Here is a 57671-nt window from a genome sequence, read left to right as displayed (position 1 = left end):
ATACCCTCGGCGATATCCAGCGCTACACCGTGACTGCTCGCAAACCGCTCACCCAAAGCACGACTGAAATGCCCGGTGCCGCAGCCCAGATCCAACCAACGCTGCGGTACAAAATCCTGCGGCAAGCGCCTGAGTAATTGGCTGCCGACATCACGCTGCAACTCGGCCACGCTGTCGTAGCTTTGCGCCGCGCGGGAGAAAGATGCAGCGACCTGGCGTTTGTCGGGCAAGCCGCCGGGCAGATTGGGAAGGGATAAATCAGTCATCGCCGGACTCATGCAAAAAGGCCTGGATCGCCCCCGCCACACCGTGGGGATCTTCCAGAAGAAACGCGTGGCCGGCCTGCTCAATCAGACCGATTTCTATATCCGGCAGCAACGCCAGTAAATCGCCCGCCGCCTCCGCCGGCACCAACCCGTCGAGGCCGGCGAACAGATGCAGTTGTGGACCGCGGAACGATTGCATTGCCTGCCGTGTATCCAATTGCGCAAGTACTTGCAGACCGCTCAGCAGCACTGGCGCGGCCGTGTTCGGTGCGCCGGCGAGCAACAGCCGCGACAATCCGCGCGGGTCTTCGGCGCCTTGGGCACAGAGCAGCGAAAAGCGTTTCAAGGTCGCGCGCGGATCGGTTGCACATCCCGCCAGAAACGCATCGAAGGTTTCCCCAGGCATGGCGGCCGACCAGTGTTCATGCGCGACAAAAGACGCGTTGCTGGCCAGCGTGAACACGCCGCAGCAGCGATCGCCACGCCGGGCCGCCAGTTCGCAGGCGAGCATGCCACCCAATGACCAGCCGCCCAGCCAGGCGTCTTGCGGCAACGTCGCATCAAGCTCATCGAGCCACTCTTGAAGATCGCTCGACTCCAGGTCGGGCAACGGCTCGATCTCGACACGCAAGTGCTCGTCCAGGCCGCGCAAAGCCGCAGCCAAAGGCTCCAGCGGTGAAACGCCAAGACCCCAGCCGGGCAGCAGAATCAAACGATCACGCATGGCTTGGCTCCGGCTGCAGTTGTTGAAAACAATCGGCCAGTCCGTTTAACAATAGCTGCACCTGGGCCTCGCTGTGGGCAGCCGTCAGCGTGACCCGCAGTCGGGCGCTGCCAGCAGGCACGGTCGGCGGGCGAATCGCGGTCACCATCAACCCGCGCTCGCGCAGCATTTGCGAAAGACGCACCGCGCGCCCGGCATCGCCAACCATGATCGGCTGAATCGGTGTGAAGCTGTCCATGAGTTCCAGGCCGATCTGTTCGGCACCCTGGCGGAACTGGCGGATCAGCGTCTGCAAATGCTCGCGGCGCCAGTGTTCGCTGCGCAGCAGTTCCAGGCTTTTCAACGTGGCGCAGGCCAGCGCCGGTGGCTGGCTGGTGGTGTAGATGTAAGGCCGGGCGAACTGGATCAAACTTTCGATCAGCTCTTCGCTGCCGGCCACAAAGGCGCCCGCCGTACCGAAGGCTTTGCCGAGGGTGCCGACCAGCACCGGAACGTCTTCCTGGCTCAAACCGAAATGCTCGACGCTGCCGCCACCATTGGCGCCCAACGGTCCGAAACCATGGGCATCGTCGACCATCAACCAGGCACCTTTGGCCTTGGCTTCTCGGGCCAGTGCCGGCAAGTCGGCGATATCGCCGTCCATGCTGAATACGCCGTCGGTGACCACCAGGGTATTGCCGGTGGCTTTTTCCAGGCGTTTGGCCAGGCTCACCGGGTCGTTGTGCAGATAACGATTGAACCGCGCGCCGGACAACAGCCCCGCGTCGAGCAGCGACGCATGATTGAGCCGGTCTTCGAGCACCGTATCACCCTGCCCCACCAGCGCCGTGACCGCACCGAGGTTGGCCATGTAACCGGTGGTGAACAGCAGCGCGCGCGGGCGGCCGGTCAGGTCGGCCAAGGCTTCTTCCAGGGCATGGTGCGGGGCGCTATGGCCGATGACCAGATGTGAGGCGCCGCCGCCCACCCCCCACTTCGCAGCGCCGGCACGCCAGGCTTCGATCACTTGTGGATGATTGGCCAGCCCCAGGTAGTCGTTGTTACAGAACGCCAGCAACGGCTGGCCATCAACCACCACTTGCGGCCCCTGCGGGCTTTCGAGCAGCGGACGCTGGCGGTAGAGATTTTCGGCACGACGGGCAGCAAGGCGTGCGGCGAGATCGAAAGACATGCAGGCCTCGGACAAACAATCAAGGTAGACACCGAACCTGTAGGAGCTGGCTTGCCAGCGATGAGGGCATCAGGTTCGACATAGCCATCAGCTGACAGACCGCTATCGCTGGCAAGCCAGCTCCTACAAGTGTTTTGCATTCCAACCAAAGAAGGCGGTGATGGACTCAAACCGCGGCGTTATAGAACTGCTCGCTGCTCTTCTGCTCCACCAGCGCCTGCTCGATCGCCGCCTGATGCACTTCATCGGCGTGCTCTTCGCGGGCTTCCGGCAGGATCCCCAAGCGCCCGAACAGTTGCATGTCCTTGTCGGCCTGCGGGTTGGCGGTGGTCAGCAGTTTCTCGCCGTAGAAAATCGAGTTGGCACCGGCGAAGAACGCCAGAGCCTGCATCTGCTCGTTCATGGCTTCGCGGCCGGCGGACAGGCGCACGTGGGATTGCGGCATCAGGATGCGCGCGACCGCGAGCATGCGGATGAAATCGAACGGGTCGACGTCGTCGGCATTTTCCAGCGGCGTACCGGCGACTTTCACCAGCATGTTGATCGGCACCGACTCCGGATGCTCCGGCAGGTTGGCCAGCTGGATCAGCAGGTTGGCGCGGTCGTCCAGCGACTCGCCCATGCCGAGGATGCCGCCGGAGCAGATCTTCATCCCCGACTCACGCACGTAGGCCAGGGTTTGCAGGCGCTCGCTGTAGGTGCGGGTGGTGATGATGCTGCCGTAGAACTCCGGCGATGTATCGAGGTTATGGTTGTAGTAGTCGAGGCCGGCCTTGGCCAGCGCCTCGGTCTGCTCCTGATCCAGGCGGCCGAGGGTCATGCAGGTTTCCAGGCCCAGGGCTTTCACGCCTTCAACCATCTTCAGAACATACGGCATGTCCTTGGCCGACGGGTGCTTCCACGCCGCCCCCATGCAGAAGCGGGTCGAACCGATGGCCTTGGCGCGCGCGGCCTCTTCGAGGACCTTCTGCACTTCCATCAGTTTTTCTTTTTCCAGGCCGGTGTTGTAGTGACCGGACTGCGGACAATATTTGCAATCTTCCGGGCAGGCGCCGGTTTTGATCGACAACAGGGTCGAGACCTGGACGCGGTTGGCGTCGAAATGCGCACGGTGCACCGTCTGCGCCTGAAACAGCAAGTCATTGAATGGCTGAACGAAGAGTGCTTTGACTTCGGCCAAAGACCAGTCATGACGCAGGGTTGCAGTGGTGCTGGCGCTCATGGGTGTTTCCTTTGAATTATGCTTTGGCATGCGGCAGGGTCATGGAATGTCACAGCCGCCTCACAGATGTTTCGGCATATTTAAGGAAGAGCGATGCGCTGTCAACCACAGAACAAAGGACTGGTTTACATCTGGTCAAAAAACAAACAGACATGTCTTTTGTGCGATGAACCCGCCGATGGCATCGCCCCTGTCTGCACGGCCTGCGAAACCGAGTTGCCCTGGCTGGGCGATCACTGCCGTACCTGCGCCCTTCCGCTCCTGGCCGCGGGCCTGACCTGCGGCCATTGCCTGAAGCAGCCTCCGGCCTTCGAACACGTGATTGCCCCCTGGACCTACAGCTTTCCGGTTGACAGCCTGATCACCCGCTTCAAACACAACGCAAAGTGGCCGTTTGGCCGCTTGCTCGCAGAACTTCTCGCTCAATACCTGCAACATCGCTTCGAAGACGATCTGCAGCGACCCCATGCGCTGATTCCGGTACCACTGGCCAACCGGCGCCTGCGCCAGCGCGGGTTCAACCAGGCGGCGATGCTGGCCCACTGGTTGAGTGATGCTCTGGACATTCCATGCGACGAACGGTTGCTGCTGCGAACCCAGGACACCGATGCCCAACAGGCCTTGAATGCCCAGGCGCGCCGCAAGAATTTGCGCAACGCTTTCAGCCTGATACCTGGTGCCGCCGTCAAGGGCCGCCACCTGGCCCTGATCGACGACGTCCTTACCACCGGTGCCACGGCCCAGGCCCTGGCCTGGCTGTTGATCGACGCCGGTGCAGCGCGGGTCGACGTCTATTGCCTGGCCCGCACGCCCAAACCCGGCGAGACACCCTGACTTGACTCGCGCGTCCCAAGCCGCCAACGTCCTCCCCATCGCCACCACCCAAAGCGACTTGCCATGTCTTTGCCCACCTTGTTGTCCCAGCACATTGTCCGCCGTCCGCAGCGCATCGCCCTGCTGCAGCACATCGCCGAGCAAGGCTCGATCACCCGTGCGGCAAAAAGCGCGGGCCTGAGCTACAAGGCTGCCTGGGATGCCATCGATGAGCTGAACAACCTGGCGCAGAAGCCGTTGGTGGAACGGATTGTCGGCGGCAAGGGCGGCGGCGGTGCCCGCCTCTCCAAAGAAGGCGAGCGGGTGCTGCGGCTGTACCAGAAGCTCCAAGCCTTGCAGGCCCAGGTGCTGGAAGCCGCTGAAGATGCCAGCGACCTCGACCTGCTCGGGCGCTTGATGCTGCGCACCAGCGCGCGCAATCAGTTACACGGCAAGGTGATGGCGATCGAGTCCCAGGGACGCAACGACCTGATTCGTCTCGAAGTCGCCGAAGGCTTGATCGTCGATGCGCAAATCACCCACGACAGCACCGAGCGTCTGGAACTGCAAATCGGCACCGAAGTCGTGGCCTTGATCAAGGCCGGCTGGCTCGATGTGCTGGAGATCGATTCAGCCGAAACGCCGGGAAACAATTGCCTGAAAGGCACCATCGAGAAAATTCTCGACGCCGACGACGGCCCCAGCGAGGTGCGCATCACCCTGCCTAACGGCCTGATCCTGTGCGCGCTGGACGAACCAACGCACCTGCAGGCATTGGGGCTGACCTGCGGCAAACCCGTGCGCGTGGAGTTTTCACCATCGAGGGTTCTGCTGGGTACGCCGCTTTAAGCAAACTGCAACAAAAGGTTCATTACTCATCATTAAGGTGTCTGCAAAACCGCAGGGAGCCTGAAATGAGCCTATTAGAAGAAAACCAGTCCACCGACCTCGAAACCATGGTCGGCCTCAGTCGTCGCAGCTTCATCAGCGCAGGTGCCCTGTGCGGCGCGGCGATGTTCCTCGGCGGCAACCTGCTGAGCCGCAGTGTGATGGCCGCCAGCGTCAATGCCGGTAACAGCCAGTTGCTGGGTTTTGACAGCATCGCCGCCGCCACCAGCGACTCCATCACCCTGCCACCGGGCTACAAGTCCTCGGTGCTGATCAGTTGGGGCCAGCCCCTGCACAAGGACGGCCCGGCGTTCGACCCGAGCGGCAACGGCAGCGCCGAGCATCAGGAAGCCCAGTTCGGCGACAACAACGATGGCATGAGCCTGTTCGAGTTTCCGGGCGAAAAAGACCGCGCGCTGATGGCGATCAACAACGAATACACCAACTACCGTTACCTCTACGCCCACGGCGGCATGCCGCAATCGGCACAAGACGTACGCAAGGCGCTGGCCTGTGAAGGTGTGTCGGTGATTGAAGTGCAGCGCAAGAACGGCCAATGGCAATTCGTCCAGGGCTCGCGTTACAACCGCCGAATTCACGGCAATGCGCCGATCACCCTGAGCGGCCCGGCCGCCGGTCACGCACTGTTGAAAACCAGCGCCGACCCTCACGGCAAGAACGTCCTCGGCACGTTCCAGAACTGCGCCAACGGCAAGACGCCGTGGGGCACCTATCTGACCTGTGAAGAGAACTTCACCGACTGCTTCGGCAGCAGCAACGCCGAACAGAAATTCGACCCGGCGCAAAAACGCTATGGCGCGGTGGTGACCAGCAAAGAGATCAACTGGCACCAACACGACGAGCGCTTCGACCTGGCCAAGAACCCCAACGAACTCAACCGTCACGGCTGGGTGGTGGAGATCGACCCGTTCGATCCGCAGTCGACGCCGGTCAAACGCACCGCCCTCGGCCGCTTCAAACACGAAAACGCCGCCCTGGCCGAAACCGGCGATGGCCATGCCGTGGTGTACATGGGCGACGATGAGCGCGGCGAGTTCATCTACAAATTCGTCAGCCGCGACAAGATCGACCACAAGAACCCCAAGGCCAACCGCGACATTCTCGATCAGGGCACCCTCTATGTGGCGCGTTTCGATGCAGGGGACGGCAACGCCGATCACCCGAAAGGCCAGGGTGAATGGATCGAACTGACCCACGGCAAAAACGGTATCGACGCCAGCAGCGGTTTTGCCGATCAGGCCGAAGTGCTGATCCACGCCCGTCTCGCCGCCAGTGTGGTGATAGCCACGCGCATGGACCGCCCGGAATGGATCGTGGTCAGCCCCAAGGACGGCCAGGTCTACTGCACCTTGACCAACAACGCCAAGCGCGGCGAAGACGGGCAACCGGTGGGCGGACCGAACCCGCGGGAGAAAAACGTCTACGGCCAGATCCTGCGCTGGCGCACCGAGCGCGACGATCACGCCTCACACACCTTTGCCTGGGACCTGTTTGTAGTGGCCGGCAACCCGGCCGCACATGCCGGGACGCCAAAGGCCGGCTCGTCGAACATTACGCCGCAGAACATGTTCAACAGCCCGGACGGTTTGGGCTTCGACAAGGCCGGACGCTTGTGGATCCTGACCGACGGCGATGTGAGCAACGCCGGTGACTTTGCCGGCATGGGCAATAACCAGATGCTCTGCGCTGATCCGGCGACCGGCGAGATTCGCCGCTTCATGGTCGGGCCGGTGGGCTGCGAGGTGACCGGGATCAGCTTCTCGCCGGACCAGAAAACCCTGTTTGTCGGGATCCAGCACCCGGGTGAAAACGGTGGTTCGACCTTCCCCGAGCATTTGCCAAACGGCAAGCCGCGCTCTTCGGTGATGGCGATCAGCCGGGAAGATGGCGGGATCGTCGGCGCCTGATCCGGCCTCTTCGCGGGCAAGCCCGCTCCCACAGGATTTGCGCAATTTCAAATTGGGCGCATGACCTGTGGGAGCGGGCTTGCCCGCGAAGGCGTCAGCCCAAACACCGCACATCTCAAGCCCACCCCCTAAAGCCCTGCCGTCTGCGCTAACATGCCTGGCCGGACGCAGCAGCCTGCTGCGCGCAGGAGTCAGCATGGCCCACCCGTTTGAAACCCTTACGCCAGACCTCGTGCTCGATGCCGTCGAAAGCATCGGCTTTCTCAGCGACGCGCGCATCCTGGCGCTCAACAGCTACGAGAACCGCGTCTATCAGGTCGGTATCGAAGACGCCGAGCCACTGATCGCCAAATTCTACCGGCCACAACGCTGGTCGAACGAAGCGATTCTGGAAGAACACCAGTTCACCGCCGAACTCGCCGACTGCGAGGTGCCGGTCGTGGCGCCGTTGATCCACAACGGTGAAACCCTGCACGAACACAACGGTTTCCGCTTCACCCTGTTCCCCCGCCGCGGCGGCCGCGCACCGGAGCCGGGCAACCTCGATCAACTGTATCGCCTGGGCCAGTTGCTCGGACGCCTGCACGCGGTCGGCTCGACCCGGCCGTTCGAGCACCGTGAAGCGCTGGCGGTGAAAAACTTCGGCCATGACTCGCTGGCCACATTGCTCGACGGCAACTTCATCCCCCGCAGCCTGCTGCCGGCCTACGAGTCGGTGGCCCGCGATCTGCTCAAGCGTGTGGAAGATGCCTACAACAACACGCCGCACCAGAACATCCGCATGCACGGTGACTGCCACCCCGGCAACATGATGTGCCGTGACGAGATGTTCCATATCGTCGACCTCGACGACTGCCGCATGGGCCCGGCGGTACAGGACATCTGGATGATGCTCGCCGGTGATCGCCAGGATTGCCTGAGCCAGTTGTCGGAATTGATGGATGGCTACAACGAATTCCACGACTTCGACCCGCGTGAACTGGCGCTGATCGAACCCTTGCGCGCCCTGCGTCTGTTGCACTACAGCGCGTGGCTCGCCCGTCGCTGGGACGATCCGGCGTTCCCCCGCAGCTTTCCGTGGTTCGGCACCGAGCGTTACTGGGGTGATCAGGTGTTGGCACTGCGTGAGCAGTTGGCCGCGCTCAATGAAGAGCCACTGAAACTCTTCTGACAAACACAGACCCCATGTGGGAGCGGGCTTGCTCGCGAAGGCGGCGTGTCAGTCGGCAACAATGTTGAATGACACGCCGCCTTCGCGAGCAAGCCCGCTCCCACAGGTACTGTGTTCACAAATGACCTACCTATTCAGGCAGGACATTCGCAGACAAATCTCCTTACAATCCTCTCTTTGTTAGCTGCCTAAGCAAGGATTCTGCATGCAAGCCGCCAACCCGCGTCGCGGGTACATTCTGGGCCTGAGTGCCTACATCATCTGGGGACTTTTCCCCCTCTACTTCAAAGCTATTGCCAGCGTGCCCGCCGTGGAAATCATCATCCACCGGGTGTTGTGGTCGGCGCTGTTCGGCGCCTTGCTGCTGATGGTGTGGAAGCATCCCGGCTGGTGGCGCGAGCTGCGGGAAAACCCGCGACGCCTGGCGATCCTGGCCCTGAGCGGCGCGCTGATCGCGGCCAACTGGCTGACCTACGTCTGGTCGGTGAACAACGGCCGCATGCTGGAGGCCAGCCTCGGTTACTACATCAACCCCTTGGTGAACGTGTTGCTGGGCATGCTGATCCTTGGCGAACGGCTGCGGCGCATGCAGTGGATTGCCGTCGGTCTGGCGGCTGTAGGTGTGGCGCAACAGGTGTGGCAAGTCGGCAGCCTGCCGTGGGTGTCGCTGGTGCTGGCACTGACCTTCGGTTTCTACGGGCTGATTCGCAAGCAAGCACCGGTCAAGGCACTGCCGGGGCTGGTGGTGGAAACCTGGATGCTGGTACCGATCGCCATTGCCTGGTTGCTGTTCAACCCGACCGCCCACAGCGCTCAGGCCGAGTTCTGGACCACGTCAGAAGCCTGGTGGCTGGTGGCGGCCGGGCCGGTCACGCTGGTGCCGCTGGTCTGCTTCAACGCGGCTGCGCGGCATTTGCCCTACACGACACTGGGCTTTCTCCAGTACCTGGCGCCGACATTGGTGCTGCTGCAAGCGGTTCTGCTGTTTGGCGAGCACCTGTCGTCCAGCACCCTGGTAGCGTTCATGTTCATCTGGGCCGGTCTCGCGGCTTACAGCGTGGATGCGTGGCTCAGTTTGCGTCGCCGCAGCTGATCAAAAAACATACAAACCTCTACAGGCCACGAGTTCCGTGGCCTGCATCATTCCTTCCCAAGGTTATCCACAGCGTGATCCCCGCCGATTGTGCGCAAGTGGCTGAAACTGCTGGTTTTTTGATCAGATCCTGAAGAACCCCGGTGGGCGTGGCCTGGCGAGGTGTCTCTACAGGTTATCCACAGGCCGGTGCACGTTTAACTTGGATAACCTGATCAGGGCTCACTGCGCAGCACCAGTTCGACCATCAGATCGTCGGCCAGGGTTTCCAGGCGCGATTGCAGGACGTCCAGCGACAGCGTCAGCGGAACGGCAAGAATCGCTTCGGCATGGAACAACGGCTCGCTGCTCATCGGTGCCGGGCGCACTTCGGTAACCAACCGTTCCAGACTCACCCCCTGCTCGTTCAACAAGCGTGTGATGTCACGCACGATCCCCGGGCGATCATTGCCCACCAGCTCCATCGCGATCGGCTTCCAGGTGCAGGATTGTTCGATGCTGCTTTCGGCGATCAGTACGCGAATGCCCTGGGTGGACAAGCCTTGCAGGGCATCGACCAATTCGTCATAGGCCTCGGCCGGCACCCCCACCCGCAGAATGCCGGCGAATTGTCCGGCCATGCGCGACATGCGGCTTTCCAGCCAGTTGCCGCCGTGCTCGGCAATGCATTGGGCAATGCGCTCGACTTGCCCGGGCTTGTCCGGGGCAAAAACGGTGAGTACGAGATGGTCCATGGCGCAGCCCTCTGGTCATGATTTTTGTTACAGAGAACCAAGTATAGGCAAGGGCTGATGCTGCGCTGAATCGTCTGGCGCCATCGCTGGCAAGCCAGCTCCTACAAGATGCGCGCAGGCCCTGTAGGAGCCGGCTTGCCGGCGATCCGGTACACCACCGATCTAGTGCCACTCATAAAATCGTGTACAACTTTTGATATTTAGCTGGAACAATCCACTGGTTTTTTGAGAACATCCTGTTCCGCGCCGTGACCGCAATGCGTCATGGGGTCGCAGAACGACGTGATTAGTCTAATTTTCACATCCGCAATTCATCATGTAGTATGCCGCAGCGCGCACTACATAACGTTGGATCGATGTCTGCCGCCGGCCCGTTCGCAACCCCGAAAGCCCTGTCAGCAAGGCCCCAAGCCGTTGATTGGTCCCAACCCAGCCGCCCGTCATGGGCATGTACTGGCAGAGGGGTTTGTGGTTTAAATGGCCAAAGGCTTCATTGTTAAATTGAAGAGCTGAAAAGCGAAATAGCTGAGCAGAGTGAGGCAAGCAATGACTGAACACGTTCAAGTCGGTGGCCTGCAGGTCGCCAAAGTCCTGTTCGACTTCGTGAACAACGAAGCCATTCCCGGTACCGGCCTCACCGCCGATAAGTTCTGGGCCGGTGCCGACAAGGTCATCCATGACCTGGCCCCGAAGAACAAAGCCCTACTCGCCAAACGCGATGATTTCCAGGCTCGTATCGATGGCTGGCACCAACAGCGTGCCGGTCAGGCGCACGACGCCGTGGCCTATAAAGCCTTCCTGCAAGACATCGGTTATCTGCTGCCAGAAGCGGCCGATTTCCAGGCAACGACGCAAAACGTCGATGACGAAATCGCCCGCATGGCCGGCCCGCAGCTCGTGGTGCCGGTGATGAACGCCCGCTTTGCCCTCAACGCCTCGAACGCCCGCTGGGGCTCGCTGTACGACGCGCTCTACGGCACCGACGCCATCAGCGAAGCCAACGGTGCGGAAAAAGGCAAAGGCTACAACAAGGTGCGCGGTGACAAGGTCATCGCCTTCGCCCGTGCCTTCCTCGACGAATCGGCGCCTTTGGCGGCCGGCTCCCACGTCGACTCCACCGGATACAAGATTGTCAACGGCAAACTGGTGGTCGCCCTTAAAGGCGGCAGCAACACCGGCCTGCGCAACGACGCTCAGCTGATCGGCTTCCAGGGCAATGCCGCTGCACCGACCGCGATCCTGCTGAAAAACAACGGCCTGCATTTCGAAATCCAGGTCGACGCCAGCACCCCGGTCGGCCAGACCGACGCGGCCGGCGTCAAAGACATCCTGATGGAAGCGGCACTGACCACCATCATGGACTGCGAAGACTCCGTCGCTGCTGTCGATGCCGATGACAAAGTGGTGATCTACCGCAACTGGCTCGGCCTGATGAAGGGCGATCTGTCAGAAGACGTCGCCAAGGGTGGTCAGACCTTTACCCGCACCATGAACGCCGACCGCACCTACACCGCGGTCGATGGCAGTGAACTGAGCCTGCACGGTCGTTCGTTGCTATTCGTGCGCAACGTCGGTCACCTGATGACCATCGACGCGATCCTCGACAAAGATGGCAACGAAGTGCCGGAAGGCATTCTCGATGGCCTGGTGACCTGCCTGTCGGCGATCCACAACCTCAACGGCAACAGCTCGCGCAAGAACAGCCGCACCGGCTCGGTCTATATCGTGAAGCCGAAGATGCACGGCCCTGAAGAAGCCGCGTTCACCAACGAGTTGTTCGGTCGCATCGAAGACGTGCTGGGCCTGCCACGCAACACCCTGAAAGTCGGGATCATGGACGAGGAGCGTCGTACCACGATCAACCTCAAGGCCTGTATCAAGGCGGCGAGCGAGCGTGTGGTGTTCATCAACACCGGTTTCCTCGACCGCACCGGCGATGAAATCCACACCTCCATGGAAGCCGGCCCGATGGTGCGCAAGGCGGACATGAAGGCGGAGAAATGGATCGGCGCCTACGAGAACTCCAACGTCGATATTGGTCTGAGCACCGGCCTGCAAGGTCGCGCGCAGATCGGTAAAGGCATGTGGGCCATGCCGGACCTGATGGCAGCGATGCTCGAACAGAAAATCGCTCACCCGCTGGCCGGTGCCAACACCGCCTGGGTACCTTCGCCGACCGCCGCTGCACTGCACGCGCTGCACTACCACAAGGTTGACGTGTTCGCCCGTCAGGCCGAACTGGCCAAACGTGCCCATGCATCGGTAGACGACATCCTGACCATCCCGCTGGCGGTGAACCCGCAGTGGACCGCCGAACAGATCAAGAACGAACTGGACAACAATAGCCAGGGCATCCTCGGTTACGTGGTGCGCTGGATCGACCAGGGCGTCGGTTGTTCGAAAGTGCCGGACATCAATGACGTCGGCCTGATGGAAGACCGTGCCACGCTGCGTATTTCCAGCCAGCACATCGCCAACTGGTTGCGCCATGGCATCGTCACCGAAGAGCAGGTCATGGAAAGCCTCAAGCGCATGGCGCCGGTGGTTGACCGGCAGAACGCCGGCGACGCGCTGTACCGTCCGCTGGCCCCGAACTTCGACAGCAACATCGCCTTCCAGGCGGCGGTCGAACTGGTGGTCGAAGGCACCAAACAGCCGAACGGCTACACCGAGCCGGTCCTGCATCGTCGTCGTCGCGAGTTCAAAGCTAAGAACGGGTTGTAATCCAGCTCACTCCACAGCAATCCCCCGGTTGAAAAACCGGGGGATTTTTGTTTCTGCTTCCTGCAAATGCAGGGCTATCTCCTGTAGCGCAACGCATTGGCAGCGATGTGCTGGCCTATTCTCGATGCATTCATGAACAAGGCAATTCCAAGGACCGTGATGATGAGAGCAAACAGTTTTTCACCACCAATGGGGTCGTCGAGTACATACCACGAAGTCAAAATACCCGATATCGGAACAATCACTGACAACGGTGCAACCTGACTCGCCGGATACTTCTCAATCATTCGGTTCCACACCCAATATCCGAATACCGTCGCCACATAGGCTTGGAACAGAACAGATAGCAGCACCGGAGCCGTTATGTCCGTTAGCAACGTTTGGAAGGGGACTGCCCCCTTGACCCAGTAAGTCATCAGATATAGAGGAGGTGTTGCATACAGACTCGACCAAACGACAAAGGAAAATATATCAACCACTTTGCTTCTCTTGACCAGCACATTGCAGAGACTCCAGAACAATGCGCCGAGCAGTACGAGGAAGAGCCCAAAGCTTTCGGCATCACCATGCGTTACATGAATAATGAACATCAGTCCCACCAGCGCCATGAGAATGCCGGCCACTTGTATTACCGTCATTTTCTCGCCAAACAGCAGTACGCCCCAGATAACCGTAAAAAAGGCACTGAATTGCAAGAGCAAGGATGTCACTCCGGCACCGACGCCAAGAAACATGCCATAGTTCATCAGCCAGCACATTCCGACACCAAACAAAAAACCGTAGACTATAGTTACAAAAGTACTTACACCCTTCGGTTTCGGGATGAAGAACACTAGTGGTAATGCACAGAAAGTAAAGCGCAATGCTGTCAATATGAACGGATCAATACCGTCAAGACTGATATCAATTACCGTAAAATTGCTTCCCCACATGACTGTCACACCGATAACAAGCACAAGATCGCGAAACTCCATTCTTTTTTTCATATCGTTCTCATTGCGTTATACATCCACACAATCCAGGAAGAGCAATGCCCTGACCCTTGCCAGTATTTTGTCTGCAGGAACTAGCCGAAGCCTGAACACACAATAACCATCGACATACTCATGCCGCTAAAATCGGAGAGCCAAACTGACAACCTGGAGAGTGCTATAACAGACTTTATTAAACCAAGCTCGACATCAAACAAATGCCTAAATTGGTTTCAGGAACTGAACGATAGCTGAGTTGCGGATAGAAAAAACAAGCTATTTGTGAGTAGTTTTTTCGCAGATCAATTAGACAAACTTAATTACAAGTTAAACCCACAAAAACAAATCGAACCTGTAATTAACAATTACAGGAGATCAGTTATTTAATACCCAATTCGCGCTTTACCAGTGCCAGCAAATGACTGGCATCGATCGGCTTGAGCAGAAAGTCCACCACATTCAAATGCATCGCAGCAATGGCATCTTTCACGTCGGCGTCACCCGACACTATGATGATCGGCAATGCCGCCCGTACCGACTCGCGTACCTGACGAATCAGATCCAACCCATCTACATGGCCCATCCGCAGGTCGGTGATCAGTAATCCGATCGAGAGCTTTTTGATTTCTGCCTCAGCCACCAGGATATTGAGTGCCGCTTCGCCACTGGCTGCTGTCCTGCTGCGAATCCCCTCCAACGCAAGGATCTCTGACAGCAGTTCCCGGGCGTCTTTATCGTCGTCGACGATCAACACCCGTTGCAGTGGCAGGTCAGGTTCCAGCATGACGGCACTCAGCGCTTCGCGCTCGGCATCGCTCAAAATATCGTGGTCGGACATGGCTTTCTCTACATGTTCAATACAATTCCCTAGCACAGTGGTGAGACATCGCTAAGCAGACCATCAATGTGCACTTCGTCGGATACTTTTCCAATACCAAGATAGAGAGATTTCTCTCTCAATTGCGTAAGAGTTTTCCGACATTCCCTCACGCAGATTACCTACCTAGACTTACGTCCAATGGGCACCCCGGCCACAGGGGCCGACCATGGTCCGGTCATCCGACTACAACAATTCAAAAAAGACTGCGGTAATGGTTATGAGTAAAGCGGACGCCTTCACACAGGCAGGGAAAACCGCGGTGTTGCAGAACATCCAGGGCACGTTGCAATTCCTGCAGCGCTTCCCGCCCTTCAACCAGATGGAACACGCTCACCTGGCGTATCTGGTCGAGCAATGTCAGCTGCGTTTTTACGCTCCCGGCGAGAGCATCATCAAACCCGCCGACGGCCCGGTCGAGCACTTCTATATCGTCAAGCAAGGCCGGGTCGTGGGCGAGCGTCCGGATACGGCAAAAGGTGGCACCGAAACAGTCTTCGAGATCACTACCGGCGAATGTTTTCCCCTCGCGGCGTTGCTGGGTGAACGGGCGACCCGTACCGAGCATCTGGCCGGCGAAGACACCTTTTGCCTGCAACTGAACAAGCCGGCGTTCATCCGCCTGTTTTCGCTATCGGACACCTTCCGCAACTTCGCCCTGCGCTGCGTCAGCAGCCTGCTGGATCAGGTCAACCAGCAAGTGCAGCAAAAAGCCGTGGAAACCCTCGGCACCCAATATTCGCTCAATACCCGACTGGGTGAATTGGCCATGCGCCACCCGGTGTCATGCGCCCCGCAGACACCCTTGCGCGAAGCCGTGACGTTGATGCACGAACAACAGGTCGGCAGCATCGTGGTGGTCGATGAACTCAAGGCGCCCCTGGGGATTTTCACCCTGCGCGACCTGCGTCAGACCGTGGCCAACGGCAGCAGTGATTTCAATGAAGCCATCGAAGGGCACATGACCCGGGCGCCGTTTTTCCTGTCGCCGGATCACAGTGCATTCGACGCGGCGATAGCCATGACCGAGCGTCACATCGCCCATGTCTGCCTGGTCAAGGACCAACGCTTGTGCGGCGTGGTTTCCGAGCGCGATCTGTTTTCCCTGCAACGGGTCGACCTGGTGCACCTGGCGCGCACCATCCGCAACGCGCAGAAGGTGGAAAACCTGGTGGCGCTGCGGGGCGAAATCGGTCAACTGGTCGAGCGCATGCTGGCCCATGGCGCGTCTTCGACGCAGATCACCCACATCATTACCCTGCTCAACGATCACACCGTGTGCCGGGTGATCGAACTGACCCTCGCCGAAAAAGGTGATCCCGGCGTGCCATTCAGTTGGCTGTGCTTCGGCAGTGAAGGCCGTCGCGAGCAGACCCTGCACACCGATCAGGACAACGGTATTCTGTTCGAAGCCAGGGATGCGGCCCATGCCGCCGAGATTCGCGGCAAGCTGTTGCCCATCGCCCAGCAGATCAACCAGAGCCTGGCGCTGTGCGGCTTCACCTTGTGCAAGGGCAATATCATGGCCGGCAACCCCGAGCTGTGCCTGTCCCGGGCCGAATGGGCGCGGCGCTTTGCGGCGTTCATCCGCGAGGCCACCCCGGAGAATCTGCTGGGTTCGAGCATCTATTTCGATTTGCGCGTGGTCTGGGGTAGCGAGCAAGGCTGCGAGCAGTTGCGTCGGGGCATTCTCGATCAGGTCGGCGACAATCGTTTGTTCCAGCGCATGATGGCCGAGAATGCGCTGCGCAATCGCCCGCCCGTAGGGCGTTTGCGCGAGTTCGTGCTGACGCGCAAAAATGGCGAGAAGGCCACCCTGGATTTGAAAATTCAGGGGCTGACCCCATTTGTCGACGGCGCCCGGCTGTTGGCCCTGGCCCATGGCATCGAGGCCAATAACACGCTGGAGCGTTTTCGCCAATTGGTCGCCAAAGAGGTCATCGAACCCCTGGACGGCGCCGCGTATGAAGAGGCCTATCACTTCATCCAGCAAACCCGCATGCAGCAACATCAATTACAGACCCGGGAGAATTTTCCCTACTCGAACCGGGTCGATCCCGACAGCCTCAATCACCTGGACCGGCGCATCCTGCGTGAGTCCCTGCGTCAGGCCCAACGCCTGCAGAGCAGCCTGACCTTGCGGTATCAGTTATGAGCCTGTTTTCCTGGCTGCGCCCGCCGAGCCCGACCCTGCCCGCCGACCTGCAACATCGCCTGGAACGCTTGCCGGCCGCTGCCGCCCTGGGCGAATGCAGCCTGCGTGAACAGCGCTGGGTGGTGCTCGATCTGGAAACCACCGGGCTGAACCTGAACAAGGACCATGTGTTGTCGATTGGCGCGGTAGCGATCGAGGACGGGGCTATCGACTTTCGTCAGCAGTTCGAACGCACCTTGCAATATCCGCAAGTAAAACTCGGCCCCAGTGTGCTGATCCACGGCATTGGCCCCAGCGCCATTGCGGCGGGCAGCGATCCCGCAGAAGCGCTGGTCGACCTGATGGAGTACCTCGGTGACAGTCCGGTACTGGCCTTCCACGCGCCGTTTGACCAGCACATGCTCGGCCGTGCGCTGAAAGATCATCTGGGTTTCAAGTTGCAGCATCCGTTTCTGGACGTGGCGGACATTGCACCGCTGCTATGCCCCCAGGCGCACTTTCGCGAGGCAGGGCTGGACGACTGGATCGACTGGTTCAAGCTCGAAGTCTTCGAACGTCACAACGCCAGTGCCGACGCCCTGGCCACCGCTGAACTGGCGCTGATCCTGTTCAGCCGCGCACGGCAGCAGCAGATTCATAGCCCGTTGAATTTGCAACAGCGCCTGAATCAGTGGAAGCGTCGGCAACAAGCGCCGTCCTTCTAGTCTTCGGCGCCTGCTCTGGCCTCATCGCGGGCAAGCCCGCTCCCACAGGAGTACCGAAACCCCTGTGGGAGCGGGCTTGCCCGCGATGAACGATGACGCGGTCTCCCGACCAACGCCGATTGCGGACCTCCCGCGCCTCTGCCACAATCGCGAACAATTCTCGTTAGTTAATACTTCCCAAGCGGTGATGCGGCGTGTCGTCAGTCCCAAGCCCTCAAAGTGAGCTCGTCGGTGCGTTATATCGCGACCATCGCGGTTGGCTATTGGCCTGGCTTCGACGCAACGTCGCCTGCCCGCAGCGGGCCGAAGACCTGAGCCAGGACACGTTCGTGCGCTTGCTGGGCCGTGAGGAACTGAAGGAACCACGCGAACCGCGGGCATTTCTGGTAGCCATCGCCAAGGGCCTGCTGTTCGATTATTTCCGTCGCGCCGCACTGGAACAGGCTTACCTCACCGAGCTGATGCTGATTCCCGAAGCCGAACAACCGTCGGCGCAAGAGCAGCACATGATCCTCGAGGACCTGAAAAACATCGACCGTTTGCTCGGCAAGCTTTCCACCAAGGCCCGGGCAGCGTTCCTCTACAACCGTCTCGACGGTCTTGGCCACGCAGAAATCGCCAAGCGCCTTGGGGTATCGGTGCCGCGGGTGCGCCAGTACCTGGCCCAGGGCATTCGCCAGTGCTACATCGCGCTGTACGGTGAGCCGACATGAACCCGCTCAGTTCCAAACCGGTATCGGCCAACGTGCTGGACGCAGCGATTGCCTGGCAGTTGTCCATGGATGGCGCCAACCCGGTAGAGCGCGAAGAATTCGCCAAATGGCACGCTGCCCACGAAGAGCACGCCCGCGCCTGGCGCCAGTTGGGCATGCTCGACCAACGCTTCAACGCAGCCAGTGGCCCGGCCCGCACTGCCCTGCTGCAATCGCGCGAAGGCATCCGCCGACGGGTGCGCAAGCTCGGCAATGGCGTGGCGAGCGTGGTGGCCGTGATCGGTTTGGCGCTATTTGCCGGGCCACGTTACCTGCCGATCGATTACTGGCTGGCCGACCAGCGCACCGCTGTTGGCGAGCAGCGCACCCTGCGCCTGACCGATGGCACGCTGGTCAATCTGAACACCCACAGTGCGCTGGATGTGCGCTTCGATGAGAAGCAGCGGCGCATCGTGCTTCAGGAAGGCGAGATCCTGGTTGAAACCGGTCACGGCGATCCCCGGCCGTTCATCGTCGAAACCCGTGAAGGCAGCATGCGCGCGCTGGGTACGCGGTTTCTGGTCAAGCGTGAAGAAGAAGGCACACGCCTGAGTGTGTTGCAGTCGGCGGTGGCGGCTCACCCCGAGTCCAGCCCGGATGAACAGATTCTGCGCGAAGGCCAGCAGGTGTTGATCCGCAATAACGGCCTGGGTCCGGTTCTGGCCGTCAACTTTGGCGCGGATGCCTGGACCCGGGGCATGCTGGTGGTGGACAACACGCGGCTGGAAGATCTGGTGCATGAAATCGGTCGCTATCGAACCGGTTACGTCGGCGTTGCGCCGGAAGTGGCCGACCTGCGCATCACTGGCAGCTTCCCCCTGCGTGATACCGACCTGGCGCTCAATGCCCTGCTGCCGACCCTGCCCGTGCAGATCGAACAGCACACGCAATGGTGGGTGACGGTGAAAGCGAAGGCCGAAGCCAAGCCCTGAGCAAGGCATCCATTGTAGGAGCTGGCTTGCCAGCGATGGTCGTTAACGATAACGCGCGCTCACTGGATAAACGCGGTGCTTTTGAGTGCATCGCTGGCAAGCCAGCTCCTACAAAAGCCAAACACTGAATAGAAATTATTTCCATCCAGCCCTATCACTTTCTGATTCTCGTTCGGCACACAGGCAATTGAGAAATGTTTCCATTCAGGAGCCGCTGTATGTCCCGTTCGCTGAACACCCTGTTGCGCCCCAGTTTGCTGGCGGTCGCCGTTGCCCTTTGCACCCCTTTGGCCTGCAGCCAACTGGTCGCCGCTGAGCAGGCGTCAAGCGTTCGCGCCTACAACCTGCCAGCCGCACCATTGGCCAGCACCCTGAACCAGATCGCCAGCCAGGCCGGCCTGGCCTTGTCGTTGAACCCATCCCTGGCGGCAGGCAAAACCTCGGCGCCAGTCAACGGCCAGTTCGACGCCGCCGGCGCCCTGCGCGAGGCCCTGCGTGGCACCGGGCTGCAACTGGAGCAAAGCAGTGCCGGCACCTACAGCCTGGTGGCCGTGCCCGAGGGCGTGATGGCTCTGCCGGCAACCAGCGTGATTGGCGTGGAAGACGCTGAAAGTGCCTGGGGCCCGGTGCAAGGCTACGTGGCCAAGCGCACCGCCGCCGGCACCAAGACCGATACTGCGCTGGTCGAGGCACCACGCTCGATTTCAGTCGTCACTCGCGAGCAGATGGACGACCGCAACGCGCATACCCTTGACGCCGCCGTGCGCTACCTGCCGGGCATCACTGCCAGCAGCTACGGCAGCGACACCCGCGCTGACTGGTTGCGCGTGCGAGGTTTCGAGCCGACTCAATTCCTCGACGGCCTGCCCCTGCCAAAAGGCGTCTACGCCAACCCGAAACAGGAAACCTGGAACCTCGACCGCCTGGCCTTGCTGCGCGGCCCGGCCTCGTCCGTGTACGGCCAGACCCCGCCAGGCGGCCTGCTGGACATGGTCAGCCGTCGCCCGAGCGCCGAAGCCAACAGCGAGATCCAGCTGCAGTACGGAAGCGACAACCATCGCCAGATCAACTTCGCCAGCACCGGCAAGATCGACGACGAAGGCCGGTTTCTCTATGGCGTGAGCGGCGTGGTGCGTGACGGCGGCACCCAGATCGACCATATCGATGACAAGCGCTACAACATTGCGCCAAGCCTGACCTGGAACATCGACGAAGACACCCGTTTCACCCTGCTGACGCAGTTCACCCGTGACGATACCGGCGTTACCAGCCAGTTCTATCCGATTCAGGGCACCAAGATCGACATGCCGTTCGGCAAGATCTCGCACCACAAGAACCTGGGTGATCCGGACTACGATTTCTACGACCGCACCTATTACGCACTGGGTTATGCCTTCGAGCATCGCTTGAACGATGTATGGCAGTTCCGCCAGAACCTGCGCTACACCAAGTCGGACCTGTCGTTCCAGACGGTGACCGTCAACAGCTACTTTCCCTCCATCGGCTTTGTCGTAGACGATGAAGGCAACACCGGGCGCGGCACGACCAATGTCGACGAAGACATCAGCCAGTTCGCCGTGGACAACAACCTCCAGGCCGACTTCGCCACCGGCGACATTAATCACACGCTGTTGATCGGCCTGGACCACCAGCGCAGCAACACCAACTACACCTCGATCTTTGGCAACGCACCGGCCATCAACGTCAACGATCCGGTCTATGGCTTGCCGATCACCCGTCCACCACGCTCCTCGGCGTTTTATGACTATGACCAGAAGACCTACCAGACCGGTCTGTACGTCCAGGATCAAATGGCCCTCGACCAATGGCGCCTGACCCTCGGCGGTCGTGAAGACTGGGTCCATACCGGCACCAAATTCTTCAACAAGGGTGATGCCACCAACACCGAGCGCGACAAGAACTTCAGCGGCAACGCGGCGATCAGCTATGTGTTCGACTCGGGCTTCGTGCCTTACTTGTCCTACGCCGAATCGTTCCAGCCGGCCAGCAATGCCGTCGCCTCGCCGACCGATTCGTTCAAGCCGACCGAGGGCAAGCAGTGGGAACTGGGTATCAAGTACCAGCCACCGGGCAGCAACACACTACTGACGGCCGCTGTGTATGACCTGACCCAGAAAAACGTTTCCGTCACCAACAATGTGGGCAACGTGACGGTCACCAGCCAGACCGGCGAAGTAAGGGTCAAAGGCCTGGAGCTGGAAGCCGTTTCCGACGTGACCGAAAACCTCAAGGTCACCGCCGCCTACACCCTGGCCAGGTCCGAAGTGCAAGACGGGGCGTTCAAGGGCAATCGCCTGCAACTGATGCCTAACCAGCAAGCATCGGTGTGGGGCGACTACACCTGGCACAACGGCGTGCTCGATGGCTTCGGCATCGGCGCCGGCGCGCGCTACACCGGCAACACTTACGGCGACGAGGCCAATACCTGGCTGGGCAAGGCCGGTGCCTACACGGTGTTCGACGCCGCGGTACACTACGACCTCGGCCGCCTGGACAACAGCCTCAAGGGCGCTTCGCTGGCCGTTAACGCCACCAACCTGTTCGACAAGGACTACATCTCGACTTGCGATAGCTTCTATTGCTACTACGGCGACCAGCGCAGTGTCGTCGCCAGTGCAACCTACAAGTGGTAACACGTTGAGCTGATACGCCCAATGACCAAGCCGTCCCCAAAGGACGGCTTTGGTTTTTCTGAAGGCTATGAAATGAAAAGTAAAACAATTCGCCGCTGGTCCGCTGTTCATACCTGGACCAGCCTGATTTGCACGGTGTTCCTGTTGCTGCTGGCACTGACCGGCCTGCCGTTGATCTTCCATCACGAGATCGACCACCTCCTCGGTGATGCAGCCGAGCTGAAGCAGATGCCGGCAGACACCCCGCTGCTTGACTTGCAGCAGCTGGTAGCGGCGGCTGAAAAGCATCGCCCTGGCGAAGTCTTGCAGTATTTCGGCTTCGAGGACGACGAGCCCAATGCCGCGATTGCGATCATGGCCCCCACCGCCGGCACTGAACCCAATTCGTCCCACACCTTCATGCTCGACGCCCGTACCGGCGAGGCCCTGGAGATGCCGTCGGCCAACGGTGGTTTCATGATGGTCATGCTGCGCCTGCACGTGGACATGTTTGCCGGCTTGCCGGGCAAACTGCTGTTGGCGTTCATGGGGATTCTGTTCGTGGTGGCGATCGTCTCCGGCACCGTCTTGTACCTGCCATTCATGCGCCGCCTGAAGTTCGCCACCGTGCGCCAGGACAAATCCACCCGCCTGCGCTGGCTCGACCTGCATAACCTGATCGGCATCGTGACCTTGACCTGGGCCCTGGTGGTCGGCGTGACCGGCGTGATCAGTGCTTGCGCCGATCTGATCATTGCTGCCTGGCGCAACGACAGCCTGAGCGCGATGGTCGCGCCGTACCGCGATGCGCCACCGCTGACGCAACTGGCGCCCGCCACCCGTTTGCTCGATATCGCCAAGGACGTCGCGCCGGGCATGCAGCCGGACTTCATCGCCTTCCCCGGCACACGGTTTTCCAGCGAGCACCATTACGCGGTGTTCATGAAAGGCAGCACGCACCTGACCTCGCACCTGCTGACACCGGTACTGATCGACGCCAGCACCCTGCAAGTCACCGCCGTGGCCGAGCGGCCCTGGTACATGGATGCCATGGGCATGTCACAACCACTGCACTTTGGTGACTACGGCGGGATGCCGATGCAAATCCTCTGGGCAACCCTGGATGTGCTGACCATCATTGTGCTCGGCAGCGGAGTCTATCTGTGGGTGGTGCGGCGCAAGGCTGCCAGGCCTGTGCTGGAAAAAGCGGAGAACGTGGCATGAAGCCCCGGCAGTCGAATTTCCGCAAGGTCTTTGCCATTCCCAGCGTCATCGCGGTGCTCAGCGCGGCAGGGCTGTTCGCCGCGTTGCTCGGGGATGGTGTGTGGGATTCACTGAGCTGGGTGGGGCTGGGCATCCCGGCTGTGCTAGCCCTACGCGGCCTCCTGCAACGCCGCTGACCCCCTGTAGGAGCGAGCTTGCTCGCGATGGTCGTTAACGATAACGCGGGGAATCTGACACCCAGCGGCGTTCTCAGGTCCATCGCGAGCAAGCTCGCTCCTACATGAGGCCTGCGTTGTTTGGGATATTGAGCTATCGCCCCAACACGCTATGCTGCCCGACTCTGCCACCGATCGAGACGCTCCCATGTCCGCCCCGAGCATGACCCTGTACCACAACCCGCTCTCTCCCTTCGTTCGCAAAGTCATGGTACTGCTGCACGAAACCGGTCAACAGGACCGCGTGGCGCTGCAGACCAGCGTCCTCACCCCGGTTACCCCGGACCTGACCCTGATCGACGACAACCCCCTGAGCAAAATCCCTGCGCTGCGCCTGGCCGATGGCAATGTCATCCATGACAGCCGGGTCATCCTCGACTACCTCGATCAGCAGCACGTCGGCAACCCACTGATCCCACGCGAAGGCTCGGCCCGCTGGCGGCGCCTGACCCTCGCCTCACTTGCCGACGGGATCATGGACGCGGCCGTGCTGGTGCGCTACGAAGTCGCCCTGCGTGCCCCGGAGAAACACTGGGACGAATGGCTCGACAGCCAGCGCGACAAGATCCGCCGCGCCCTGGCCCTGCTGGAAAAGGACGCGATTGCCGAGCTGACCTGCCACTTCGACGTGGCCGCGATCAGCGTGGCCTGTGCACTGGGTTACCTGGACCTGCGCCATCCGGATCTGGATTGGCGCACGGCGAATCCGCAACTGGCGGCGTGGTACTTCGAGGTGAGCCAGCGGCCTTCGATGATTGCGACGATGCCCAGGCTTTAAGCCTTCGAAAAATCAGCAGTCCGGCTTGTCGGCCGTAAATCGCCGAGCCGGATTCACCGCCGCGCCAAACTCACGCAATGCCTTGGCGCCGATCAGCAACGGGTAGTTGAAGCTGCTGCGGTCTGTCAGGTTGACCTCGACCGTGCGCTTGACGTGCCCCAGGCACAGCTCCAGATCGACCACCGGACGCTTGGTCGGCGCGACGACTTCGCTGTCCTCCTCGTCCTCTTCGGAGCGGGTCTTGATCTTGCTGATGCGCGCGACCTTGTGTTCGTAGACCTGGTTGCCCGCATCCTTGGTGGCCAGGCGGAAACGCACCCAGTCTTCGCCGTCACGCTTGAAGGTTTCGATGTCCTTGGCCGACAGGGATGCGGTCAGGGCGCCGGTGTCCATTTTCGCCTTGAGGACCTGCCCGCCGATTTCCGGCAGGGCGATGTATTCGTAACGCCCGTACAGGGTCGGCTCGGCGGCCATGACCGGCAGGGCCAGGAGGGAAAGCAGTGCGAGGAGCGATTTCACGTCTTGGACTTCCTTGGAAAATGGGGCGTCGGATGCGAGGTTTTAGACAGTCGTTGAGCCATTCGTTCGCCCCTGAGGTCCCTTCGCAGGCAAGCCAGCTCCCACAGGTTTTTGCATTGTTCGCAGGTTTCGCACTCGACACGAACACTGTGGGAGCGGGCTTGCCCGCGAAGAGGCCAGCCTATTCAATACAACTTCAGCGTCGAGCATAGCCATTCGAAGGTGAAACATTCGTCATCCGCCGATTTGGCCTGTCGCGCGAAGCTGCTTATCATGGCGCGCCCAACCGCTTCCACGAGTGACTTATGCGCCGCCTGCTCACCGGCTGTTTCGTGACCCTGCTGCTTCTGCTCAACACCCTGGTCCTGATCGGGCCGTTGATGGTGTTTGCCCTGCTCAAACTGATCCTGCCCGGCCGCTTGCGCGATTACGCCTCATGGTCGGTGATGTGGATCGCCGAAACCTGGTCGGAAATCGACAAGCTGATTTTCCGCGTCTGCATCCCCACCCAATGGGACATCCGTGGCGGTGAAGATCTGCGCCGCGATACCTCGTATCTGGTGATCAGTAACCATCAATCCTGGGTCGACATCCCGGCGCTGATCCAGACGCTGAACCGGCGCACACCGTTCTTCAAATTCTTCCTCAAGAAAGAGCTGATCTGGGTACCCTTCCTGGGCCTGGCGTGGTGGGCGCTGGACTACCCGTTCATGAAGCGCTACAGCAAGGCGTTCCTGGCCAAACACCCGGAGCTGGCGGGCAAGGACCTGGAGATCACCAAAAAGGCCTGCGAGCTGTTCAAGCGCCAGCCGGTGACGGTGGTCAACTATCTGGAAGGTACGCGCTTCACCGCAGCGAAAAGCGCTCAACAGCAGTCGCCGTTCACTCACCTGCTCAAGCCCAAGGCTGGCGGCGTGGCATTCGTGCTGGCGGCAATGGGCGAACAACTGGACGCCGTTCTCGATGTGACGGTGGTTTACCCGCAGCAGAAGATTCCGGGGTTCTGGGATCTGATCAGCGGCAATCTGCCAAGGGTCATCATCGACATCAAGACCCGCGAGCTCGACCCGGCGCTATGGCAGGGCGATTACGAAAACGATCCGGTGTTTCGCGAGAACATCCAGAACTGGGTCAACCAGCTCTGGATCGAGAAGGACCGGCGCATCGACGCCTTGCGCGCCGAGCGCTGCTGAATCAGCTACCGATGCCGGTGCCCCAGATGCTGCCCAGGCTGCTCAACAGCGTACCGCCAACGCCCTGCTGACCGAGGTACTGCAGGAGCACCGGAGCAAACTGGCCGATCATGCCGCTGTCCATGCCCAGGGCGCTGAAGGCGTTGTTCAGGTCGTTGGTGTCCTTGACGTTGCCCAGGGCGTTATCCAGCCCTGCCGCTTTGCCGCTGGAGCCGAGCAGGCCGGCCAGCGCGCCCAACTCACCGCCACCCGAGAGCATGTCGATGCCCGGCACGCTTTTGGCCAATTGCGCGTAGTCGGTCGAACTCAACTGGTTCTTCGCCAGGCCCAGCATTGCCCCGGCGCCGCCGATGGCTTGCTCTGGGGTGATGTCCAATTCACTGAGGGTGCTCAGCAAATCGGCAGTCTGCGGCGTCGGTGCGGCGGTCGCGGCCGTGTCATCGCCCTTCATGCCGGCAATGACATTGGCTGCATCGATCAGATTGAACTGTGCAAAGGCCGGACTGGCAGCCAGGGTCAGGAGTGATGCCAGTGCAAAACCGCGTGAAATCTTCATTCAGACATCCTCGATGAACACCGCCCGGCAATGGGCGGCGAAAAACTGTGCATTGGACTGACGCCCTCAAGGATTGTTCCCGGCCCCCTGTAGGAGCGAGCTTGCTCGCGATGGACTCCAGGGCGCTGCGTTTATCCAGGCAGTCCCCGTCTTCGTTAACCTCCATCGCGAGCAAGCTCGCTCCTACAGGAAAAACTTCCCCCGCTCTGCATCCAGCCTGCCCCCACGCCCGTATATCAAGCACGGACAGACACTCCTGGCCGATTCTCATCACAAGGATCATCACCATGAAACGCACTACGATCAAAACGCCATTGATTGCCAGCCTGCTGACCCTGGCCCTTGGTGGCGGACTCGTCCTCAACACCGTGCAAGCGGCGGACATGGGCCACGACACCGTCACGGTCGGCGGCCAGACCATGCTGCCAAGCAAGGACATCGTCGATAACGCAGTGAACTCCGCCGATCACACCACCCTGGTCGCCGCAGTAAAAGCCGCCGGCCTGGTCGACACCCTCAAGGGCAAAGGTCCGTTCACCGTGTTCGCCCCGGTCAACTCGGCCTTCGCCGCCCTGCCCGCGGGCACCGTCGACACCCTGCTCAAACCGGCCAACAAGGCCACGCTGACCCACATACTCACCTACCACGTGGTCGCCGGAAAACTCGACATGATGACCCTGTCCGAGAAAATCAAAGCAGGTGGCGGCAAGGCCGAATTGACCACGGTGGCCGGCGGCAAACTGTGGGCCATGATGAACGGCCCGCACAACATCACCATCAAGGATGAAAAGGGCGACGTCGCTGACATCACCACCTACGACGTGTACCAGTCCAACGGGGTGATTCAGGTCATCGACAAGGTGCTGATGCCCAAAGGCTGAGCCGTGCCGCCGCCCTCGCGCATCGAGGGCGGCGGTCCGCCCGAGGTGGTCGCCGTGAATGGAACAACTGCGCGCCGTGAACTAACCTCTGCCTGCAACCGGCCCCCTGCTCCGCTTTCCGGGAGAACCACCATTCCCATCACCGACGCCGATCAGCTCAGGCAACTGCTGGCCCAGTGTTCACTGGGCGACCGCCGCGCCTTCGAGACGCTGTACCGCAGTGTCGGCCCGCGCCTGCACGGGGTAGCGCTGCGCTTCATGGGCCGTCCGGACCTGGCCGAAGAGGTATTGCAAGAGAGCTTCGTACGCATCTGGAACAACGCACCGCGCTACGAAGCGCATCTGTCGGCGCCGTTGACCTGGATGATCAACATCACCCGTCATCAGGCCATCGACCAGTTGCGCAAACACCGCGATCGGCCATTGAGTGATCTCGAAGAACAGAGGCTCGTGGATGAAAGCCCATCGGCCCACGAGCAACTGGACAGAGCTCGCGAAGCCAGCGCCTTGAACCGTTGCCTGGACAGCCTCGAAGGCATGCAGCGCCAGTCGATTACCGTCGCCTATTTCCAGGGACTGTCGTGTTCCGAACTGGCCGAACACCTGGCCGCGCCGCTGGGCTCGGTGAAGTCCTGGATCCGCCGCGGCATGGAACGCCTGCGCAGGTGCCTTGAATCATGAACTATCGAACCCCGACCCTGCGCCGCGCCCTCGCCGCCGACTATGCCATTGGCCTGATGCCTGCCACCGCGCGCCGGCGTTTCGAACAGCTGTTGCTGGAAGATGCGGCCTTGCGCGCAGAACTGGCACAGTGGCAGGAAAGCCTGGTCAGCCTGACCGATGCCCTGCCGGAGCAGCCGGTGCCGGATCGCGTCTGGCAAGGCATTACCGCGCGGATCGAACCACAAGAGCTGCACGTGCCAGAGAAGCGTCCGTTCTGGAATTGGCTGCGAATGACGGCGGCGGTTTGCTCGCTGCTGGTCGCAGTGACGCTCGGCGTCCTCTACCTCCCCGACGACGCCCGCTACAGCGCCACGCTGGTAAGCGCCGACGCGCAGCCGGCGTTGCGCGTGCAGGCTCACGAGGATTACCTGCAAGTCGAGCCACTGGCGTTGGCCGCAATCGGGCCGGATCGCAGCCTGGAACTGTGGGCGATACCGGCGGACGGCAAGCCGATTTCCCTCGGCGTGATTCCGCCGAAAGGCAAAGGCAAGGTCGAATTGAGCGAGACGCAGAAAGCGCTGATCGGCAAGCCGATTGCGCTGGCGGTCAGCCTTGAACCGAAGGGTGGCTCGCCGACCGGACAACCGACAGGGCCGGTGCTGTACCAAGGGGCGTTGGCGGCGCTTTGAAAACACTGATCCGCTTTTGCGAGTGTGCTTTTGTGGCGAGGGAGCTTGCTCGCGCTCGGCCGCGCAGCCGTCGCAAACCACCCACCACGGTATAACTGATAGACCCCACGCTCATGATTCAGGGCCGCTTCGCAGTCCAGCGCGAGCAAGCTCCCTCGCCACAAAATGGATACACCGCCCAAACAAAACGGCGACCCGAAGGTCGCCGTTTTTTATTGCGTGAAAACTTACGCCGCGCTGAACATCTTGTGCGGATCGATCACAAACTTCTTCGGCACGCCCGCATCAAACTCGCCATAACCCTGCGGAGCCTGATCCAGGCTGATCACCTGAACGCCCACCACTTCGGCGATGTTGATACGGTCCCACATGATCGCTTGCATGAGCGCGCGGTTGTACTTCATTACCGGCGTCTGGCCGGTGTGGAAGCTGTGGGACTTGGCCCAGCCCAGCCCGAAGCGGATGCTCAGGCTGCCCATTTTCGCGGCAGCGTCGACAGCACCCGGGTCTTCGGTCACGTAGAGGCCGGGAATGCCGATCTTGCCGGCGACACGCACCACGCCCATCAGCGAGTTGAGCACGGTAGCCGGGGCTTCGTGTTTCACGCCGTCATGGCCATGGCCACGGGCTTCGAAGCCGACGGCGTCGATGGCGCAGTCAACTTCCGGCTCGCCCAGCAATGCGGCGATCTGTTCGTGCAGCGGCGTGTCGAGGGACAGGTCGGCGATCTCGAAACCCTGGGCCTTGGCATGGGCCAGGCGAACGGTGTTGACGTCACCGATGATCACCACCGCCGCGCCCAACAGACGAGCCGAAGCCGCCGCCGCCAGACCGACCGGACCGGCACCAGCGATGTACACGGTGCTGCCTGGGCCAACGCCGGCAGTCACGGCACCGTGATAGCCGGTCGGCAGGATGTCGGAGAGGCAGGTCAGGTCGCGGATTTTTTCCATCGCCCGGTCGCGATCCGGCAGTTTCAACAGGTTGAAGTCGGCGTACGGCACCATGGCGTATTCCGCCTGGCCACCGGTCCAGTCACCCATGTCGACATAACCGTAAGCACCGCCCGGGCGGGCCGGGTTGACGCTCAGGCACACGCCGGTGTGCATTTCCTTGCAGGAACGGCAGCGCCCGCAAGCCACGTTGAACGGTACGGACACCAGGTCGCCGATTTTCAGGTTCTCGACGTCGCTGCCCTTCTCGATCACTTCGCCGGTGATTTCGTGGCCCAACACAAGGCCGGTTTGCGCCGTAGTACGCCCGCGCACCATGTGCTGGTCGGAACCACAGATGTTGGTGGAAACCACTTTGAGAATGACCCCGTGCTCGATCTTGCGACCGCGCGGGTCCTGCATTTTCGGATAGTCAATCTTCTGTACTTCGACCTTGCCAGCGCCGAGATACACCACACCACGATTGCCAGACATGCTTTCACCTCGCTGTTGTTTTTATGGAACCGCGTTGCCCAGGCAGGCAGCGCGTTAAGTACTCGGGTTATTGCCTGTTTGTCTTGCGTTGTTTGTAAGGGCCCCTTCGCTGGCAAGCCAGCTCCCACAGTGATTGGGGTGAGCACAGGATTTGTGAACGACACAAAGCCCTGTGGGAGCTGGCTTGCCAGCGATGGCGATCTAAAGAACGACCGTTCTGTTGGCGTTCAAAAACACGCGGCGCTCAATGTGATAACCCACCGCCCGCGCCAGTGTCAGCCCTTCGATATCCCGCCCTTTGGCGATCAAATCTTCCGGGTAATGGCTGTGGTCCACTGCCTCCACACCCTGGGCAATGATCGGGCCTTCATCCAGGTCGTTGTTGATGTAATGCGCCGTGGCGCCCACCAGTTTCACCCCCTTGTTGTAAGCCTGGTGATAGGGCTTGGCGCCCTTGAAACCCGGCAGCAGGGAGTGGTGGATGTTGATTGCCTTGCCATCGAGCTTGCGGCACAACTCTGGCGACAGCACTTGCATGTAACGCGCAAGGATCACCAGCTCGGCACCGGACTCTTCGATCACCTGCCACACTTGACGCTCTTGCGACGGCTTGTCGTTCGGGTCCAGCGGGAAGTGGTAGTAGGGAATCTGGTGCCAGTCAGCCAGTGGCTTGAGGTCCGGGTGGTTGGAGACCACTGCGGCCACGTCCATCGACAATTGGCCGATGCGCTGGCGATAAAGCAAATCGTTGAGGCAGTGATCGGCCTTGGAGACCATGATCACCACTTTCGGCCGGTAGTTCGGTTCAGTCAGTTCGAAGGTCATGCCGAAGGCTTCACCGCGCTCGGCGAGCCCCGCGCGGAATGATTGCTCGTCGAAGCCGTCGGGTTGACGGAATTCCACACGAATGAAAAAACGGCCCGAGAGCCGGTCATCGAAAGAGTGGTGCTCGGTGACGTAGCAGCCCTGCTCGAACAGAAAGCGGGTCACCGCGTCCACGGTGCCGAGGACGCTGGGGCAGTCGGCGGTCAGAATCCATGTGTCTGGGGCGCGGCTCATGGTGCGGTGACTCCTGAGAAATCGGTGGATGCCTACTGTAGGAGCGAGCCCTGCTCGCGATGGAGGTCAACAATGACGCGTACTTTCTGATTCAACGCGTTGCCTTGAAGTCCATCGCGAGCGAGCTCGCTCCTACAGTGGCGGTGTGATCAAGCCTGAACGCTGAGGCCATACTCGGCAGAAGCATCCTGCAACCACAGCCACCAGTAATCCGAGAAGCTGCGACGAATCAGCAGTTCCCAGGTGTCTTCGGCGGTGTGACGGATCATCAGTTGCGACTTGGCGAACACCGTGCCGACCGCTTTGCCCACCGGAAAGTTGTTCGGATGCACGTCGTAGCTGGTGGACTTCATCAACACCTGGCGCACGTTCGGGCCGCTCAGTTCGAGGAGTTGCTGGCCGCCGCTGACGTTGACGATTGCAATGTGCAGATCGCCCAGTGCTTCGCGCAGTTTCTGCTCGGCGGCGAACTCTTCACCGGTCGGCACGATCAGCAGCCATTCATCCGGCCCCATCCACTGCAGGCTGGTCTCGCCTTTGACGATGACGGTCAGTGCGCCCGGCAACTCGATGCCAAGGGCCTTGTGCACGCCGGCGGCGAACGCGGCATCGTGGCCGTCGCCACGAATGGTCAGGTGGCCGAGGAGTTTTTTCTCACGCACGGTCACGCCGGCGTTCTTGCGACCCTTGCCCACCAGGCTGGCGAGGTCGGCATGATGCAACGACGACTCGGCCTTGGCCCCGGAGGTTGGGCGTTGTTGGTAAACATTGGCTGCGGTCATAAAGCACCTTTCCTGAATTCTGTTGTGAGGCTTGTGGTGACTGATCTGACGCCATCGCTGGCAAGCCAGCTCCTACAAATTCGCGTAAACCCTGTAGGAGCCGGCTTGCCGGCGATTCAGACGACGCGGTTCATCAGATGCACCGCACGTGGCCGTTAAACGTTCTGGCGTTCGCCTTTCGGATCGAAGAACACCGAAGAAACGATTTCCGCCTCGATCACGCTGCCATCGGCCAGCGGTGCGAACACTCGCTCGCCCATCCGCTGCAACCCACCCTTGACCACGCCCATGGCAAACGAATAGCCCAGGGAGTTGTGCAGGTAGCTGGAAGTCACGTGACCTACCATGGTCATCGGGATGGCTTGCTTGGTGTTGAACACCAGTTGCGCACCTTCCGGCAGCCATTTGGTCGGATCGATCGGCTTCAGGCCAACCAGCTGTTTGCGCTGATCACGCACACAGTCTTCACGGTTCATGCCACGCCAGCCGATCCACGAGAACGGTTTGGTGCGACCGACACACCAGCCCATATTCAGGTCGTCCGGGGTCATCGAGCTGTCAGTGTCCTGACCGACGATGATGAAACCCTTCTCGGCCCGCAGCACGTGCATGGTTTCGGTGCCGTACGGGGTCAGGTTGTACTTCTTGCCAGCATCGACGATTTTTTCCAGCACACCCATCGCATAGTCGGCTTGCACGTTGACTTCGTACGACAGCTCACCGGTAAACGAAATCCGGAACACTCGCGCCGGCACACCGCCGACCAGGCCTTCTTTCCAGGTCATGAACGGGAAGGCTTCGCTGCTCAAGTCGATGTCGGTGACTTCGCTGAGCAGCTTGCGGCTGTTCGGCCCGGACAGCGTCATGGTTGCCCAATGGTCGGTGACGGAGGTGAAGTACACCTTCATGTCCGGCCATTCGGTCTGGTGGTACAGCTCCAGCCACTGCAGCACGCGTGCCGCGCCGCCGGTGGTGGTGGTCATGACGAAATGGTTGTCGGCCAGGCAAGCCGTCACGCCGTCGTCGAAGACCATGCCGTCTTCTTTGCACATCAGGCCGTAACGCGCCTTGCCCACGTCGAGCTTGGTCCAGGCGTTGGTGTAGACGCGGTTGAGGAACTCGCGCGCATCCGGGCCCTGGATATCGATCTTGCCCAGGGTCGAAGCATCGAGCAGGCCGACGCTGTCGCGCACGGCTTTGCATTCGCGCTTGACCGCGGCGTGCAGGTCTTCACCGGATTTCGGGAAGTACCAAGGACGTTTCCACTGGCCGACGTCTTCGAACTCGGCGCCGTTTTTCAGGTGCCATTGATGCAGCGCGGTGTAACGCACCGGCTCGAAGATGTGCCCACAGTGACGACCGGCCACGGCGCCGAAAGTCACCGGCGTGTAGTTCGGACGGAACATGGTGGTGCCCATCTGCGGGATGGTCACGTTCAGCGAGCGGGCGGCGATGGCCAGGCCGTTGACGTTGCCGAGCTTGCCCTGATCGGTGCCGAAGCCCAGCGCGGTGTAGCGCTTGACGTGCTCGACCGACTCGAAGCCTTCGCGGGTCGCCAGTTCGATGGCGGCGGCAGTGACGTCGTTTTGCAGGTCGACGAATTGCTTCGGCGCCCGTGCGGTGTTCTTTTCATGGGGAACCTGGAACAGCGCCAGGGTCGGCTCTTCGAGACGGCTCAGGGCTTTAGGCAACACGCCTTCAATCGTCTGGAACCCGGCTTCGGCAGCGGCGCGGGCGCCACCTTCAAAACCGTCAGCCAGAGAATCGCCAAGGCCGTAGACACCGTTGATGCCACCGACGCATACGCGTTTCTGCGGTGCTTCACCCGGTACGAAACCGAGGATGTCTTCGCGCCAGATCGGCTTGCCACCCAGGTGCGAAGCCAGGTGAACCACCGGGCTGTAACCACCAGAACTGGCCACCACATCGCAATCAAGCCATTCGCCAGGACTGGTCACGGCGTGGGCCTTGACGTCGATGGCAGCCACACGGGCAGCGGTCACGCGCTTGCTGCCACGGGCCTCGATCACGGCGCTGCCGGTGAGAATGCGGATGCCTTTGGCACGCGCCTCTTCCACCAGCGCACCACGCGGGTTACTGCGGGCGTCGGCGATGGCCACCACTTGCAGGCTGGCATCGAGCCAATCCAGGGCAACGCGGTAGGCGTGGTCGTTGTTGGTCGACAGCACCAGCTTCTTGCCCGGTGCCACACCGTAACGACGCACGTAGGTCGAGATGGCGCCGGCGAGCATGTTGCCCGGCACGTCGTTGTTGCCGTAGACCAGTGGGCGCTCGTGAGCGCCGGTCGCCAGCACCACACGCTTGGCACGAACCCGGTGAATGCGCTGACGCACCTGGCCAATCGGTGCGCGGTCGCCGAGGTGATCGGTCAGGCGCTCGTGAATGGTCAGGAAGTTGTGGTCGTGATAGCCATTGACGGTGGCGCGCGGCAACAGCAGCACATCCGGGGTGTTCTTCAGTTCGTCGATGACGCTGGCGACCCACTCGGTCGCAGGCTTGCCGTCGAGGCTTTCGCGGGAGTCGAGCAAGCTGCCGCCGAACTCTTCCTGTTCGTCAGCCAGAATTACACGGGCACCGCTACGCGCAGCCGCCAGTGCAGCCGCCAGGCCGGCAGGGCCAGCACCGACGATCAGCACGTCGCAGTGCTGGTTCATGTAGTCGTAGGTGTCCGGATCGTTCTCGGTCGGCGAACGACCCAGGCCGGCGGCCTTACGAATGTACTTCTCGTAAGTCATCCAGAACGATTGCGGGTACATGAAGGTTTTGTAGTAGAAGCCCGGCGGCATCAGCTTGCCGCCGACCTTGCCGAGAATCCCCATCATGTCGTTGTTCACGCTCGGCCAGCCGTTGGTGCTGGTGGCGACCAGGCCTTGATACAGCGCTTGTTGCGTGGCGCGCACGTTCGGGATCTGCGTGGCTTCGGTGGCGCCGATCTGCAGCACCGCGTTCGGCTCTTCGGCACCGGCGGCGAAGATGCCGCGCGGACGGGAATACTTGAAGCTGCGACCGATAATGTCGACGCCGTTGGCCAGCAGTGCAGCGGCCAGGGAATCGCCTTCAAAGCCTTTGTAGTTCTGGCCGTTGAAGGTGAAGCTCAAGACTTTGTTGCGGTCGATCCGTCCGCCGTTGGACAGGCGATTGATCTGGCTCATACCTTCTCTCCCAGAGCCGTGCTGGCCGCTTTCGGGCTATCGGTCTTGTCGGTGAATTGTGGCTTGGTGCCGATCTTGTAGGTTTCGAGAATCTCGTAGGTCACGGTGTCGCGGGTGACGTTGAAGTACTGACGGCAACCGGCGACGTGATCCCACAGCTCGTGGTGCAGACCGCGCGGGTTGTCGCGGAAGAACATGTAGTCGCCCCACTCCTCGTCGGTGCAGCTGTTCGGGTCCAGTGGGCGCGGGATGTGCGCCTGGCCGGATGCATGGAATTCCTCTTCGGAGCGCAGTTCGCCGCAGTGAGGACAGAAGATATGCAACATAGGAAATTTCTCCTGTTAGTGGGCGACGGCAGCAGCGCCGTGTTCGTCAATGAGCGCACCGTTGTGGAAACGATCGATGGAGAAAGGTGCGGCCAACGGGTGCATTTCGCCCTTGGCCAGGCTTGCGGCAAACACGTTGCCCGAGCCAGGTGTGGCCTTGAAGCCGCCGGTGCCCCAACCGCAGTTGAAGAACATGTTAGGTACCGGGGTTTTCGAAATGATCGGGCAGGCATCCGGCGTGGTGTCGACGATGCCGCCCCACTGACGGTTCATGCGCACGCGGGACAACACCGGGAACATCTCGACGATGGCCTGGATGGTGTGCTCGATCACCGGGTACGAACCACGCTGGCCGTAGCCGTTGTAGCCGTCGATACCGGCGCCGATCACCAGGTCGCCCTTGTCGGACTGGCTGATGTAGCCGTGCACCGCGTTGGACATGATCACGCTGTCGATAATCGGCTTGATCGGCTCGGACACCAGCGCCTGCAGCGGGTGGGATTCGATCGGCAGGCGGAAACCGGCGAGCTTGGCCATGTGCCCGGAGTTACCGGCAGTCACCACGCCGACGCGCTTGGCGCCGATAAAGCCTTTGTTGGTTTCCACGCCGATGCACACGCCGTTTTCCTTACGGAAACCGATCACTTCGGTCTGCTGGATCAGGTCCACGCCGAGGGCGTCGGCGGCCCGGGCAAAGCCCCAGGCCACGGCATCGTGACGGGCCACGCCGCCGCGACGCTGGACGGTCGCGCCCATCACCGGGTAGCGAGTGTTTTTCGAGCAGTCGAGGTACGGGATCTCGTCAGCCACTTGCTTGGCATCCAGCAGTTCGCCGTCGACGCCATTGAGGCGGTTGGCGCTGACCCGACGTTCGGAATCACGGATGTCCTGCAGGGTATGGCACAGGTTGTAGACGCCGCGCTGGGAGAACATCACGTTGTAGTTCAGGTCCTGGGAAAGGCCTTCCCACAGTTTCATCGCGTGTTCGTACAGGTGGGCCGACTCGTCCCACAGGTAGTTGGAACGCACGATGGTGGTGTTGCGCGCGGTGTTACCGCCGCCCAGCCAGCCTTTTTCGACCACGGCCACGTTGGTGATGCCGTGTTCCTTGGCCAGGTAGTAAGCCGTGGCCAGGCCATGCCCGCCACCGCCGACAATAACCACGTCGTAGACCTTTTTCGGGGTCGGCGTGCGCCACATGCGCTGCCAGTTTTCATGGTGGCTGAGAGAGTGTTTGAAGAGGCCGAAGCCCGAGTAGCGTTGCATAGTCATTTACTCCAAAACCGCACTCAGCGATAAACCGGGAAGTCCGCGCACAAGGCTGCCACTTGCTCGGCGACATTGGCTTCGACATCGGCATCGCCGAGGTTGTCGAGGATGTCGCAGATCCAGCCGGCCAGCGTGACGCACTGGGTCACCTTGAAGCCGCGCGTGGTCACCGCCGGGGTGCCGATGCGCAGGCCGGAGGTCACGAACGGCGACTGTGGATCGTTCGGCACAGCATTCTTGTTCACAGTGATATGGGCGCGACCGAGGGCGGCATCCGCGTCCTTGCCGGTCAGGCCCTGACGGATCAGGCTGACCAGGAACAGGTGGTTGTCGGTACCGCCGGACACTACATCGTAGCCGCGTTTGATAAACACGCCGGCCATGGCCTGGGCGTTGTCGATCACTTGTTGCTGGTAAGCCTTGAAGCCGGGCTCCAGCGCTTCCTTGAAGCACACCGCCTTACCGGCGATCACGTGCATCAGCGGGCCGCCCTGGGCACCTGGGAAAACCGCCGCGTTGAGCTTCTTCTCGATTTCTTCGTTGGACTTGGCCAGGATCAGGCCGCCACGTGGACCGCGCAGGGTCTTGTGGGTAGTGGTGGTGACCACATCGGCATAAGGCAGCGGGTTCGGGTACAGACCGGCGGCGACCAGACCGGCAACGTGGGCCATGTCGACGAACAGCAGCGCACCGACCTTGTCGGCGATCTGGCGGAAGCGCGGGAAGTCGAGGGTCTTGGAGTAGGCCGAGAAACCGGCAACGATCATCTTCGGCTTGCACTCGACGGCCAGGCGCTCGACTTCGTCGTAGTCGATCAGACCGGTCTTGGTGTCGATGCCGTACTGCACGGCGTTGTACAGCTTGCCCGAGGACGACACTTTGGCGCCGTGGGTCAGGTGACCGCCGTGGGCCAGGCTCATGCCGAGGATGGTGTCGCCGGCTTGCAGCAGGGCCAGGTACACGGCGCTGTTGGCCGAGGAACCGGAGTGCGGCTGGACGTTGGCGTAATCGGCGCCGAACAGTTGCTTGGCGCGTTCGATGGCCAGGGCCTCGACTTTGTCGACGTGCTCGCAGCCACCGTAGTAGCGCTTGCCCGGGTAACCTTCGGCGTATTTGTTGGTCAGGCCGCTGCCCTGGGCCTGCATCACACGCTTGCTGGTGTAATTCTCCGACGCGATCAGCTCGATGTGATCTTCCTGACGTTGCTCCTCGGCATTCATCGCCGCCAGCAGTGCATCGTCGTAACCCTGGATCTGGTCTTGCTTGCTGAACATCGCGTCTCTCCCAGCGGCGGCGGTGCGCCATTCGTCTCGGTGAGGCACTGGCTTTTCGGCAGTGCCCTTTGGTAGCGATGGTATGACTGGCTTGGAGTCGTCAAATGCCTACGGGCGCCACGCAAAGGTGCGTTTACGACATGGCGGGAAATGGCATGCCGAACACGACCGTCGATCCAGCGCAGATCTCCTGTAGGAGCTGGCTTGCCAGCGATGGGGCGTCACATTCGGCATTTATATCGACTGACCCACCGCAATCGCTGGCAAGCCAGCTCCTACAGAGTCAGGCGATAGCCTGGCGCAAGGCCAAAAGAATGAGGAAATGCACGGGATACAGCGCATACGCCCAGCGCCGCATCGGTGGTGGATTTACGCCCTTGGCATGTCGCAACAAGAACAGCCCGAGCCATGGCGCAATCAGACAAGCGGCGATGGCCGGAATGGCCGCGTGATTGCCCAGCCGTGCCGCGTGATACAGCACCTGCCATTGATTGGCCGCCAGACAGACCAGCCCCGCCAACAGCGCGAAATACCAGGGTCGTTGGAACACCAGCAGCATCACCCACGGCAACAACACGCCAAAGAAACCGAACATCAGTCGCTCTGAGAAAATGCCCGCCAGCACCAATGCGCCAGCTGCCAGCAGTCGCGATGCAAGCACCGGTTGCTGCCAGCCACGAACCACCAGCAAGCCCAGGGCAAGGGTGGGCAGCACGTTCAAGGTGTCGGGATGCGGAATGAACATCCGGTAAGGAATTTCACTCACCGCGCTAAACAGCAACAACCAACCCAGGTAGCGCCACTGGCTACCGGTCGTCGTAGTCCGCTCGCGCGCCAGATTGGCCGCCATCGCCAGGCAGAACCACGGAAACGCCAGGCGTCCCGGCACATACAACCAATCGGCGGAATAACCGACATATCGCAGGTGATCGAGCACCATGCTCAATAGCGCCAGCCACTTGAGCAGATCCAGTGCCCCGTCGCGCTGCTTTAAGTGCATGGCCTTGTGCATCGTCTTGTGCATGTTCTTGTGCATTGTCGCGTGCATAATTGCCCTTCGACACTGTATTTTTCCCGACAGCGACATCCTGTGCGCTCCACCTGACGATCTTGGGTACAGTGCGCACCCTCATTGACCACGGGACGCTTCACCATAGGCATCTCGACCACGGAAGCAGGCCATGACCGACAAGAGCCAACAATTCGCCAGCGACAACTATTCCGGCATCTGCCCTGAAGCCTGGGCTGCCATGGAACAGGCCAACCACGGCCACCAGCGCGCCTATGGCGACGACGAATGGACCGCCCGCGCGTCCGACGATTTCCGCAAACTGTTTGAAACCGATTGCGAAGTGTTTTTCGCCTTCAACGGCACTGCCGCCAACTCGCTGGCGCTGTCCTCGCTGTGCCAGAGTTACCACAGCGTGATCTGCTCGGAAACCGCTCACGTCGAAACCGACGAATGCGGCGCCCCGGAATTTTTCTCCAACGGCTCCAAGCTGCTGATCGCCCGCACTGAAAACGGCAAGCTGACCCCGGACTCGATCCGCGAAGTCGCGCTCAAGCGCCAGGATATCCACTACCCGAAGCCTCGCGTGGTGACCCTGACCCAGGCCACCGAAGTCGGCAGCGTCTACACCCCGGACGAAATCCGCGCCATCAGCGCCACCTGCAAGGAACTGGGCCTGAACCTGCACATGGACGGCGCACGCTTCTCCAACGCCTGCGCGTTCCTCGGCTGCTCCCCGGCCGACTTGACCTGGAAGGCCGGCGTCGACGTGCTGTGCTTCGGCGGCACGAAAAACGGCATGGCGGTGGGCGAGGCGATTCTGTTCTTCAACCACAAACTCGCCGAAGACTTCGATTACCGCTGCAAACAGGCCGGGCAGCTTGCTTCAAAGATGCGCTTCCTGTCGGCACCCTGGGTCGGCATCCTGGAAAACGACGCCTGGCTCAAATACGCCCACCACGCCAACCGCTGCGCGCAATTGCTGGCCGAACTGGTCAGCGACATTCCTGGCGTGGAGCTGATGTTCCCGGTGCAGGCCAACGGCGTGTTCCTTCAACTGTCGGAGCCGGCCATCGCCGCACTGACCGCCAGGGGATGGCGCTTCTACACCTTCATCGGCAACGGCGGCGCACGCTTCATGTGTTCGTGGGATACCGAAGAAGCGCGCGTGCGCGAGCTGGCGCGGGATATCCGAGAAGTCATGGCATAACCGCGATCCCGTGTGGCGAGGGGGCTTGCCCCCGTTCGGCGGCGCAGCCGTCGTAAAACCGACTCATGCGATCTGCCTGTCAGGTCGCGTGCTCAGGCGATGGGCCTGCCGCGCAGGCCAACGGGGGCAAAGTCCCCTCGCCACAGGTTCGCTCACCTCTTCCCTGCCCACATTCAGTCACATCTCTTGCCGCAGCGCCTGAACGACTTCGTCTACATTGTCTGTCGAGCCGATCCGCTCACATAACAACAATCAGGAGCGTCAGCATGTCATTGCAAGGCAAAACCCTGTTCATCACCGGCGCCAGCCGCGGTATCGGCCGCGAGATCGCGCTGCGGGCCGCACGCGATGGGGCCAACATCGTGATCGCCGCAAAAAGCGCCGAACCCCATGCCAAGCTGCCAGGCACGATTTTCAGCGTGGCCCGGGAAGTGGAAGCCGCAGGCGGCCAGGCGCTGGCCTTGCAGGTGGATGTACGTGAAGAGGATGCCGTACGTGAGGCGCTGGCCCGGGCCAACGAACATTTCGGCGGTATCGACGCACTGATCAACAACGCCGGGGCGATCAAGCTGACCGGGGTCCAGCACCTTGAATTGAAACGCTTCGACCTGATGCACCAGATCAACACCCGTGCCGTATTGCTGTGCAGCCAGGCTGCGTTGCCCTACCTGAAGAAGTCCGGCGGCCACATCCTCAATCTTTCCCCGCCGCTGAACCTGGCCACCAAATGGTTCGCCCAATACAGCCCATACACCGTCACCAAGTACGGCATGAGCATGCTGACCCTGGGCATGAGTGAGGAATTCAGGAATTACAGCATCAGCGTCAACTCGCTGTGGCCACAGACCATGATTGCCACTGCGGCCATCGAGTTTCAGCTGGGGTCGAAGGAATCGTTCAAGCATGCGCGAACGCCTGCGATCATGGCGGATGCGGCGCATGTGATTCTGAGCAGCACAAACCGCAGCCTGACAGGGCGGTTGTTGATTGATGAGGAAATTCTGCGGGAGAGCGGCATTACCGAGTTCGAACACTACCGGTTCGCGCCCGACAGCAGCGACAAGCTGATGACAGATCTGTTTATTGACTAAAAACCTCCCCTGTAGGAGCGAGCCTGCTCGCGATGAACCTGAGAACGCCGCGGGGTGCCAGGTTGCCAGCGTCATCGTTGACGTCCATCGCGAGCAGGCTCGCTCCTACAGGGGATTCGCGGCTGTCAGTACTCGATGCGCACGTCGCCCTTCGGCACGCTGCAGCATGACAGGATGAACCCTTCGGCTTCGTCTTCCTCGGTGATCCCGCCGTTGTGTTCCATCTCCACTTCGCCACCCAGCTTCAACACCTTGCAGGTGCCGCAGATGCCCATGCCGCACGCTTTCGGAATCATCAGGCCAACCTTGGCCGCCGCCGCATGCACGGTCTCGCCAGGGGCCACGCGGATGCTCTTGCCGGAGGCGGTGAACTCCACCTGATGCAGGTCCGCCGCATCGACTTCCGGTGCCTCGGCCGCTTGCTCTGCATGTTCTACCGCATCGGCGCGCGCCTCTGGCGGGGTCGCACCGAAGGATTCTTCGTGGTAACGCGACATGTCGAAACCTGCGCCTTCCAGCAAACGCTTGACCGCGTTCATATAGGGTGTCGGGCCGCAGCAGAATACTTCGCGCTCAAGGAAGTCAGGCGCCATCAATTCAAGCATTCTGTGGTTCAGGTAACCGCGATAACCGGCCCAGGGCTCACCCATGCCGTGCTTCTCGCAGATCAGGTGCAGGTTGAAGTTTTCGATCCGCGACGCCATGTGCTCCAGCTCGCGGTGGTAAATGATGTCTTTAGGCGAACGGGCGCTGTGGATAAACACCATGTCGACATTGCCGTTGGTGTCGTAGAACCAGCGCGCCATGGACATGACCGGCGTGATACCAACGCCGCCGCTGAGGTAGAGCACCTTCGGCGCGGTGAAGTCCATGGCATTGAACAGCCCCACCGGGCCGTGCACCGCCAGCTCCTGACCTTCGTGCAGGGTGTCGTGCAGCCAGTTAGAGACCTTGCCGCCCGGCACACGCTTGATGGTCACCGAAAAGCTGTAGGGTACCGACGGCGAGCTGGAAATGGTGTACGAACGCATGATCGGCTGGCCTTCGATTTCCAGCTCCAGGGTGACGAATTGCCCCGGTTTGAAGAAGAACAGGATCGGCTGGTCGGCCATGAAGCAAAAGGTGCGCACATCCCAGGTTTCCTGGATGACTTTGACGCAACGGACGATGTGTCGACCATTGGCCCAGGTCTGGGTGGTTACCGGATTCAGGAAGCTGTTGGACATGCTGATCTCCACGGCCGACTGTCGGCCTTCATGTTGGCGATTCTGCGTATAGCGCGGATCACCCATTTACCTATCTGCGACATCGACATGCTTATCGCGACCAGCCCCCAACGACCGGGGCTTGCGCGTCGGGAACAGATTGCACCATGTCGCCCATGGATAAGGTTCTGGCCAGCGCCGGCCCCACACTCGCCCCATACCAAGACACATTCTTTACACCTTGCGTAGCAACCCTGAGCAGCACCCCTGATTAGCCACTTTCGCCGGCCACGCAGATGGCCTTGAGGATTAAACGATGGACGTCACTACTACCCTGAGCCTGGGCGATCCGCTGGAACCCGCACGCAAGGCCACCGCGCAGATGCTGCAGGAGCGCGAGCGCACGTTCTCGCTGCCGCAGCCGTTTTACTCCGACGAGCGCCTGTTTGATATCGACATGCAGGAAATCTTTCAGAAAGAGTGGCTGATCGCCGGCATGACCTGCGAGATCCCCACCAAGGGCAACTACCTGACCCTGCAGGTCGGCAAGAACCCGATCATCGTGATCCGCGGCGCCGAAGGCGTGGTGCACGCGTTCCATAACGTCTGCCGCCACCGTGGCTCGCGCCTGTGCACTAGCGAGAAGGGCAAGGTCGCCAAGCTGGTTTGCCACTATCACCAATGGACCTACGAACTCGACGGCCGCCTGCTGTTCGCCGGCACCGAGATGGGCGCCGACTTCGACATGAAGCAGTACGGCCTCAAACCGGTGAACGTTAAGACCGCCGGCGGCTACATCTTCATCAGCCTGTCGGAGAATCCACCGGCCATCGATGACTTCCTGTCGACGCTCAACCACTACATGGAACCGTATGACATGGAAAACACCAAGGTGGCGGTGCAAACCACCTTGATGGAAAAGGCCAACTGGAAGCTTGTGCTAGAGAACAACCGCGAGTGCTACCACTGCAACGCATCGCACCCGGAACTGCTGAAAACCCTGCTGGAATGGGACGACGTCACCGACCCACGCGCCGACCAGGCATTCAAGGACCACGTGGCCGCCTCCGCCGCCGCCTGGGAAGCCGAGAAGATCCCCTACGCCCACGCCAGCTTCGGCCTGCGCAACCGCATCGTGCGCATGCCCCTGCTAAAGGGCACCGTGTCGATGACCATGGACGGTAAACAGGGCTGCGCCAAGCTGATGGGCCGCATCAAGAACCCGGACCTGGGCTCGATGCGCATCCTGCACCTGCCGCACTCCTGGAACCACTGCATGGGCGACCACATCATCGTGTTCACCGTGTGGCCGATCAGCGCCCAGGAAACCATGGTCACCACCAAGTGGATCGTGCACAAGGACGCCGTCGAAGGCGTGGACTACGACGTGGAGCGCATGCGCCAGGTCTGGGACGCCACCAACGACCAGGACCGTCGCCTGGCCGAAGAGAACCAGCGCGGCATCAACTCCACCGCGTACCAGCCTGGCCCGTACTCCAAGACCTATGAGTTTGGCGTGGTGAACTTCGTCGACTGGTACAGCGAGCGTCTGCTGAGCAACCTGGGGGCCGAGCCTGCACCGTACCTCAAAGGCGTTCCGGTCCAAGGCTAAATCCACTCCCTGTAGGAGCGAGCTTGCTCGCGATGAGCCTGAGAACGCCGCCGGGTGTCAGGTTGCCAACGTTATCGTTGACGTCCATCGCGAGTAGGCTCGCTCCTACAGGGGGCTTGCCCGTCATTCATAGAACTGTACGAAATATGACCTATCTCGTTCAGGCCTATGCCCGCCGCACCTTCCAGCCTTCCGCAAACAAGTTATCCACATCTCCACCCACAGCTATTGGGGACAACTGTGGAAATGCTGGAAATTTTCTTCACGAAAACCAAAGAAAAACCGTGACTTATCCAGAAGCCTGCTTCCGCGAGTGGACTGGTCGTTTTTTGACCTGAAGCCTGAAAGCCACGGCCTGCATGGCGTTCAGAGGATGGCGAACACCTTATCCACAGAAGCGCCAACAGACTTTGGGGTTAACTTGGAAAGCTCTGTGGAAAACCGCTGAAACCTGGAAAAATCCAGCGTTTGCGTGAAAGCCGACTATGCAAAACCGCCTTTTGATCATTTTATGATCAGATGCCTGCACACCTCTGTTTATAAGGCCTGCAGCCGATAGCAAACATCTTATCCACAGAAGCGCCAACAGAGTTTGGGGGCAAGTCTGCATCAGCGCCAGCACTTATCCCCTTGAAAAAGCTTGAAAAAATCACGCCCGAGGCTGGTTGTTTTTTGAACGACGCCTTGCAGGGCTTGATTTGTATGGGGTGTAGCGAGGGGCGAACATGTTATCCACAGAACCACCAACAGGGATTGTGGGTAAACACCGGGTTATTCAAACTTTATTGAAGCATGAGCGACCTGAGTCGAGATCCAGGTTCAATTCAAAGTCCTTGAAGGCGCGCCAACCGAGCACTATCGACGGCACGTATTGCCCGCCCAGCAGCGACGGCGGGATGGTGAAGCCCGGGTAATATTTGTAGCTGACCGCCATGATGTTGCCTTGCATGACCAATACTCCGTCGAAGCGTTGAAAGTGCTTGTTGTCGCCGGTGTAACCGTTCGAGCTTCCTGGTGTCAGTGCCTGCACGGCATCGACCTGCCTGCCAGGTGACGCGGCCGTCAGATAGTCGACATTTCCCGTATCGATGATGGCCTGTGTTGTCCGGCTATCCAGCTGAGCGGCAACCACCAGCCGCTGGTTGAGATCCACGCGGCTAAAGGCAATGAACGCATCGCAGCGCCTGGCTGGTGCAGGATTGAGTTCCAGGGCGCTTCTGGTGATCTTCAAGCGCCCCAGTTTGCTGATCAGGTCCAGCCCCAATAAATTATCCCGGTCGCTGACAAACACCAGGACATTCCTGAACTCGTGCGTGCCGACTTTGAGTGACCGGAGAATGCCCAGCCTGGCGGCCAGGCCCTTTTCGCCATAAAACGTGCTGTAGCGATACTCAGCATCGGGCAGCAACCTGATGCCCATCTGTTTCGCAGTGTCGATGTTGACCCGGGTTTGCGGTGCCCCCGTGTCCAGTACAAAACGCGCCGAGGCGCCGTTGGCCGCGCCGACCTCGATAAATGGCAGCACTTCCTCAGCGGTGTAGAAGTCGTTGGCATACGGATGCAGCGGCAGTACCTCATGCCGCGCCGAACCGCTGACCGAGAAATTGCCAGTCGTCGCCAGGATAGCCAGTGATTTGTCGCCGAACATGGAGAACAGCGGTTTCAGATCGGCGCTGGCCTCTATCGCCCGGGCATGCCTGCCCTTGATCGCCAGATAGTATTCGGGGAGTTGGTTGGCGACCTTGGCTTCGAGCATTCTGGCCAGGACTGTCACCGAACAGTCGAGGTGCTTATCGGCATCCAGCACCTTGTCGCACTGTTGCCGCAACTGAGCCAGGGAGGCGTTACGCCCCTGTTCGGTCTCGACCCACTGATAGAAGTCCTGATCGGCCGCGGGTGCTTTTGTCTGGACGGCAGACACCAAGCCTGTGGATACCCACATGGCCGTAAAAAAGAGCGCCAAAAGAGCGAAAGTCTTCATATTCAAGCCAGTCATAAAACCGGGTTTTATGAGTCAGCGCTGAATGCCTGAAAACTCCCGAACGCGTGCCGCACCCTTGATCAGCGCATAGAAAACTGTAGCTCACCGCCCTTGTCAGCGTGGTGCCAGAAAAAGATGGGTGGCGCTGTGGATAACTGTCGCGGGTCGAACACTCCCCGATCCAGCTCAGGGTCTGTGCATAAGATAGGCGTCGCCGGTGACGCGGATCATGGGATGAGGGGTGACCTGGCAGGTCTTGATGATCCCGAAGCCGTGTCGCTCGTAAAAACGCCGGGCGCCAGTGTTGGCGGCATAGTCGATCAGGCTCAGGCCATTGAGCCCCAGCCGGTCGGCACGTTCTTGAGCATGGGCGAGAAACTGCATGCCCAGCCCCCGGTTACGCCAACCTTCATGCAGGGCCAGGCTGGAGATATACAGGGTGTCGGGCACTTCCATGTCGGCATAAGGCGCCAGCACCGGGTCGCTCGTCGGCACCGCCAGTGGATCGTGGCGCATCGCGTAACTGTGCATCATGCCAATGACCTGGCCATCGGCCTCGGCAATCAGGCAGTTCTGGTAGGAGAAATCGACGTCGTCCCGGGCATATCGAATGGCGCCGACGTCCAACAGATCCTGGCCGGGCTCTGCGATCTGACTCCAGATGTAATCTGAAGCGCCCTCGGATGAAATCTGGAACAACCGCGCAATCTCACGCGCATCCGCGCGCACTGCCGAACGAAATTCAACTGCCATTGCTCCCCCATGAGTTTCGGTGAGATGAAGCTTTTCTGTGGAAGCGGGCTTGCTCGCGAAAGCGGCGGGGCAGGCGATATTCATGTCGACTGACACGCCCCCTTCGCGAGCAAGCCCGCTCCCACATTTGATCCAGGGTGACTATTTGTCAGCGGACCACACCCTCTTCAATCAGCAACTTGAGGATCGCTTCAGCCCCCGCTTGTGCCGTCACGCCCTTGAGCACCTGCCCGCCACCACCACTGGCCTTGGCCGTCGCGGCTTTCATGCGGTCGGCGCCGCTCTTGGCCTTGATCACTTTAAGGCGCTTGGGCCGTGGCTTGGCCGGTTGCAGGCTGGCAACCGCGAGCAGTTCATCATCGACGACTTCAACGTCCTGCGCTTGCAGCACGCCGCGTCGGGCCGGGCCATACGCGCTCTGGCGAGGTTTGGGCGCGGCGTTGTCCACCGTTGCCAGAAACGGCAGGCGCACCTTCAGCCGACGACGTTGACCGCGCGGCAAGGCTTGCAGCACCAGCGCCGAACCGCCATCGATGGACTCGACCTGTGCCAGCCCCACCACCAGCGGCCAGCCCAGGCTCTCAGCCAGCAGGAAGGGCAACATGCCCGAGCCTTCACCGGTTTCCGCCTGGCTGCCGGTCAACACCACCTGAGCACCGGCATCGCGCAGATACTCGGTCAATGCCGGCAGCGCATCGGCACCCTCGGGTTGCTCAAGCACATGCAACTGTTCCAGGCCCATGCCCAGGTAAGCGCGCAATGCAGGCTCGGCGACATCGCCGGCATGCAGCACCTGCAAGTTATCCCCAGCCAGTTGCAGTCCCAGTTCCACCGCCCGCGCATCCTGTTCCGCGCGACGCGGCCGACCGGACGTCGGGTGGGCGCCGATGGACACCAGGCTGATGATTTTCGTGCTCATAACCCTTTCCTTCCCTTAAGCCGCATCGCGCTTGGCGTCGTTGCGGTAAGCCTCTACCGCGTCGATCAAGGCTTGAAGAATCTCCGCGCTCTCGCCGATCACCGAGAGGTCGGCACGCTTGATCATGTCGCAACCAGGGTCGAGGTTGATCGCCACCACCTTGTCGCAGGCACCGATGCCCTGCAGGTGCTGGATCGCCCCGGAGATCCCCACGGCCACATAGACCCGTGCAGTCACCCAGGTACCGGATGCCCCGACCTGACGATCGCGGGCCATGAAGCCGTCGTCCACCGCCACCCGGGATGCGCCTTCGGTGGCGCCGAGGGCTTCGGCGGTCCTGTGGAAAAGTCCCCAGTCCTTGACCCCGTTGCCGCCGGAGAAAATGAACTCGGCCTCGGCCATCGGAATCGCCGCCGGGTCCACCGCCACCGCGCCCAGATCTTCGATCCGCGACAGGCTGCGCGCCACGGTTGTGGATAACTCCACCGGCAATGCTTCATGACGGGTTTCACTGACCGGTTCGGCGCACTCGGCAGCCGCCAGAATCAAACGCGCCAACGGACGGGCAAGGTCTTGCAGACCGGCACCGGCGCGGCCGATGCATTCCTGATCCTTGACCTGCCAGACCCGAGTGGCCGGGCGTTCGCCCAAGGCAGCGGCAAAGCGCCGACCCAGTTCCCCGCCACCGGTGCGACTGTCCGGCAACAACCAGTGACGCGGGCTGAACTGGTTATCCACAGCCCGCAAGCCCTGGACCCGTTGTTCCGGCGCATAACCGTTGAATGCTTCGCCTTCCAGCACCAGCAGGCGGTCAACGCCCGCCGTGGCAAAAGCGCTTTCCTTGTGCTCGCCGAACACCACGGCCAGCACCGCGCCGTCCTTGCCGGCCAGTTGATGGGCCAGGCCGAGCAGGTCGCGGTCGTGACTGCTCAAGCGGCCACCGACCATGTCCGGCACCACGCTGATGTAAAACGCCGGTGCGGCCACCTGATGCAATGGCAATTGCACTTCAACCGCGGCTGAACGTTTGGTCGTCCCGCCCTGCTGGGCGCCGCTGCGGTCGATGCGCTTGATGCCATTGGGGCCGATAAAGCCAATGCCATGGGGATTCTTGCGGATGACGCCGTTCGGCCCCATCCAGCTGTGTTGCGCCGGCTGCATCGCCGCGTGCAGCGGATGCAGACGGTTGCGGGCGATCCATTCGGCCCGAGGGTCGCGGCGGATAATGTCGCTCATCAGTGGGCCTCCGCAGGTTCGCGCTTGGCGGGTGTCTTGGCAGGCGCGGCGTCGTCGAGCAACGCGTCGGCCACCAGTTCGGCGATGTCCTTGATCAGCGGTCGGGGTTCGACCACGCCTTCGAGCATCGCGGTGCACTGCGGACAACCCACAGCCACCAGTTCAGCACCGGTTTCGCGGATGTCTTCCATGCGCATGTCAGGAATGCGTTGCTTGCCCGGAATGTCGGTGATCGGCGCACCGCCGCCGCCACCGCAGCAGCGAGAGCGGAAACCGGAACGTTGCATCTCTTTCACTTCGATCCCGAGCGCGCGCAGTACCTGGCGCGGCGCCTCGTATTCGCCGTTGTAGCGGCCGAGGTAGCACGGGTCGTGGTAGGTCACGCTGTCGCCTTTGTGCTGACCGAGGTTCAGCGCGCCAGCATCGATGATTTCCGCCATGTAAGTGCTGTGGTGCTGCACCAGGTAGTTGCCGTCGAAGGCGCCATATTCGTTTTTCAGCACGTGGAAACTGTGCGGATCGCAGGTGACGATGCGGTTGAAGCTGTACTTGGCCAGGGTCTGGATGTTGCGCTTGGCCAGCAATTGGAAAGTGGCTTCATCGCCCAGGCGCCGGGCCACGTCACCGCTGTCGCGTTCTTCGAGGCCGAGCACGGCGAAGTCGATTTTCGCCGCCTTGAGCACTTTGACGAAAGCGCGCAGGGTGCGCTGGTTGCGCATGTCGAAGGCACCGTCACCGACCCAGAACAGCACGTCGGTGGATTTCTTTTCGCTGAGCAGGTTGAGGTTCAAGTCTGCCGCCCAGTTCATCCGCCCGCCCGGCGCAAAGCCGCCCGGGTTGTCGGTGGCGATCAGGTTTTCCAGGACTTCGGCGCCCTTGTTCGGGGTCGCGCCTTTTTCCAGGGTCAGGTGACGGCGCATGTCGACGATGGCATCGACGTGCTCGATCATCATCGGGCACTCCTCGACGCAAGCGCGGCAAGTCGTGCACGACCACAGGGTCTCGGCGTCCACCAGGCCGTTGACGATCGGTTGATGCGGATTGCCGGCGTGCTCGCCAATCGCTTTGCCGGGATATGGGCTGCCAGCGAATTTTGCATCGGTGCCACCGGCCAGGCCGATGACCATGTCCTGAATCAGTTTTTTCGGGTTCAGCGGCTGGCCGGCAGCGAAGGCCGGGCACGCTGCTTCGCATTTACCGCACTGCACGCAGGCGTCGAAGCCGAGCAATTGGTTCCAGGTGAAATCCTTGGGTTTTTCCACACCCAGTGGCGCACTCAGGTCGCTAAGGTCCAGCGGCTTCAAACCGGTGGAACGGCCACCGCCAAAGCGTTCGGCGCGACGGTGCCAGGCCAGATGCAAAGCACCGGCAAAGGCGTGCTTCATCGGCCCGCCCCAGGTCATGCCGAGGAACAGTTCCGACACGCCCCACAACACACCAACCCCGAGAATCGCCGCCAACAGCCAGCCACCGAAGTTTTCCGGGAGGATGCCCGCCACCGGCAGAGTCACCAGGAAGAACGAGGCCGAGAACGCCAGCAGGCTTTTCGGCAGGCGCATCCACGGGCCTTTCGACAGACGCGCCGGCGGGTTGCGCCGACGCAGGTATACGAAGATCGCGCCGACGAACATCACCGCCGACATCAGCAGCAGCGCATAGCCGAGGAAGCGGTTATGCAGGCCAAAACCGTGCACCAGAATCGCCAGCACGATGGACGCCACCGCACCGCCGGCCGTGGCGACGTGGGTGTTGGCAATGTATTTGTCCCGCGCCACCACATGGTGCAAGTCGACCATGTAGCGCTTGGGCATGGCGAACAGTCCACCGATCAGGTCGACTTTCGAAGCCCGGCCCCGGCGCCACATGGCCACCCGCCGCAACGCCCCCAGGACACCAAGGCCCAGGGCTGCGAACAACAGGATTGGAAGAAGGGTGTTCAACATGGTGAAGCTCCCACCAGAACATCTTGGAGAAACGCGGTCAGCGGTTCCTGTGGGAGCGGGCTTGCCCGCGAAAGCGGTGGGTCAGTCGACATCAATGTCGGCAGACAGATTGCATTCGCGGGCAAGCCCGCTCCCACAGGGTCAAGTGCAGCCTTTAGAAATCCTTGCACAACCGCAGCGCGTCATAGATCGCCGCGTGCACGTTACGCTGGGCCACGCAGTCGCCGATGCGGAACAGCAGGTAGCCGTCGCCACTCTGTTCCAGGCAAGGTTGCGGCTTGATCGCGAACAAGGCTTCGACGTCGATCTGGCCTTTGTTGCGCGAGCCTTCCTTCAGCGCGTAGTAGATTTCTTCGTCCGGACGCACGCCGTTTTCCACGACCACCTGGTCAACCACCCGCTCCTCTTTGGCACCGGTGTATTCGTTTTCCAGTACCGCCACCAGCTTGTCGCCTTCGCGGTAGACCTTCTCCAGCATCATGTCGCCGGTCATGATCACTTCTTTCGGGTACATGCTGCGGTAGTAAGTCGGGAACGATGTACCCCCGATGGCCACGCCCGGCTTGATGTCGTCGGTAACGATCTCGACCTGGCTGCCCTTGTCCGCGATGAAGTCGGCGGTCGACATGCCGGTGAATTCGCAAATGGTGTCGTAGACCAGCACGTTCTTGCCCGGTGCAACCTTGCCGTCGAGGATGTCCCAGCTGCTGACCACCAGGCCTTCAGCCGCGCCCCAGTGTTCGTTCTGCTCGATGAACGGATGACCGCCGACAGCCAGCACCACCACGTCCGGACGCAGGTCCATGATGGTAGGCGCGTCAGCCGCGGTACCCAGACGCAGGTCGACTTTCAGCCGCGCCAGTTCCAGTTGATACCAGCGGGTGATACCGGCGATCTGGTCCCTTTGCGGGGCTTTCGATGCGGTGGTGATCTGCCCGCCGATGAATTCCTTTTTCTCGAACAGGGTCACGTCGTGGCCACGCTCGGCGGCCACGCGGGCGGCCTCCATCCCGGCAGGACCGGCGCCGACCACCACCACCTTGCGTTTCACGCCAGTGGTTTTTTCGATGATGTGCGGCAGGCCCATGTATTCACGAGAAGTCGCGGCGTTCTGAATGCACAGCACATCCAGGCCCTGATACTGACGATCGATGCAGTAGTTGGCACCGACGCATTGTTTGATCTGGTCGATCTGGCCCATTTTGATCTTGGCGATCAGGTGCGGGTCGGCGATGTGCGCGCGGGTCATGCCGACCATGTCGACGTAACCGCCTTCCAGGATACGTGTGGCCTGGTTCGGGTCCTTGATGTTCTGCGCGTGCAGCACTGGAACCTTGACCACTTCCTTGATGCCGGCAGCCAGATGCAGGAACGGCTCCGGCGGATAACTCATGTTCGGAATCACGTTGGCCAGGGTGTTATGGGTGTCGCAACCCGAACCCACGACGCCGATGAAGTCGAGCATGCCGGTATCGTCGTAATACTTGGCGATCTGCTTCATGTCTTCGTGGGACAGGCCATCCGGGTGGAACTCGTCACCACAGATGCGCATGCCCACGCAGAAATCGTCACCGACCTCGGCGCGTACGGCTTTCAAGACTTCCAGACCGAACTTCATCCGGCCTTCGAAGGTGCCGCCCCATTCGTCGGTACGCTTGTTGACCCGCGGGCTCCAGAACTGGTCGATCATGTGCTGGTGCACCGCCGACAGTTCGACGCCGTCCAGGCCACCGGCCTTGGCGCGGCGGGCCGCTTGAGCGTAGTTACCGATCACCCGCCAGATCTCTTCCGGCTCGATGGTTTTGCAAGTGGCACGGTGCACCGGCTCGCGCACACCCGACGGCGACATCAGCGTCGGCCAGTTGAAGCCGTCCCAACGCGAGCGACGGCCCATGTGGGTAATCTGGATCATGATCTTGGCGCCGTGCTTATGCATGGCATCGGCCAGATTCTGGAAGTGCGGAATGATGCGGTCGGTGGACAGGTTCACCGAACTCCACCATTCCTGCGGGCTGTCGATGGCCACCACGGACGAACCGCCGCAAATCGCCAGGCCGATTCCGCCCTTGGCTTTCTCTTCGTAATACTTGACGTACCGATCGGTGGTCATGCCGCCGTCGGTGGCATAAACCTCGGCGTGCGCGGTGCTGAGCACGCGGTTACGGATGGTCAGTTTGCCGATCTGGATCGGCTGGAACATTGCTTCGAAAGCCATGGCGGGTTCCTCGACTTACAACGGCTTGACGATGAACAAGCCGTCTTCGTGGCCCTCTTCGGAGCCACCGTAGACTTGCTCGGCCACGGTGCGGATCTTGCTGCCGCGAGCGGCGAGGATCTGGTCCATCGCGCCGGCAAACCAGCCAGTGAACATGTAGTCGACCTTGCGCCCGACCTTGCCGTACACGTAGACGAACGCCGAGTGTTCGAGCTTGACGCTGGCGGTACCTTTATCGAGGTCGATGTCCTGGATCTTGAACAGGCCCCAGCCGCGCTGCGACAGGCGCTTCATGTAGTGCTCGAACACCGCGACGCCTTCCAGGCCATGGCATTCGGCTTCTTTTTCACACCAGTGCCAGGCGGACTTGTAGCCGGCCTTGTAGAGGATTTCGGCATAGGCTTCAGCGCCCAGCACTTCCTCGATGCCCATGTGGTTGTTGACGAAGAAATGCCGTGGCACGTACAGCATCGGCAGGGCGTCGGATGTCCAGACACCGGTCTCGCTGTCGACTTCGATTGGCAATTGCGGGGCGATCTTGGCCATGGAAACTTAACTCCAGAAAAATTTTGGTGTTGCCCCCGGCGCGGGCGGCCGGGGGAAAGGATTCAGAGGTGCAGTGGCTTACTCGCCCCAGACGTCCTTGAGGACGCTTACCCAGTTTTCGCCCATGATCTTGCGCACCACACGCTCGGAGTGGCCGCGCTTGAGCAGGGTTTCGGTCAGGTTCGGGAACTCGCCCACGGTGCGGATGCCCAGCGGGTTGATGATCTTGCCGAAGCTGGTCAGGCGGCGGGCGTAGCCCTTGTCGTGGGTCAGGTATTCGAAGAAGTCCTGGCCATGGCCCTGGGTGAAGTCGGTGCCGATGCCAATGGCGTCTTCGCCGACGATGTTCATCACGTACTCGATGGCTTCGGCGTAGTCGTCGATGGTCGAGTCGATACCCTTGGCGAGGAATGGCGCGAACATGGTGACGCCGACAAAGCCGCCGTGGTCGGCAATGAACTTGAGTTCTTCATCGGACTTGTTGCGTGGGTGCTCCTTGAGCCCCGACGGCAGGCAGTGGGAGTAGCAGACCGGCTTTTTCGACTCGAGGATGACTTCTTCGGAAGTCTTGGAGCCGACATGGGACAGGTCGCACATCACACCAACGCGGTTCATCTCGGCGACGATTTCGCGACCGAAGCCCGACAGGCCGCCATCACGCTCGTAGCAACCGGTGCCCACCAGGTTCTGGGTGTTGTAGCACATCTGCACGATGCCCACGCCGAGCTGCTTGAACACCTCGACATAGCCGATCTGGTCTTCATAGGCATGGGCATTCTGGAAGCCGAAGAGGATGCCGGTCTTGCCCTGCTCCTTGGCCTTGCGGATGTCGGCGGTGGTACGCACCGGCATCACCAGGTCGCTGTTCTCGCGGATCAGCTTCTGGCTCGCGGCAATGTTGTTGACGGTGGCCTGAAAGCCCTCCCACACCGACACGGTGCAGTTGGCTGCGGTCAAACCGCCCTTGCGCATGTCTTCGAACAGTTCACGGTTCCACTTGGCAATAATCAGCCCGTCGATAACGATGCTGTCGGCGTGCAATTCGGCTGGGCTCATCAGGCTGTCCCCTTATTAGCGATTCATGCGCCGAATCGTCTGCCGGCGCTTTGGGGCCAGCATATGCCTCGGTGCCTCGGCGACCGGGTGCAAAAACGACAGGGGGTTTGCCGAAAGCGTCAATCCGCGACAAAGGGTCGTCGCCAGGCACAATCAGCGACCTGTTCAAGGCCCTCGGCTTGGGCCAGAATTCGCTGCATCACTGGAATAGAGCGGCGACCTGAATGAAATCCATCCTTCTGGCTTTGGCATTGATTGCGACCGGCGTACACGCAGCGGAGGAGTCCGACGACAACCCGTGCGATAAAGTCGAAAACGACGTCCAGACCCTCGAGTGCTCGGCCTTCAGCAAAACCACCGCCGAAGACCTGCTCAAGGAAAACCTCCAGGGCCTGACCGACCGCATGCAGTCGCAATACGGCAAAAACCCGTCGCAACTGGCCGACATCACCGCCAAGCTCAAGGCTGCCCAACAGCAATGGCTGAAGACCCGGGATGCCGACTGCGCCGTCGAAGCCTTCCCGGCCACGAGTGGCAGCAAGGCTTTCACCATTGCCCAGAATGATTGCATTGCGCGGATGAGTGATGAACGGTCGGAGTTTTTGGAGTCGATTGGGCAGGAATAGTCCTGAATATTCCGTTGAAAGCTGGCACTGCGTCCAGCTTTCAACATCACTTTCCCTTCTTCCTACAACACGTTCTGACCCCGCCGACACGTATTGCCTGGAAGCCCCAATCTGTGGGCTTTTCATGCAACATGCTGACAATTGTTGTTGATTGTGCACCTGAAAAATATAAGCAAAGATTCGCAAATCTTATAAAAGACTTATATTCTTCCATGAACAGCATTCACTGGACTCGAAAGGCCGTTAAGCAACTCTTGAGATTGCATTCCGTTCACCAGATCCAGGTTCGTGATGCCATCACGGCGCTCACAGGCATGCCTGAGGTAGGCAATGTCAAAGCACTGGTCGGTCATGACTACGCTTATCGGCTGCGTGTCGGTAATTACCGGGTTATGTTCGACTGGGATGGCGCGATCAAAGTGGTCAGTATTCTAGAGGTCAAAAAACGCGATGAACGCACCTACTGACATCCAAATCATCAACGACGCCGAAGGCAATCCAGCCTTTGTTGTCATTCCCTATGCACAATACGTGGCACAGAAAATCGAGCCCGATTTGATCCCTCACGAGGTGGTGAGCCGCATTGTCGATGGCGCTACCCCAATCCGCGCCTGGCGCGAACACTTGAACCTTACCCAGGATGAAGTGGCCAAACGAATGGGTATATCCCAGCCGGCATTTGCCCAACAGGAAACGGTCGCCAAGCCTCGCAAGGCCACCCGCGAAAAAATCGCCGCGGCGTTTGGTATCACCGCCACTCAACTTGAGCTGTAAGCTGCACGCTTCAGCCAGTAAAGGGATTCAACATGAAAGTCTGCGGCATCGAAATCAAAGGCAGCGAAGCGATCATCGCCGTGGCCACGCTGGACGGCCAGGCGCTGAGCCATGTCGCGCTCGCCACCAAGAAAATTGCCCTGGACGATGATGACGAAGCCGCCAACGTCAAAGTGTTCGCCGCTCAGGTCTCCTCCTTTGTGCGCGAGAACTCCATCGACCGTATCGCGATCAAGAAGCGCAGCAAGAAAGGTGAATTCGCCGGTGGGCCGACCACGTTCAAGATCGAAGGGGTTTTCCAGTTGCTGGAGAATTGCGAAGTGACGCTGCTGTCGCCGCAGACCATCACGGCGCAGTGCAAGAAATTCAATGTCGAGCTGCCGCAAACGCTGAACAAATATCAGCACGAGGCCTATAAGGCAGCGTGTTCGGCGTTGATGAAGAAGTAAGCTGATCCCAAAAGACCCAACCGGCGCCAGCTCCCACAGGCGCCGTCTTGCACCTTCACCCACTGGCGCTCACAAACAGACATAAACGTGTCATTTCTGATAGTTAAAAAGCTCAAGGCCAGGCGCATACATTGGAACTTTCCATAAGCGCGCGACTATCACATGGCCAACTTCCTGCCGAACTACATTCACGACGCCACCCCAACCCTGATGGCACAGGACCCGCGCCGCCAGTCGATTCGTACCGTGACCTACTACCGTGCCCACCTGGAACAAACACCTGAACCGCGAATCAATCGCCAGACTTACAACCCGAACGGGCACCTGAGCGCCGGCTGGGACCCACGTCTGTGGGCAACGCAGGGCCAGCCTAATCTGAGCATGGTGTACGCCCTCTCCGGCGAACCATTACTGAACAACAGTGTTGATGGCGGCTGGAAAGCAAGACTGCCGGGCGCCAGCGGCGAGCTTCAATTCGAGTGGGATGGCCGGAACAATCAACGTCAGATCGAGTACGACAACCTGTTACGCCCGATCGCCATCTCAGAGCAAGCTGTCAACGCTGCCTCTGCCACGACTGAGCGGATGGTCTATGCCGACAGTGGCGCCGAGTACAGCCCACATAATCAGTGCGGACGCCTTATTCGCCACGACGACACGGCTGGCTGTCTGCATCTCGAGGAATACAGCCTAGCGGGCGCTCGGTTAAGCGAATCCCGACAGTTCATGAACGAGCTGTCCACAGTCAATTGGCCAGAGCGCTTGACTGACCGCGACAGCAAACTCGAAGCCGAAGGTGAAACCACCCAATGGCGTTTCAATGCCCTGGGCAACCTGGTGACCCAGACCGATGCTCGGGACAACCAAAGGCTATTGGGCTATGACATCGCAGGCCAGCTCATACAGGTAGCCCTCAAACGCAGGCATCTGCCGGACAAAACGCTACTCAGTAACAGGCGCTACAACGTCAGTGGTCAGATCGAGCACGAAACTGCCGGCAATGGTGTTACGACAACTCGCCGTTATGACCTTCAAAGCGATCGCCTGTTGCAACTCACCTCAAGCCGTTCAGGCCATGCTCTCCAGGATCTTGCCTACACCTACGATCCTGTCGGCAATATCACTCGGATCCGGGACTCGGTCGCAGCGATACGCTACTTCAGGAACCAGCGTACTGACCCCGCCAACCACTATCGATATGACACGCTTTCTCAACTGATAGAGGCAAGCGGTCGAGAATCCGTTGCCGCGAGCCAGGGT

General features: G+C 60.7%; 52 protein-coding genes (2 of these 52 running past the window's edge). 26 read left to right on the top strand and 26 right to left on the bottom strand.

All coding sequences use genetic code 11. From position 1 onward, the window contains the following. The 4 genes from bioC to bioB all read right to left on the bottom strand — a co-directional run. Positions 1 to 266, bottom strand: the beginning of a protein-coding gene (gene bioC / locus AB7M25_RS02955) for a malonyl-ACP O-methyltransferase BioC (RefSeq protein WP_429517773.1). Its footprint begins 547 nt before the window's first position; only the first 266 of its 813 coding nucleotides appear in the window; the start codon lies at positions 264 to 266; the stop codon falls past the left edge of the window. Then, positions 259 to 990, bottom strand: a complete 732-nt coding sequence (locus AB7M25_RS02950; protein WP_429560395.1) for an alpha/beta fold hydrolase — start codon at positions 988 to 990, stop codon at positions 259 to 261. The genes bioC and AB7M25_RS02950 overlap by 8 nt, the downstream gene beginning before the upstream one ends. Then, entirely contained in the window at positions 983 to 2161 is a 1179-nt protein-coding gene (bioF, locus tag AB7M25_RS02945; RefSeq protein WP_429386613.1) for an 8-amino-7-oxononanoate synthase, read from the bottom strand. Before bioF ends, AB7M25_RS02950 begins: the two co-directional genes overlap by 8 nt. A 166-nt stretch (positions 2162 to 2327) precedes the next feature. Continuing rightward, complete coding sequence (gene bioB / locus AB7M25_RS02940; protein ID WP_007980348.1) at positions 2328 to 3383, bottom strand: biotin synthase BioB; 1056 nt, start codon at positions 3381 to 3383, stop codon at positions 2328 to 2330. A gap of 93 nt (positions 3384 to 3476) precedes the next feature. On the opposite strand from bioB, the gene AB7M25_RS02935 reads away from it, so the two are divergent. The 5 genes from AB7M25_RS02935 (at position 3477) to rarD (ending at position 9276) form a co-directional block, all read left to right on the top strand. Then, entirely contained in the window at positions 3477 to 4217 is a 741-nt protein-coding gene (locus AB7M25_RS02935; RefSeq protein ID WP_429560394.1) for a ComF family protein, read from the top strand. A 63-nt stretch (positions 4218 to 4280) separates the two neighbouring features. Then, complete coding sequence (locus AB7M25_RS02930; RefSeq protein WP_429517776.1) at positions 4281 to 5045, top strand: TOBE domain-containing protein; 765 nt, start codon at positions 4281 to 4283, stop codon at positions 5043 to 5045. A 65-nt stretch (positions 5046 to 5110) separates the two neighbouring features. Continuing rightward, positions 5111 to 7012, top strand: a complete 1902-nt coding sequence (locus AB7M25_RS02925; RefSeq protein WP_454236961.1) for a PhoX family protein — start codon at positions 5111 to 5113, stop codon at positions 7010 to 7012. A gap of 196 nt (positions 7013 to 7208) precedes the next feature. Beyond that, positions 7209 to 8183 carry a serine/threonine protein kinase gene (locus AB7M25_RS02920; protein WP_454236960.1) on the top strand — a complete coding sequence of 325 codons (975 nt, stop codon included), beginning with the start codon at positions 7209 to 7211 and terminating at the stop codon, positions 8181 to 8183. 205 nt (positions 8184 to 8388) lie between these two features. Further along, positions 8389 to 9276: an EamA family transporter RarD gene (rarD, locus tag AB7M25_RS02915; protein WP_429386604.1), complete on the top strand. Its 888-nt coding sequence runs from the start codon at positions 8389 to 8391 to the stop codon at positions 9274 to 9276. 215 nt (positions 9277 to 9491) lie between these two features. Here the strand turns inward: rarD and AB7M25_RS02910 are convergent, their stop codons facing one another. Next, entirely contained in the window at positions 9492 to 10010 is a 519-nt protein-coding gene (locus AB7M25_RS02910) for a glycine cleavage system protein R (protein ID WP_102700735.1), read from the bottom strand. A 546-nt stretch (positions 10011 to 10556) separates the two neighbouring features. Here AB7M25_RS02910 and AB7M25_RS02905 point away from each other — a divergent pair. Further along, entirely contained in the window at positions 10557 to 12734 is a 2178-nt protein-coding gene (locus tag AB7M25_RS02905) for a malate synthase G (RefSeq protein ID WP_429386602.1), read from the top strand. 74 nt (positions 12735 to 12808) lie between these two features. Here the strand turns inward: AB7M25_RS02905 and AB7M25_RS02900 are convergent, their stop codons facing one another. Together AB7M25_RS02900 and AB7M25_RS02895 are read right to left on the bottom strand one after the other, a co-directional pair. After that, a complete protein-coding gene (locus AB7M25_RS02900; protein ID WP_429560391.1) occupies positions 12809 to 13720 on the bottom strand; it encodes an EamA family transporter in 912 nt (303 codons plus the stop codon). 364 nt (positions 13721 to 14084) lie between these two features. Continuing rightward, positions 14085 to 14543 (bottom strand): response regulator, encoded by a 459-nt coding sequence (locus AB7M25_RS02895; RefSeq protein WP_218481244.1) that lies wholly within the window; start codon positions 14541 to 14543, stop codon positions 14085 to 14087. 253 nt (positions 14544 to 14796) lie between these two features. Between AB7M25_RS02895 and AB7M25_RS02890 the strand changes: the two genes are divergently transcribed. The 8 genes from AB7M25_RS02890 to AB7M25_RS02855 all read left to right on the top strand — a co-directional run bounded on the left by AB7M25_RS02890 (position 14797) and on the right by AB7M25_RS02855 (position 23975). Next, complete coding sequence (locus AB7M25_RS02890) at positions 14797 to 16737, top strand: putative nucleotidyltransferase substrate binding domain-containing protein (RefSeq protein WP_116582284.1); 1941 nt, start codon at positions 14797 to 14799, stop codon at positions 16735 to 16737. Beyond that, entirely contained in the window at positions 16734 to 17441 is a 708-nt protein-coding gene (locus AB7M25_RS02885; protein ID WP_429386598.1) for a 3'-5' exonuclease, read from the top strand. Before AB7M25_RS02890 ends, AB7M25_RS02885 begins: the two co-directional genes overlap by 4 nt. A gap of 194 nt (positions 17442 to 17635) precedes the next feature. Continuing rightward, the gene (locus AB7M25_RS02880; RefSeq protein WP_429386597.1) at positions 17636 to 18154 is read left to right on the top strand and encodes an RNA polymerase sigma factor; all 519 of its coding nucleotides are present in this window, start codon (positions 17636 to 17638) and stop codon (positions 18152 to 18154) included. Further along, entirely contained in the window at positions 18151 to 19125 is a 975-nt protein-coding gene (locus AB7M25_RS02875) for a FecR domain-containing protein (protein WP_429386595.1), read from the top strand. Before AB7M25_RS02880 ends, AB7M25_RS02875 begins: the two co-directional genes overlap by 4 nt. A 218-nt stretch (positions 19126 to 19343) precedes the next feature. After that, positions 19344 to 21779, top strand: coding sequence for a TonB-dependent siderophore receptor (locus AB7M25_RS02870; RefSeq protein WP_454236959.1), 2436 nt, complete (start codon positions 19344 to 19346; stop codon positions 21777 to 21779). Between the two features lie 72 nt (positions 21780 to 21851). Then, a complete protein-coding gene (locus AB7M25_RS02865; protein ID WP_454236958.1) occupies positions 21852 to 22982 on the top strand; it encodes a PepSY-associated TM helix domain-containing protein in 1131 nt (376 codons plus the stop codon). Beyond that, positions 22979 to 23158, top strand: coding sequence for a hypothetical protein (locus AB7M25_RS02860; RefSeq protein ID WP_429386588.1), 180 nt, complete (start codon positions 22979 to 22981; stop codon positions 23156 to 23158). Before AB7M25_RS02865 ends, AB7M25_RS02860 begins: the two co-directional genes overlap by 4 nt. 187 nt (positions 23159 to 23345) lie before the next feature. Next, positions 23346 to 23975: a glutathione S-transferase gene (locus tag AB7M25_RS02855; protein WP_429386586.1), complete on the top strand. Its 630-nt coding sequence runs from the start codon at positions 23346 to 23348 to the stop codon at positions 23973 to 23975. A 12-nt stretch (positions 23976 to 23987) separates the two neighbouring features. On the opposite strand, the gene rloA2 is transcribed toward AB7M25_RS02855, so the two are convergent. Next, on the bottom strand, positions 23988 to 24494 hold the full coding sequence (gene rloA2, locus AB7M25_RS02850) for a retropepsin-like aspartic peptidase RloA2 (protein ID WP_429386584.1): 507 nt from the start codon (positions 24492 to 24494) through the stop codon (positions 23988 to 23990). Positions 24495 to 24799: 305 nt separating this feature from the next. Between rloA2 and AB7M25_RS02845 the strand changes: the two genes are divergently transcribed. Then, positions 24800 to 25687 carry an acyltransferase gene (locus AB7M25_RS02845; RefSeq protein WP_429560389.1) on the top strand — a complete coding sequence of 296 codons (888 nt, stop codon included), beginning with the start codon at positions 24800 to 24802 and terminating at the stop codon, positions 25685 to 25687. A 1-nt stretch (position 25688) separates the two neighbouring features. Here the strand turns inward: AB7M25_RS02845 and AB7M25_RS02840 are convergent, their stop codons facing one another. Then, the gene (locus AB7M25_RS02840; RefSeq protein WP_454236957.1) at positions 25689 to 26243 is read right to left on the bottom strand and encodes a DUF2780 domain-containing protein; all 555 of its coding nucleotides are present in this window, start codon (positions 26241 to 26243) and stop codon (positions 25689 to 25691) included. A gap of 287 nt (positions 26244 to 26530) precedes the next feature. Between AB7M25_RS02840 and AB7M25_RS02835 the strand changes: the two genes are divergently transcribed. The 3 genes from AB7M25_RS02835 to AB7M25_RS02825 are packed head-to-tail and all read left to right on the top strand — an operon-like array spanning position 26531 to position 28476. Next, positions 26531 to 27124 carry a fasciclin domain-containing protein gene (locus tag AB7M25_RS02835; protein WP_429517784.1) on the top strand — a complete coding sequence of 198 codons (594 nt, stop codon included), beginning with the start codon at positions 26531 to 26533 and terminating at the stop codon, positions 27122 to 27124. 54 nt (positions 27125 to 27178) lie between these two features. Next, positions 27179 to 27805, top strand: coding sequence for an RNA polymerase sigma factor (locus AB7M25_RS02830; protein ID WP_429517786.1), 627 nt, complete (start codon positions 27179 to 27181; stop codon positions 27803 to 27805). Further along, complete coding sequence (locus AB7M25_RS02825) at positions 27802 to 28476, top strand: anti-sigma factor (protein ID WP_429386576.1); 675 nt, start codon at positions 27802 to 27804, stop codon at positions 28474 to 28476. Before AB7M25_RS02830 ends, AB7M25_RS02825 begins: the two co-directional genes overlap by 4 nt. 227 nt (positions 28477 to 28703) lie before the next feature. On the opposite strand, the gene fdhA is transcribed toward AB7M25_RS02825, so the two are convergent. From fdhA to AB7M25_RS02785, 8 genes are all read right to left on the bottom strand, one after another. Beyond that, a complete protein-coding gene (fdhA, locus tag AB7M25_RS02820; protein ID WP_007980407.1) occupies positions 28704 to 29903 on the bottom strand; it encodes a formaldehyde dehydrogenase, glutathione-independent in 1200 nt (399 codons plus the stop codon). A gap of 201 nt (positions 29904 to 30104) precedes the next feature. Then, positions 30105 to 30962 carry a formyltetrahydrofolate deformylase gene (purU, locus tag AB7M25_RS02815; RefSeq protein WP_429386574.1) on the bottom strand — a complete coding sequence of 286 codons (858 nt, stop codon included), beginning with the start codon at positions 30960 to 30962 and terminating at the stop codon, positions 30105 to 30107. A gap of 149 nt (positions 30963 to 31111) precedes the next feature. Beyond that, complete coding sequence (locus tag AB7M25_RS02810; RefSeq protein WP_104450050.1) at positions 31112 to 31744, bottom strand: sarcosine oxidase subunit gamma; 633 nt, start codon at positions 31742 to 31744, stop codon at positions 31112 to 31114. Between the two features lie 155 nt (positions 31745 to 31899). Next, positions 31900 to 34917, bottom strand: a complete 3018-nt coding sequence (locus AB7M25_RS02805; RefSeq protein ID WP_126047960.1) for a sarcosine oxidase subunit alpha — start codon at positions 34915 to 34917, stop codon at positions 31900 to 31902. Further along, positions 34914 to 35243, bottom strand: a complete 330-nt coding sequence (locus AB7M25_RS02800; protein WP_007980417.1) for a sarcosine oxidase subunit delta — start codon at positions 35241 to 35243, stop codon at positions 34914 to 34916. Before AB7M25_RS02800 ends, AB7M25_RS02805 begins: the two co-directional genes overlap by 4 nt. Before the next feature lie 15 nt (positions 35244 to 35258). Beyond that, positions 35259 to 36509, bottom strand: a complete 1251-nt coding sequence (locus tag AB7M25_RS02795) for a sarcosine oxidase subunit beta (protein ID WP_007980419.1) — start codon at positions 36507 to 36509, stop codon at positions 35259 to 35261. A gap of 23 nt (positions 36510 to 36532) precedes the next feature. Then, positions 36533 to 37786, bottom strand: a complete 1254-nt coding sequence (gene glyA, locus AB7M25_RS02790) for a serine hydroxymethyltransferase (protein WP_429386572.1) — start codon at positions 37784 to 37786, stop codon at positions 36533 to 36535. Positions 37787 to 38069: 283 nt separating this feature from the next. Then, entirely contained in the window at positions 38070 to 38834 is a 765-nt protein-coding gene (locus tag AB7M25_RS02785; protein WP_429386570.1) for a TraX family protein, read from the bottom strand. A gap of 133 nt (positions 38835 to 38967) precedes the next feature. Between AB7M25_RS02785 and AB7M25_RS02780 the strand changes: the two genes are divergently transcribed. Both AB7M25_RS02780 and AB7M25_RS02775 read left to right on the top strand, forming a co-directional pair. After that, positions 38968 to 40005, top strand: coding sequence for a threonine aldolase family protein (locus AB7M25_RS02780; protein ID WP_429386568.1), 1038 nt, complete (start codon positions 38968 to 38970; stop codon positions 40003 to 40005). Between the two features lie 266 nt (positions 40006 to 40271). Beyond that, positions 40272 to 41096, top strand: coding sequence for an SDR family oxidoreductase (locus tag AB7M25_RS02775; protein WP_429386566.1), 825 nt, complete (start codon positions 40272 to 40274; stop codon positions 41094 to 41096). Positions 41097 to 41221: 125 nt separating this feature from the next. Here the strand turns inward: AB7M25_RS02775 and gbcB are convergent, their stop codons facing one another. Beyond that, a complete protein-coding gene (gene gbcB, locus AB7M25_RS02770) occupies positions 41222 to 42322 on the bottom strand; it encodes a glycine-betaine demethylase subunit GbcB (protein ID WP_429386564.1) in 1101 nt (366 codons plus the stop codon). Positions 42323 to 42617: 295 nt separating this feature from the next. On the opposite strand from gbcB, the gene gbcA reads away from it, so the two are divergent. Next, a complete protein-coding gene (gene gbcA, locus AB7M25_RS02765) occupies positions 42618 to 43913 on the top strand; it encodes a glycine-betaine demethylase subunit GbcA (protein WP_429386562.1) in 1296 nt (431 codons plus the stop codon). 775 nt (positions 43914 to 44688) lie between these two features. Here gbcA and AB7M25_RS02760 read toward each other — a convergent pair. The 8 genes from AB7M25_RS02760 to AB7M25_RS02725 form a co-directional block, all read right to left on the bottom strand. Next, positions 44689 to 45855: a retroviral-like aspartic protease family protein gene (locus AB7M25_RS02760; protein WP_454238330.1), complete on the bottom strand. Its 1167-nt coding sequence runs from the start codon at positions 45853 to 45855 to the stop codon at positions 44689 to 44691. Positions 45856 to 46080: 225 nt separating this feature from the next. Next, positions 46081 to 46647 carry a GNAT family N-acetyltransferase gene (locus AB7M25_RS02755; protein ID WP_429386721.1) on the bottom strand — a complete coding sequence of 189 codons (567 nt, stop codon included), beginning with the start codon at positions 46645 to 46647 and terminating at the stop codon, positions 46081 to 46083. Between the two features lie 148 nt (positions 46648 to 46795). Next, positions 46796 to 47566 (bottom strand): electron transfer flavoprotein subunit beta, encoded by a 771-nt coding sequence (gene etfB / locus AB7M25_RS02750; RefSeq protein ID WP_218473380.1) that lies wholly within the window; start codon positions 47564 to 47566, stop codon positions 46796 to 46798. 15 nt (positions 47567 to 47581) lie between these two features. Next, entirely contained in the window at positions 47582 to 48802 is a 1221-nt protein-coding gene (gene etfA / locus AB7M25_RS02745) for an electron transfer flavoprotein subunit alpha (protein WP_258682801.1), read from the bottom strand. Continuing rightward, positions 48802 to 50745, bottom strand: coding sequence for a dimethylglycine demethylation protein DgcB (gene dgcB, locus AB7M25_RS02740; protein WP_429388505.1), 1944 nt, complete (start codon positions 50743 to 50745; stop codon positions 48802 to 48804). The genes etfA and dgcB overlap by 1 nt, the downstream gene beginning before the upstream one ends. A 154-nt stretch (positions 50746 to 50899) precedes the next feature. Further along, positions 50900 to 52960, bottom strand: coding sequence for a dimethylglycine demethylation protein DgcA (gene dgcA, locus AB7M25_RS02735; RefSeq protein ID WP_007975506.1), 2061 nt, complete (start codon positions 52958 to 52960; stop codon positions 50900 to 50902). A 15-nt stretch (positions 52961 to 52975) separates the two neighbouring features. Next, positions 52976 to 53506 (bottom strand): DUF5943 domain-containing protein, encoded by a 531-nt coding sequence (locus tag AB7M25_RS02730; protein ID WP_007975505.1) that lies wholly within the window; start codon positions 53504 to 53506, stop codon positions 52976 to 52978. Between the two features lie 78 nt (positions 53507 to 53584). Beyond that, positions 53585 to 54562, bottom strand: a complete 978-nt coding sequence (locus AB7M25_RS02725) for a dipeptidase (RefSeq protein ID WP_007975504.1) — start codon at positions 54560 to 54562, stop codon at positions 53585 to 53587. 224 nt (positions 54563 to 54786) lie between these two features. On the opposite strand from AB7M25_RS02725, the gene AB7M25_RS02720 reads away from it, so the two are divergent. The 5 genes from AB7M25_RS02720 to AB7M25_RS02700 form a co-directional block, all read left to right on the top strand. Next, positions 54787 to 55188, top strand: a complete 402-nt coding sequence (locus AB7M25_RS02720; protein ID WP_429388502.1) for a lysozyme inhibitor LprI family protein — start codon at positions 54787 to 54789, stop codon at positions 55186 to 55188. A gap of 212 nt (positions 55189 to 55400) precedes the next feature. After that, complete coding sequence (locus tag AB7M25_RS02715; RefSeq protein ID WP_429388501.1) at positions 55401 to 55655, top strand: type II toxin-antitoxin system RelE family toxin; 255 nt, start codon at positions 55401 to 55403, stop codon at positions 55653 to 55655. Continuing rightward, complete coding sequence (locus tag AB7M25_RS02710; protein ID WP_007975501.1) at positions 55639 to 55962, top strand: helix-turn-helix domain-containing protein; 324 nt, start codon at positions 55639 to 55641, stop codon at positions 55960 to 55962. Before AB7M25_RS02715 ends, AB7M25_RS02710 begins: the two co-directional genes overlap by 17 nt. A 32-nt stretch (positions 55963 to 55994) precedes the next feature. Beyond that, entirely contained in the window at positions 55995 to 56411 is a 417-nt protein-coding gene (locus AB7M25_RS02705) for a DUF3010 family protein (RefSeq protein WP_429388499.1), read from the top strand. Between the two features lie 162 nt (positions 56412 to 56573). After that, positions 56574 to 57671: the start of an RHS repeat domain-containing protein gene (locus tag AB7M25_RS02700; protein WP_454236956.1), read on the top strand. Its footprint extends 1647 nt past the window's final position; 1098 of the gene's 2745 nt are visible here — the first part of the coding sequence; its start codon is at positions 56574 to 56576; its stop codon lies off the right edge, out of view.

Source organism: Pseudomonas sp. AP3_22 TE3818, from assembly GCF_053628995.1.
This window is presented reverse-complemented; position numbering and strand designations above follow the sequence as displayed.

Coding starts and splice junctions, on each gene's coding strand:
- purU (WP_429386574.1), bottom strand. CDS start 30,962: ATGAGCCGCGCCCCAGACACATGGATTCTGACCGCCGACTGCCCCAGC.
- glyA (WP_429386572.1), bottom strand. CDS start 37,786: ATGTTCAGCAAGCAAGACCAGATCCAGGGTTACGACGATGCACTGCTG.
- AB7M25_RS02800 (WP_007980417.1), bottom strand. CDS start 35,243: ATGTTGCATATCTTCTGTCCTCACTGCGGCGAACTGCGCTCCGAAGAG.
- AB7M25_RS02725 (WP_007975504.1), bottom strand. CDS start 54,562: ATGAGCCCAGCCGAATTGCACGCCGACAGCATCGTTATCGACGGGCTG.
- AB7M25_RS02805 (WP_126047960.1), bottom strand. CDS start 34,917: ATGAGCCAGATCAATCGCCTGTCCAACGGCGGACGGATCGACCGCAAC.
- AB7M25_RS02710 (WP_007975501.1), top strand. CDS start 55,639: ATGAACGCACCTACTGACATCCAAATCATCAACGACGCCGAAGGCAAT.
- AB7M25_RS02825 (WP_429386576.1), top strand. CDS start 27,802: ATGAACTATCGAACCCCGACCCTGCGCCGCGCCCTCGCCGCCGACTAT.
- fdhA (WP_007980407.1), bottom strand. CDS start 29,903: ATGTCTGGCAATCGTGGTGTGGTGTATCTCGGCGCTGGCAAGGTCGAA.
- AB7M25_RS02795 (WP_007980419.1), bottom strand. CDS start 36,509: ATGCAACGCTACTCGGGCTTCGGCCTCTTCAAACACTCTCTCAGCCAC.
- bioF (WP_429386613.1), bottom strand. CDS start 2,161: ATGTCTTTCGATCTCGCCGCACGCCTTGCTGCCCGTCGTGCCGAAAAT.
- AB7M25_RS02900 (WP_429560391.1), bottom strand. CDS start 13,720: ATGAAAAAAAGAATGGAGTTTCGCGATCTTGTGCTTGTTATCGGTGTG.
- AB7M25_RS02760 (WP_454238330.1), bottom strand. CDS start 45,855: ATGTGGGTATCCACAGGCTTGGTGTCTGCCGTCCAGACAAAAGCACCC.
- AB7M25_RS02840 (WP_454236957.1), bottom strand. CDS start 26,243: ATGAAGATTTCACGCGGTTTTGCACTGGCATCACTCCTGACCCTGGCT.
- AB7M25_RS02785 (WP_429386570.1), bottom strand. CDS start 38,834: ATGCACGCGACAATGCACAAGAACATGCACAAGACGATGCACAAGGCC.
- AB7M25_RS02870 (WP_454236959.1), top strand. CDS start 19,344: ATGTCCCGTTCGCTGAACACCCTGTTGCGCCCCAGTTTGCTGGCGGTC.
- dgcB (WP_429388505.1), bottom strand. CDS start 50,745: ATGTTGAACACCCTTCTTCCAATCCTGTTGTTCGCAGCCCTGGGCCTT.
- AB7M25_RS02905 (WP_429386602.1), top strand. CDS start 10,557: ATGACTGAACACGTTCAAGTCGGTGGCCTGCAGGTCGCCAAAGTCCTG.
- dgcA (WP_007975506.1), bottom strand. CDS start 52,960: ATGGCTTTCGAAGCAATGTTCCAGCCGATCCAGATCGGCAAACTGACC.
- gbcA (WP_429386562.1), top strand. CDS start 42,618: ATGGACGTCACTACTACCCTGAGCCTGGGCGATCCGCTGGAACCCGCA.
- AB7M25_RS02835 (WP_429517784.1), top strand. CDS start 26,531: ATGAAACGCACTACGATCAAAACGCCATTGATTGCCAGCCTGCTGACC.
- gbcB (WP_429386564.1), bottom strand. CDS start 42,322: ATGTCCAACAGCTTCCTGAATCCGGTAACCACCCAGACCTGGGCCAAT.
- AB7M25_RS02885 (WP_429386598.1), top strand. CDS start 16,734: ATGAGCCTGTTTTCCTGGCTGCGCCCGCCGAGCCCGACCCTGCCCGCC.
- bioB (WP_007980348.1), bottom strand. CDS start 3,383: ATGAGCGCCAGCACCACTGCAACCCTGCGTCATGACTGGTCTTTGGCC.
- AB7M25_RS02705 (WP_429388499.1), top strand. CDS start 55,995: ATGAAAGTCTGCGGCATCGAAATCAAAGGCAGCGAAGCGATCATCGCC.
- AB7M25_RS02925 (WP_454236961.1), top strand. CDS start 5,111: ATGAGCCTATTAGAAGAAAACCAGTCCACCGACCTCGAAACCATGGTC.
- AB7M25_RS02910 (WP_102700735.1), bottom strand. CDS start 10,010: ATGGACCATCTCGTACTCACCGTTTTTGCCCCGGACAAGCCCGGGCAA.
- etfA (WP_258682801.1), bottom strand. CDS start 48,802: ATGAGCGACATTATCCGCCGCGACCCTCGGGCCGAATGGATCGCCCGC.
- AB7M25_RS02780 (WP_429386568.1), top strand. CDS start 38,968: ATGACCGACAAGAGCCAACAATTCGCCAGCGACAACTATTCCGGCATC.
- AB7M25_RS02755 (WP_429386721.1), bottom strand. CDS start 46,647: ATGGCAGTTGAATTTCGTTCGGCAGTGCGCGCGGATGCGCGTGAGATT.
- AB7M25_RS02855 (WP_429386586.1), top strand. CDS start 23,346: ATGTCCGCCCCGAGCATGACCCTGTACCACAACCCGCTCTCTCCCTTC.
- AB7M25_RS02860 (WP_429386588.1), top strand. CDS start 22,979: ATGAAGCCCCGGCAGTCGAATTTCCGCAAGGTCTTTGCCATTCCCAGC.
- AB7M25_RS02875 (WP_429386595.1), top strand. CDS start 18,151: ATGAACCCGCTCAGTTCCAAACCGGTATCGGCCAACGTGCTGGACGCA.
- AB7M25_RS02920 (WP_454236960.1), top strand. CDS start 7,209: ATGGCCCACCCGTTTGAAACCCTTACGCCAGACCTCGTGCTCGATGCC.
- etfB (WP_218473380.1), bottom strand. CDS start 47,566: ATGAGCACGAAAATCATCAGCCTGGTGTCCATCGGCGCCCACCCGACG.
- AB7M25_RS02720 (WP_429388502.1), top strand. CDS start 54,787: ATGAAATCCATCCTTCTGGCTTTGGCATTGATTGCGACCGGCGTACAC.
- AB7M25_RS02845 (WP_429560389.1), top strand. CDS start 24,800: ATGCGCCGCCTGCTCACCGGCTGTTTCGTGACCCTGCTGCTTCTGCTC.
- AB7M25_RS02935 (WP_429560394.1), top strand. CDS start 3,477: ATGCGCTGTCAACCACAGAACAAAGGACTGGTTTACATCTGGTCAAAA.
- AB7M25_RS02930 (WP_429517776.1), top strand. CDS start 4,281: ATGTCTTTGCCCACCTTGTTGTCCCAGCACATTGTCCGCCGTCCGCAG.
- AB7M25_RS02895 (WP_218481244.1), bottom strand. CDS start 14,543: ATGTCCGACCACGATATTTTGAGCGATGCCGAGCGCGAAGCGCTGAGT.
- AB7M25_RS02730 (WP_007975505.1), bottom strand. CDS start 53,506: ATGGCCAAGATCGCCCCGCAATTGCCAATCGAAGTCGACAGCGAGACC.
- AB7M25_RS02950 (WP_429560395.1), bottom strand. CDS start 990: ATGCGTGATCGTTTGATTCTGCTGCCCGGCTGGGGTCTTGGCGTTTCA.
- AB7M25_RS02865 (WP_454236958.1), top strand. CDS start 21,852: ATGAAAAGTAAAACAATTCGCCGCTGGTCCGCTGTTCATACCTGGACC.
- AB7M25_RS02810 (WP_104450050.1), bottom strand. CDS start 31,744: ATGACCGCAGCCAATGTTTACCAACAACGCCCAACCTCCGGGGCCAAG.
- AB7M25_RS02775 (WP_429386566.1), top strand. CDS start 40,272: ATGTCATTGCAAGGCAAAACCCTGTTCATCACCGGCGCCAGCCGCGGT.
- rarD (WP_429386604.1), top strand. CDS start 8,389: ATGCAAGCCGCCAACCCGCGTCGCGGGTACATTCTGGGCCTGAGTGCC.
- AB7M25_RS02890 (WP_116582284.1), top strand. CDS start 14,797: ATGGTTATGAGTAAAGCGGACGCCTTCACACAGGCAGGGAAAACCGCG.
- AB7M25_RS02715 (WP_429388501.1), top strand. CDS start 55,401: ATGAACAGCATTCACTGGACTCGAAAGGCCGTTAAGCAACTCTTGAGA.